This window comes from Ectothiorhodospira marina (assembly GCF_900109495.1).
Lineage (GTDB): Bacteria > Pseudomonadota > Gammaproteobacteria > Ectothiorhodospirales > Ectothiorhodospiraceae > Ectothiorhodospira > Ectothiorhodospira marina.
Genome location: NZ_FOAA01000020.1, coordinates 1 through 56420, shown reverse-complemented (window position 1 = coordinate 56420; position 56420 = coordinate 1). Strand labels below are relative to the sequence as shown.

At 61.9% G+C, this 56420-nt stretch carries 55 protein-coding genes and 1 pseudogene (1 of these 56 running past the window's edge); 33 read left to right on the top strand and 23 right to left on the bottom strand.

Annotated elements, in window-relative coordinates; genetic code table 11:
- The 3 genes from fliD to BMY52_RS13895 all read left to right on the top strand — a co-directional run.
- Positions 1-1234: the 3' portion of a flagellar filament capping protein FliD gene (fliD, locus tag BMY52_RS13905; RefSeq protein ID WP_090255430.1), read on the top strand. 188 nt of this gene lie to the left of the window's left edge; the window shows 1234 of its 1422 coding nt (coding positions 189-1422); its start codon lies off the left edge, out of view; the stop codon is at positions 1232-1234.
- Between the two features lie 99 nt (positions 1235-1333).
- Positions 1334-1783, top strand: a complete 450-nt coding sequence (fliS, locus tag BMY52_RS13900) for a flagellar export chaperone FliS (RefSeq protein WP_090255427.1) — start codon at positions 1334-1336, stop codon at positions 1781-1783.
- A gap of 178 nt (positions 1784-1961) precedes the next feature.
- A complete protein-coding gene (locus tag BMY52_RS13895; protein ID WP_143050494.1) occupies positions 1962-2306 on the top strand; it encodes a flagellar protein FliT in 345 nt (114 codons plus the stop codon).
- Positions 2307-2382: 76 nt separating this feature from the next.
- Here the strand turns inward: BMY52_RS13895 and BMY52_RS13890 are convergent, their stop codons facing one another.
- Both BMY52_RS13890 and BMY52_RS13885 read right to left on the bottom strand, forming a co-directional pair.
- Complete coding sequence (locus tag BMY52_RS13890; RefSeq protein WP_090255423.1) at positions 2383-2865, bottom strand: ribonuclease HepT family protein; 483 nt, start codon at positions 2863-2865, stop codon at positions 2383-2385.
- A 2-nt stretch (positions 2866-2867) separates the two neighbouring features.
- Positions 2868-3167, bottom strand: a complete 300-nt coding sequence (locus tag BMY52_RS13885) for a nucleotidyltransferase domain-containing protein (RefSeq protein WP_090255421.1) — start codon at positions 3165-3167, stop codon at positions 2868-2870.
- 94 nt (positions 3168-3261) lie between these two features.
- Between BMY52_RS13885 and BMY52_RS13880 the strand changes: the two genes are divergently transcribed.
- Together BMY52_RS13880 and BMY52_RS13875 are read left to right on the top strand one after the other, a co-directional pair.
- A complete protein-coding gene (locus tag BMY52_RS13880; RefSeq protein WP_090255418.1) occupies positions 3262-3603 on the top strand; it encodes a type II toxin-antitoxin system RelE/ParE family toxin in 342 nt (113 codons plus the stop codon).
- Positions 3604-3615: 12 nt separating this feature from the next.
- Positions 3616-3918, top strand: coding sequence for a helix-turn-helix domain-containing protein (locus BMY52_RS13875; RefSeq protein WP_090255416.1), 303 nt, complete (start codon positions 3616-3618; stop codon positions 3916-3918).
- Positions 3919-3952: 34 nt separating this feature from the next.
- Here BMY52_RS13875 and BMY52_RS13870 read toward each other — a convergent pair whose 3' ends face one another.
- The 6 genes from BMY52_RS13870 to BMY52_RS13840 form a co-directional block, all read right to left on the bottom strand.
- Positions 3953-5422: an NAD(P)H-binding protein gene (locus BMY52_RS13870; protein ID WP_090255414.1), complete on the bottom strand. Its 1470-nt coding sequence runs from the start codon at positions 5420-5422 to the stop codon at positions 3953-3955.
- 20 nt (positions 5423-5442) lie between these two features.
- Entirely contained in the window at positions 5443-5730 is a 288-nt protein-coding gene (locus BMY52_RS13865) for a helix-turn-helix domain-containing protein (protein WP_090255412.1), read from the bottom strand.
- The gene (locus BMY52_RS13860; RefSeq protein ID WP_090255410.1) at positions 5717-6049 is read right to left on the bottom strand and encodes a type II toxin-antitoxin system RelE/ParE family toxin; all 333 of its coding nucleotides are present in this window, start codon (positions 6047-6049) and stop codon (positions 5717-5719) included. The genes BMY52_RS13865 and BMY52_RS13860 overlap by 14 nt, the downstream gene beginning before the upstream one ends.
- 290 nt (positions 6050-6339) lie before the next feature.
- Entirely contained in the window at positions 6340-7068 is a 729-nt protein-coding gene (locus BMY52_RS13850; RefSeq protein ID WP_090255408.1) for a sulfite exporter TauE/SafE family protein, read from the bottom strand.
- Between the two features lie 558 nt (positions 7069-7626).
- Positions 7627-8031, bottom strand: a complete 405-nt coding sequence (locus BMY52_RS13845; RefSeq protein ID WP_090255406.1) for a HEPN domain-containing protein — start codon at positions 8029-8031, stop codon at positions 7627-7629.
- Positions 8028-8423: a nucleotidyltransferase domain-containing protein gene (locus BMY52_RS13840; RefSeq protein ID WP_342707713.1), complete on the bottom strand. Its 396-nt coding sequence runs from the start codon at positions 8421-8423 to the stop codon at positions 8028-8030. Before BMY52_RS13840 ends, BMY52_RS13845 begins: the two co-directional genes overlap by 4 nt.
- Before the next feature lie 543 nt (positions 8424-8966).
- Here BMY52_RS13840 and dusA point away from each other — a divergent pair.
- Positions 8967-9974, top strand: a complete 1008-nt coding sequence (gene dusA / locus BMY52_RS13835) for a tRNA dihydrouridine(20/20a) synthase DusA (RefSeq protein WP_090255402.1) — start codon at positions 8967-8969, stop codon at positions 9972-9974.
- Between the two features lie 597 nt (positions 9975-10571).
- On the opposite strand, the gene purB is transcribed toward dusA, so the two are convergent.
- On the bottom strand, positions 10572-11939 hold the full coding sequence (gene purB / locus BMY52_RS13830; RefSeq protein ID WP_090255401.1) for an adenylosuccinate lyase: 1368 nt from the start codon (positions 11937-11939) through the stop codon (positions 10572-10574).
- Between the two features lie 82 nt (positions 11940-12021).
- On the opposite strand from purB, the gene BMY52_RS13825 reads away from it, so the two are divergent.
- Positions 12022-13392, top strand: coding sequence for a class II fumarate hydratase (locus BMY52_RS13825; protein WP_090255399.1), 1371 nt, complete (start codon positions 12022-12024; stop codon positions 13390-13392).
- Between the two features lie 287 nt (positions 13393-13679).
- Here the strand turns inward: BMY52_RS13825 and BMY52_RS13820 are convergent, their stop codons facing one another.
- From BMY52_RS13820 to acnA, 4 genes are all read right to left on the bottom strand, one after another.
- A complete protein-coding gene (locus BMY52_RS13820; RefSeq protein ID WP_090255397.1) occupies positions 13680-15689 on the bottom strand; it encodes a putative bifunctional diguanylate cyclase/phosphodiesterase in 2010 nt (669 codons plus the stop codon).
- Between the two features lie 20 nt (positions 15690-15709).
- Entirely contained in the window at positions 15710-16558 is an 849-nt protein-coding gene (locus BMY52_RS13815) for an HDOD domain-containing protein (protein ID WP_090255393.1), read from the bottom strand.
- Positions 16555-16932, bottom strand: coding sequence for a hypothetical protein (locus tag BMY52_RS13810; RefSeq protein ID WP_090255391.1), 378 nt, complete (start codon positions 16930-16932; stop codon positions 16555-16557). Before BMY52_RS13810 ends, BMY52_RS13815 begins: the two co-directional genes overlap by 4 nt.
- A gap of 159 nt (positions 16933-17091) precedes the next feature.
- Positions 17092-19833: an aconitate hydratase AcnA gene (gene acnA, locus BMY52_RS13805; protein ID WP_090255389.1), complete on the bottom strand. Its 2742-nt coding sequence runs from the start codon at positions 19831-19833 to the stop codon at positions 17092-17094.
- A gap of 177 nt (positions 19834-20010) precedes the next feature.
- Here acnA and acnB point away from each other — a divergent pair, with 177 nt between their 5' ends.
- Complete coding sequence (gene acnB / locus BMY52_RS13800) at positions 20011-22590, top strand: bifunctional aconitate hydratase 2/2-methylisocitrate dehydratase (RefSeq protein ID WP_090255387.1); 2580 nt, start codon at positions 20011-20013, stop codon at positions 22588-22590.
- Positions 22591-22861: 271 nt separating this feature from the next.
- Here the strand turns inward: acnB and hflD are convergent, their stop codons facing one another.
- The 3 genes from hflD to BMY52_RS13785 all read right to left on the bottom strand — a co-directional run bounded on the left by hflD (position 22862) and on the right by BMY52_RS13785 (position 25403).
- Positions 22862-23491 (bottom strand): high frequency lysogenization protein HflD, encoded by a 630-nt coding sequence (gene hflD, locus BMY52_RS13795; protein WP_090255385.1) that lies wholly within the window; start codon positions 23489-23491, stop codon positions 22862-22864.
- Between the two features lie 335 nt (positions 23492-23826).
- Entirely contained in the window at positions 23827-24942 is a 1116-nt protein-coding gene (gene mnmA, locus BMY52_RS13790; protein ID WP_090255383.1) for a tRNA 2-thiouridine(34) synthase MnmA, read from the bottom strand.
- Positions 24943-24959: 17 nt separating this feature from the next.
- Positions 24960-25403 (bottom strand): NUDIX hydrolase, encoded by a 444-nt coding sequence (locus BMY52_RS13785; RefSeq protein ID WP_090255381.1) that lies wholly within the window; start codon positions 25401-25403, stop codon positions 24960-24962.
- Positions 25404-25774: 371 nt separating this feature from the next.
- Here BMY52_RS13785 and icd point away from each other — a divergent pair, with 371 nt between their 5' ends.
- The 3 genes from icd to clpA are packed head-to-tail and all read left to right on the top strand — an operon-like array spanning position 25775 to position 29676.
- Positions 25775-27031 carry an NADP-dependent isocitrate dehydrogenase gene (icd, locus tag BMY52_RS13780; protein ID WP_090255380.1) on the top strand — a complete coding sequence of 419 codons (1257 nt, stop codon included), beginning with the start codon at positions 25775-25777 and terminating at the stop codon, positions 27029-27031.
- Positions 27032-27078: 47 nt separating this feature from the next.
- Positions 27079-27399, top strand: coding sequence for an ATP-dependent Clp protease adapter ClpS (gene clpS / locus BMY52_RS13775; protein WP_090255378.1), 321 nt, complete (start codon positions 27079-27081; stop codon positions 27397-27399).
- A 12-nt stretch (positions 27400-27411) separates the two neighbouring features.
- Positions 27412-29676 carry an ATP-dependent Clp protease ATP-binding subunit ClpA gene (gene clpA / locus BMY52_RS13770; protein ID WP_090255376.1) on the top strand — a complete coding sequence of 755 codons (2265 nt, stop codon included), beginning with the start codon at positions 27412-27414 and terminating at the stop codon, positions 29674-29676.
- Between the two features lie 176 nt (positions 29677-29852).
- Here the strand turns inward: clpA and infA are convergent, their stop codons facing one another.
- Positions 29853-30071, bottom strand: coding sequence for a translation initiation factor IF-1 (infA, locus tag BMY52_RS13765; protein ID WP_090255374.1), 219 nt, complete (start codon positions 30069-30071; stop codon positions 29853-29855).
- Positions 30072-30238: 167 nt separating this feature from the next.
- Here infA and fabD point away from each other — a divergent pair, with 167 nt between their 5' ends.
- The 10 genes from fabD (at position 30239) to BMY52_RS13715 (ending at position 38544) form a co-directional block, all read left to right on the top strand.
- Complete coding sequence (fabD, locus tag BMY52_RS13760) at positions 30239-31174, top strand: ACP S-malonyltransferase (protein WP_090255372.1); 936 nt, start codon at positions 30239-30241, stop codon at positions 31172-31174.
- A 41-nt stretch (positions 31175-31215) separates the two neighbouring features.
- Positions 31216-31959 carry a 3-oxoacyl-ACP reductase FabG gene (gene fabG, locus BMY52_RS13755; protein WP_090255370.1) on the top strand — a complete coding sequence of 248 codons (744 nt, stop codon included), beginning with the start codon at positions 31216-31218 and terminating at the stop codon, positions 31957-31959.
- A gap of 206 nt (positions 31960-32165) precedes the next feature.
- Positions 32166-32408, top strand: coding sequence for an acyl carrier protein (gene acpP / locus BMY52_RS13750; RefSeq protein ID WP_025281709.1), 243 nt, complete (start codon positions 32166-32168; stop codon positions 32406-32408).
- A gap of 137 nt (positions 32409-32545) precedes the next feature.
- Complete coding sequence (gene fabF / locus BMY52_RS13745) at positions 32546-33784, top strand: beta-ketoacyl-ACP synthase II (protein ID WP_090255368.1); 1239 nt, start codon at positions 32546-32548, stop codon at positions 33782-33784.
- Positions 33785-33819: 35 nt separating this feature from the next.
- Entirely contained in the window at positions 33820-34614 is a 795-nt protein-coding gene (gene pabC, locus BMY52_RS13740) for an aminodeoxychorismate lyase (RefSeq protein ID WP_090255366.1), read from the top strand.
- 21 nt (positions 34615-34635) lie between these two features.
- The gene (gene mltG, locus BMY52_RS13735) at positions 34636-35643 is read left to right on the top strand and encodes an endolytic transglycosylase MltG (RefSeq protein WP_090255364.1); all 1008 of its coding nucleotides are present in this window, start codon (positions 34636-34638) and stop codon (positions 35641-35643) included.
- A gap of 19 nt (positions 35644-35662) precedes the next feature.
- Complete coding sequence (gene tmk / locus BMY52_RS13730; RefSeq protein WP_245740897.1) at positions 35663-36346, top strand: dTMP kinase; 684 nt, start codon at positions 35663-35665, stop codon at positions 36344-36346.
- The gene (gene holB, locus BMY52_RS13725) at positions 36343-37329 is read left to right on the top strand and encodes a DNA polymerase III subunit delta' (protein WP_090255362.1); all 987 of its coding nucleotides are present in this window, start codon (positions 36343-36345) and stop codon (positions 37327-37329) included. The genes tmk and holB overlap by 4 nt, the downstream gene beginning before the upstream one ends.
- Positions 37330-37375: 46 nt before the next feature.
- Complete coding sequence (locus BMY52_RS13720) at positions 37376-37717, top strand: PilZ domain-containing protein (RefSeq protein WP_090255360.1); 342 nt, start codon at positions 37376-37378, stop codon at positions 37715-37717.
- An 11-nt stretch (positions 37718-37728) separates the two neighbouring features.
- Positions 37729-38544: a TatD family hydrolase gene (locus BMY52_RS13715; protein WP_090255359.1), complete on the top strand. Its 816-nt coding sequence runs from the start codon at positions 37729-37731 to the stop codon at positions 38542-38544.
- Between the two features lie 4 nt (positions 38545-38548).
- On the opposite strand, the gene BMY52_RS13710 is transcribed toward BMY52_RS13715, so the two are convergent.
- On the bottom strand, positions 38549-39664 hold the full coding sequence (locus BMY52_RS13710) for an aminotransferase class V-fold PLP-dependent enzyme (protein WP_090255448.1): 1116 nt from the start codon (positions 39662-39664) through the stop codon (positions 38549-38551).
- A gap of 297 nt (positions 39665-39961) precedes the next feature.
- Between BMY52_RS13710 and BMY52_RS13705 the strand changes: the two genes are divergently transcribed.
- Both BMY52_RS13705 and BMY52_RS13700 read left to right on the top strand, forming a co-directional pair.
- Positions 39962-41320, top strand: a complete 1359-nt coding sequence (locus tag BMY52_RS13705; protein WP_090255357.1) for a KamA family radical SAM protein — start codon at positions 39962-39964, stop codon at positions 41318-41320.
- A gap of 97 nt (positions 41321-41417) precedes the next feature.
- Complete coding sequence (locus BMY52_RS13700) at positions 41418-42770, top strand: adenosylmethionine--8-amino-7-oxononanoate transaminase (protein WP_090255355.1); 1353 nt, start codon at positions 41418-41420, stop codon at positions 42768-42770.
- Positions 42771-43309: 539 nt separating this feature from the next.
- Here the strand turns inward: BMY52_RS13700 and BMY52_RS13695 are convergent.
- Positions 43310-44086: an SDR family oxidoreductase gene (locus tag BMY52_RS13695; RefSeq protein WP_090255353.1), complete on the bottom strand. Its 777-nt coding sequence runs from the start codon at positions 44084-44086 to the stop codon at positions 43310-43312.
- A 101-nt stretch (positions 44087-44187) separates the two neighbouring features.
- On the opposite strand from BMY52_RS13695, the gene BMY52_RS13690 reads away from it, so the two are divergent.
- The gene (locus tag BMY52_RS13690; RefSeq protein WP_090255351.1) at positions 44188-46512 is read left to right on the top strand and encodes an NADP-dependent malic enzyme; all 2325 of its coding nucleotides are present in this window, start codon (positions 44188-44190) and stop codon (positions 46510-46512) included.
- 48 nt (positions 46513-46560) lie between these two features.
- Here the strand turns inward: BMY52_RS13690 and BMY52_RS13685 are convergent, their stop codons facing one another.
- Positions 46561-47253 carry a DJ-1/PfpI family protein gene (locus BMY52_RS13685; RefSeq protein ID WP_090255349.1) on the bottom strand — a complete coding sequence of 231 codons (693 nt, stop codon included), beginning with the start codon at positions 47251-47253 and terminating at the stop codon, positions 46561-46563.
- A 295-nt stretch (positions 47254-47548) separates the two neighbouring features.
- Here BMY52_RS13685 and BMY52_RS13680 point away from each other — a divergent pair, with 295 nt between their 5' ends.
- Entirely contained in the window at positions 47549-47935 is a 387-nt protein-coding gene (locus tag BMY52_RS13680; RefSeq protein WP_090255347.1) for a phasin family protein, read from the top strand.
- A gap of 108 nt (positions 47936-48043) precedes the next feature.
- Here the strand turns inward: BMY52_RS13680 and BMY52_RS13675 are convergent, their stop codons facing one another.
- Positions 48044-48529 (bottom strand): hypothetical protein, encoded by a 486-nt coding sequence (locus BMY52_RS13675; protein ID WP_143050492.1) that lies wholly within the window; start codon positions 48527-48529, stop codon positions 48044-48046.
- Positions 48463-48915 carry an NAD(P)H-dependent oxidoreductase gene (locus tag BMY52_RS13670; RefSeq protein WP_090255446.1) on the bottom strand — a complete coding sequence of 151 codons (453 nt, stop codon included), beginning with the start codon at positions 48913-48915 and terminating at the stop codon, positions 48463-48465. Before BMY52_RS13670 ends, BMY52_RS13675 begins: the two co-directional genes overlap by 67 nt.
- A 347-nt stretch (positions 48916-49262) precedes the next feature.
- On the opposite strand from BMY52_RS13670, the gene BMY52_RS13665 reads away from it, so the two are divergent.
- The 7 genes from BMY52_RS13665 to mnhG all read left to right on the top strand — a co-directional run bounded on the left by BMY52_RS13665 (position 49263) and on the right by mnhG (position 55218).
- Positions 49263-51569, top strand: coding sequence for a putative monovalent cation/H+ antiporter subunit A (locus BMY52_RS13665; RefSeq protein WP_090255444.1), 2307 nt, complete (start codon positions 49263-49265; stop codon positions 51567-51569).
- The gene (locus BMY52_RS13660; protein ID WP_090255343.1) at positions 51566-52030 is read left to right on the top strand and encodes a Na+/H+ antiporter subunit B; all 465 of its coding nucleotides are present in this window, start codon (positions 51566-51568) and stop codon (positions 52028-52030) included. The genes BMY52_RS13665 and BMY52_RS13660 overlap by 4 nt, the downstream gene beginning before the upstream one ends.
- Before the next feature lie 150 nt (positions 52031-52180).
- Positions 52181-52528 (top strand): Na+/H+ antiporter subunit C, encoded by a 348-nt coding sequence (locus BMY52_RS13655; RefSeq protein ID WP_090255341.1) that lies wholly within the window; start codon positions 52181-52183, stop codon positions 52526-52528.
- A complete protein-coding gene (locus BMY52_RS13650) occupies positions 52525-54024 on the top strand; it encodes a Na+/H+ antiporter subunit D (protein WP_090255339.1) in 1500 nt (499 codons plus the stop codon). The genes BMY52_RS13655 and BMY52_RS13650 overlap by 4 nt, the downstream gene beginning before the upstream one ends.
- Complete coding sequence (locus BMY52_RS13645) at positions 54021-54497, top strand: Na+/H+ antiporter subunit E (protein WP_090255337.1); 477 nt, start codon at positions 54021-54023, stop codon at positions 54495-54497. The genes BMY52_RS13650 and BMY52_RS13645 overlap by 4 nt, the downstream gene beginning before the upstream one ends.
- A gap of 48 nt (positions 54498-54545) precedes the next feature.
- Positions 54546-54821 carry a cation:proton antiporter gene (locus BMY52_RS13640; protein ID WP_090255335.1) on the top strand — a complete coding sequence of 92 codons (276 nt, stop codon included), beginning with the start codon at positions 54546-54548 and terminating at the stop codon, positions 54819-54821.
- Positions 54811-55218, top strand: a complete 408-nt coding sequence (gene mnhG / locus BMY52_RS13635; RefSeq protein WP_090255333.1) for a monovalent cation/H(+) antiporter subunit G — start codon at positions 54811-54813, stop codon at positions 55216-55218. The genes BMY52_RS13640 and mnhG overlap by 11 nt, the downstream gene beginning before the upstream one ends.
- Before the next feature lie 47 nt (positions 55219-55265).
- Here mnhG and thiD read toward each other — a convergent pair whose 3' ends face one another.
- Complete coding sequence (gene thiD, locus BMY52_RS13630; RefSeq protein WP_090255331.1) at positions 55266-56075, bottom strand: bifunctional hydroxymethylpyrimidine kinase/phosphomethylpyrimidine kinase; 810 nt, start codon at positions 56073-56075, stop codon at positions 55266-55268.
- A gap of 208 nt (positions 56076-56283) precedes the next feature.
- Between thiD and BMY52_RS15770 the strand changes: the two are divergent.
- Positions 56284-56420 (top strand): annotated as a pseudogene (locus BMY52_RS15770) (transposase); the annotation flags it as partial.

Genomic DNA, 56420 nt, shown 5'->3' with positions numbered 1-56420 from the left:
TGGCCTGAACCAAGCCGCCGATTTCCGCCAGGTGGATGCCCAGGTGGGTGATGAGACGTTGCTCTCCGCCAGCGCCAATCGCAATGCGCCGCCGGGCAGCTATGACGTCAACGTGGTCCAACTGGCCCAGTCCCAGCGCATGGCCACCAATGCGGATTTGTTCGGCGAAGGGTTTTCCGCCGGCAGTGATTCGCTGGGGGTCGGCAGCATCACGCTCCGCTTCGGGGCAGGGGATGCCCAGACCAGCGAGACCTTTTCCCTGGAGGAGGGTGCCGACACCCTGCAGGATCTGCGGGCTGCCATCAATGCCCAATCCACCAATGTGCGGGCTACGGTGGTGGACGATGGAGAGGGGCCGCGCTTGGTACTCACCTCCACGCAGCCGGGTGAGCAGAATGCCATCACTGGCATTGATGTGGATATCGACGATGAGAACGCCTTGTTGAATAACCTGCGGACGGACGTTTCTGCCCTAGCGCAGGGTCAGGCAAATGATCAGTTCACCCTATTGCGACAGTCACAGAATGCCAAGCTGGAAGTGGACGGACTGACCATCACCCGCCCCACCAACGACATCAGCGGGGTGATTGATGGGGTTGACCTTACCCTAAGCGGCATTGGCGATACCCGCGTGAATGTTTCCGAAAAAACGGGCATTGCGCGAGAGGCTGTGGATGGGTTTGTTGAGGCCTACAATGCCTTGCGCTCCCAAATGAACGAACTCAATGCATTCGATCCGGAAAGCGGTGAGAGTGGTCTGCTCAATGGCGATGCCACCTTGCGCGGTGTGCAAAGCCGCTTGTCTCAAATGCTGGGTAACACGGTGGAAGGGATGGAAGGTGGCGTGCGCGCCCTGGCAGATATTGGTATTACCACGGACCGGGATGGCACCTTGCAGGTGAACGACTTTCAGCTGGATACAGCCCTCTCCGAGAACCGCGATGCCGTGATTCGATTATTCACTCAGGAGGAGGGTGGCATCGCCAGCCGGATGGATGGCCTGGTGAAGGAATTTACCGATCGCGACAGCATCATTCGCAGCCGTACCGAGACCTTGCAGCAAAGCCTTTCGGGGCTGACGGAGGACCGTGAACGGCTGGATCGGCGCATGGATCGGGTGGAGGCCCGATATGTTTCCCAGTTCTCTGCCATGGACGCCATGGTGGCGCAGATGAACCAGACCAGCGAGTTTTTGGATAATCAGCTGGCGGCATTGAACTCGAATAACAAGTGATGGATCCAAGCGGAATGAGGCAGGATGTCGCACTCAAGTTTTCCCGCTGCTGGTCGATGTAAAGGGTATGGAAAGACACCGTAACCGGGAGCACCGACCATGAGCTTCGCAGCCATGCATAAAGGCATCAACCAGTATCAACAGGTGGGCGCGGCCGGCGCGGCGTTTGCCGACCCTCATCGATTGATCGAGATGCTGCTGGACGGCGGCGTCGATCGCTTGGCCCAAGCCCGTGGTGCCGTGCACCGGGGCGATCGGCAGGCCAAGATCAAACTGATCGGCAAGGCTTTCGACATTATCGGTGGCCTGCGCGGCGGGCTGGACTTGAACAAGGGCGGCGAGGTGGCCGCGAATCTGGATAACCTTTACGATTACATGCAGCGGCGGCTGGTCACGGCCAATGCCCGGGATGATGCCTCGATTATTGATGAGGTTCTGAGCCTGCTCACCGAGATTCGCGAGGCCTGGAAGGCAATCCCGCCGGAGGTGCGCAAGGATCCATCGGCGCATGTGGGGTCGTCTGAGGCGGCTGTTAATGTGGTTGAGTAGGGTTCTCCATTCGGTCTGATGGGTTGAGGGGGCTTCTTTTGCTTGCCCTGCCCGGGTGACTTATTGATTGCTTGGGTGCGTATTTCAGAAGATCGAGTTCCAGAGAGGCTCTTGGATATCAGGCGCCCGGAGTGCATTGGTACTCCGGGCGTTTTTGCGTTTTGGAGGGGAGGGTGTGATGGGTGAGGGTGTGGAGGATGTACTGGCCGCCGCGGCGGAGCTTGAGCGCCTGGCGCGGCAGCGGATCACCTGGGCACGTCAGGGTGAGTGGGATGCCCTGGTGGAGAGCGAGGCCCGGCGGGGTGAGTTGGCCGAGCGTATCCGGGTGGATGTGTTTGCCGATCATGAGGCCCTGGGCCGCTCACTGGCCGAGCGGCTGATACGGATACGGGATCTGGACAAGGCCTTGGTGCCGTTGCTGGAACAGGCCCGGGATGAGCTGGCGGTGGAGTTGCAGAAGGTGCAGAAGAAGGCGGCGGGGGCGCGGGCTTATGATCGGACGTCGCGGGGGGAGAAGGGGTAGGGGGTCATTTTGGCATGGGCGGCCCTCACCCCCGGCCCCTCTCCCGCAGGCGGGAGAGGGGAGTGAAATGACGCCTTCACCCCCTCCACCCGCGCGCTTCAAGATCCTTGAGGATGTTGTCGGTCACCTGAACCAGGGTGGGCACGTATTCGTGGCCGCTTTGCAGGGCGTTGGCCAGGATGTTGGGATCGTCGATATATTCGTGGATCATTTGGTTGCGCAGTTTGCGCATGGCCAGCCATTGGTCAGTTGAGGGGACCCATCCCAGGCGCTCGGCCTTGTCCAGGTTATCGATGGCGGCGCCGGTCTTTTCGCCCAGGGCTTCCAGGTGGCGGGGGATCAGTTTGTCGCCCAGAGTGTCTTGCAGACGGCCAAATCGTGCCACGAAGGCATCGGCGCGTTCGGCCAGGTCAATGTCCTGGGCCAGGGATTGGGCACGTGCCTCGGTGAACGGTTGAGCAAACAGGCGTGCATCGGTAAGGGCCAGGTGCCGGGCTTCCTTTTGTGCCAGGTCCGCGAGGAACCGCAGACGCTCGTGAGATGTGGGCGGGTGGGGCATGGTTACAGGAGCACCCCTTCCCGACGCGCCACCTCATGGATGGGCAAGGGGCGCAGGTTGGGAGCGCTCAGGACCACGTCCACCCTGCGGCCCTGCAGGTGGCGACTGATCCTGGCGGAGAGGGTGGCCGAGAGCCGGGCGGGTTGCTCCACCGGTTCATCCAGTTCCACCATGAGGTCCACATCCCCCCCGCGGGCGGTATCGTCCAGGCGAGAACCGAACAGCCGAACCCGTGCGGCCTCGCCGGCTTGATCGGCGACGATGCGGCGGATGGTGGTTTGTTGTTGTGGGGTGAGGCGCATGGGGTGAGTGTACTACGGTCGGCCGAATCCACCTATGCCTTGACAATAGGTTAAAACCGATATAGCTTTTTTCCTATAGTCGGAAGATCACTCCATGTGGCAGATAGAGCAGACCAGGACGTTTGAAGAGTGGTACTTTGCGCTGGACGACGCCGACCGTGAGAACGTGCTGGCAGCACTCTTGATGCTGAGGGAAAGAGGGCCGATGTTGCCGCGCCCCTACGCTGACACGGTTAATGGCTCGCAGTATCGCAACATGAAAGAGCTGAGGATCCAGAGCCAAGGGCGGCCGCTTAGAGCCTTCTTTGCCTTCGATCCTCAGCGGACGGGCATCATCTTGTGTGCCGGAGATAAGACCGGTAACAAGCGTTTCTACGATGATTTGATCCCAGTGGCTGATCGGGAATATGCGGCCCACCTGGAATCATTGAAGTGAGGTGAAAGCTATATGGCCCGCACCCTGGAACAACTGATTGCCAGCGAGAACCCTGATGTTGTCAATCGCGCCAAGGAGAAGGCTGACGCGATGCTGCTGGAACTCCGCTTGTCGGAGGTTCGCCGTCTGGTGGAAATGACTCAGGCGGAAATGGCCGAGGCGCTAGGCGTCAAGCAGCCAACGATTGCGGGCATGGAGAAGAGCGGTCAGGATCTCCGCTTGAGTTCCCTTAAACGCTACGTTGAAGCCATCGGCGGGAAGGTTCGTGTGGATATCCAGCTTCCCGACGGCACTCATCACGGATTCTCCTTGTAATTGTTTTGCTCAAGGGCATGGAGCCATTGGCCTCCTATCTTGCCAATCGGGCCAGATGCCGTTGATAGCGCCGCATCACCAGCAGGTGCCCCACGGCCTGTGTCCATAGGTAGATGTACCAGGGCAGGGCGGGGGCGAAGTCGTGGATGGCGGCTAGGGTGTAGCGGTCGTCCAGCACGGTGTGAAACTCGAATCGTCCCTTGTCTTCAACATTTCTTGCCAGCAGGCCGCCGGTGATGCGGTAGACCTGTCGCCGTGCGTGGCTGGCGGCGGGGTCGTGAGTGAGTTCCAGGATTTTCAGGCGGGGCCAGCGCAGGTGGATGCGGTAGCCGGCATCGGGTTGGGTGGTGCTCGGTTGGTCATTTTGCCGGGTGGGGGCGATGACCTCGGTGACCACCAGGGGCCAACAGCATTGGGTGAGCCAGCGGAAGTAGTTGCCGGCCACCCAGGCGGCATTCTGCCCCGGGGGGAGGATGATGCGCTGGATGGAGCGCACCCGGCTGTCGCGGCGTAGCTGGGCCCGGGTGCGTTTCTGGATGGGCTGGCGGGGGCTGGGTTTGAGGCGTTGCCGGGGGTGGTCCAGGGCCTCGTTGAGGGCCTGTTCGAAGGGGATGGCGCCGGGGTTGATGTGCCGCTGCAGGGGGTTGTCGCGGATGATGGTGTCCCGGGGCAGGCTGTCGATCACCGGGGCGACCAGGTCGGTGGGTGTGCCGGTCACCCAGCGGGCGCCCAGGGCGGCGATGCGGGCGGGCAGCCAGGGCAGGATGATGAAGCGGCGTTTGAGGTTCAGGAGTCGGGCCGTGGTGCGCAGGGCCTCCACGTAGCTGATGTCCTGGGGGCCGCCGATGTCGTGGGGGCCGCTGAATTGTTCCGGCTGCCCCACGGCATGTTGAATGGCGCGGTTCAGGTCCTGCAGTGCAATGGGGCGGGTCACGGAGCGGGCCGAAGGCGGCATGAACAGCACGCCCATGCGCCGCACCAGTTCCACCATGAGTCGGCTGGCCGATCCACCGGGGCCCACCACCAGGCCGGCGCGCAGTACGGTGATGGGCACGCCATGGGCGCCCAGGACCATTTCCACTTCTCGTCGGCTCCACAGCAGGGTGGAGATGCGGAAGCTGTCGGGGATGTAGCCGCCGACGAAGAGAATCTGTTTCACGCCATTGGCGGCGGCGGCGCGGGCGAAGTTGTCGGCCAGGATCAGGTCCATGTCCCGGGGCGCGGCCTGGGTGAGCCGGGAGGAGGGGGCCAGGGAGTGCACCAGGTAGATGGCGTAGTCACACCCTTGCAGTGCTCGGGTGACGTCGTCCTGGGAGAAGAGGTCGCAATGCTGCCACTGGATGCAGGCCTCGGGGTCGGGTGTCTCGGCCCGAGCGGGGGAGCGGGTCAGGGCGGTCACCGGGTATTCCTTCGCCAGTTCCCGGCACAGGGTGGTGCCGATAAAACCGCTGGCACCGGCCACGGTGATGCGGGGGGTGTTGAGGGGGCAGGAGGGGGTTGGCATTTAAACGAACAATTTTGGTTTCAGATCACTTCCAGCTGTAGATGCTTTCCACAGGCCTTCAGGTAGCGCCTCACGGTGCTGATGGACGGGGAATGCTGGCCTGATGCCAATGAGCGCTCCAAGCGAGCAATGGCCGGTGCCTTGGTACCCATGCGGGCAGCAACATCAGCCTGCGTCAGCCCAGCCTCACGGCGAGCCTGTAGCAGCATGTCCAGCAAGGCGAACTCTTCACGGTTGACCCGCTCGTACTCCTCGCGGACCTCGCGGTTTTCCAGCGCTTTTGCCTTTAGTTGCTCATGAGTCAGCATCCTTTACCTCCTTGAGTCGCTTTTCGGCCAGTGTTTTGTGTCTTTCCGGCGTCTTTTGGTCTTTCTTTACGAAGCAGTGAAGTATCACGATCCGCTGACCGATGCGGGTACAGAAGAACACCCGGGCGATACCCTCAGCGCCTTTCAACCGGAGCTCGAACAGCCCCTTGCCGAATGCCTTGGTATGCGGCTCCCCCAGGTTCGGTCCGGCATCAAGCATGCGATCGGTCAGGCTGATGTACCTGGCCAGCAGCGTCGGCGGCAACTCGAGAATCTCTCGCTGGAGATTTTCGTTGTAGTACTCGATAGTATAGGGCATGGGTAAGAATATTAACAAATTCGTTAATGCCGGGGGCACACCTCGGCCATCCGGGCTCGGCAGCGCCACGCAGCAGCCGCCCTGTATGATGGCGCCGAGTCAGGTCGAAACATCGGGTGGTTCAAGCGTGATTACGGACCGTGGGGAACCTACTGTTGAGGTGCGCCGCTACCGATCGGATCAGCGATCACCGTTGGAGAAGTTGAAAGGCAGTGTGGTGGAGTACAGGGCACCCACTGAACCAGTGGCAGAAGATGATGGGGAAGCAGAGTCTTGATCATACTGGATGCTCAATACAGCGCACTTACAATGGCTGCCACCCCCGCCACCGCAGAGAGCCACAGCACCGCTGGTCTGAGCCAGCAGCGGTCCAGGTAGTCCACCAGGTAGCCGGAGATCCAGAACCCCATCACGATGCCCGGAAGCAGGGCCAGGCCCAGCAGCAGTTCTGTGGTGCCGAATCGGTCCAGGAAGGCCAGGGCGGTGAGGGCGACGATGCCCGCGGGCACGAAGATGGCCGACAGGGTGCCTCGCAGTCGGGGACCGGTCACGTTCTGGAAGGCCAGTGCCAGGGGCGGGCCGCCGATGGAGGTGATGGTGGCCATGAAACTGGATAGTCCGGCGGCTCCCAGTAGATGGTGAGGGCGGGGGTCGGGCATGTGGCGGATGAGGCTCAGGCCTACCCCGAGCAGCACCAGGATGCCCAGCAGCATGCCCAAGACCTGTTCGGCCACCACGCCCAGCACCAGGGCGGCCATGGCGGTGCCGGCAAAGCTGCCGGGCAGGGCCCAGGCCACGTCCCGTGGATGAACGGCCCGCCATTCCCGCAGGAGGATCAGGAGCGGCAAGGCCATGCCGACGATGAGCATGGGGGCGGGGATGAGTTGGGGGTGGATGAGGTAGAGTAGCGGCGCGCCCAGCAGCGCCACGCCGTAGCCGATGCCACCTTGTATGATGGCGCCGATGATGAGGACGAGGGTGGCCAGGAGCCATTGGGTGAGGGTGAGGGGGAAGTCCATTCCTCATTGTCCCCTTTTCCAGGCAGCTTGCGTAGGGGCGCTTCGGGAAGCGCCCGGCCGGTGCATGGGATACCCTTGCAGCCACCCGATGGGCCGCCTGAGTCCTGTACACCGCGCGGGCCGTTCGCGAACGGCCCCTACGTGTGTATTGGTGAGCTGGGTTGTCTGCCGGCCTTGGATACCGCGCAGGCCGTTCGCAGGCAGTTTGTGTAGGGGCGCTTCGGGAAGCGCCCGGCTGGCGCATTGGATACCCTTGCAGCCATCCGATGGGCCGCCTGATTCCGGTACACCGCGCGGGCCGTTCGCGAACGGCCCCTACGTGTGTATTGGTGAGTTGGGGTTGTCTGCTGGCCTTGGATGATGTGAGTTTGTCTTTAAGAGATCTGTGAATGCCTGATTTTTCAAACTTTACTGCCCAGCACCGCTTCTGCGCCGCGCCGATGATCGAGCGGCGGGGAAGGTGCGGCGTTCTGAGATGCAAGGGCTCCAATCCAGTCCGATGAGATCATCGATTGCACTGAAATTGAAGCGATCGGCCATCCGGTAGGCGGTGGGTCGCTACCCTTCAGTCATGAACACGGACCGCATGGTGGCGACGAAGGTTTCAGCCTGCTCGACCATCTCCTTCGCTTCGCCAGGCTCAATGGAGTCCCCGTTGTAGTCAGCCACCAGTCGGATTTCGTGTGCGCGGTTCAGCTGGCGGCCTATCTCTCTTGATATCGGGCCATTCTTCACCAGAAAGTTACCAAAGGCTCCGATCAGGCCACTATGGCTGCGACCAATATCCGGTGTTACGAGTGCATCCGAAGCCAGCAGGGCGGCACGGGCTGCATCGAACATGGCATAGTAGGCCCGGTTGGCGGAGCCATCGACGTCGCCTAGCTCAAGCAAGACGCGGGCGGATGCGCAAGCAGTGTCAGCTTTAGCCATCAGCGCTTTGGGCGTTAATTGCTGATTGTTCATAGCCGAACCCCCTCCCGATCGATGTTGCGCAGCAAGATGGGGTTCGAGTAGTTTTCTGGATGCTCCCACTCGTCGAGCCAGATCGGCAGTGGCGAGATGAGGATGCCGGTTTCGAGCAGAACATCGAAGGCGATATCAGCCATATCCAGCTTGGTAGGTAGAAAGCGTTGATGCTCGCCGCGTAACAGCACGGCCACGTCTGCGTCACTGTCTGGGCGGTGTGTGCCACGAGCACGGCTGCCATAGACTATGGCTCGCGCTACGTCGTAGCGACTGGAGATCAAGGCGAGGAAGCGGCGGACGGCTTCCTCGGTGCGATGGTCGATGTGATTCATCGGGGAAAAAACAACAGGATGTGTTTTTATCATCGCTTCGGGCCAAGGAGAAAGCAACTTGGCGTCCTCCTCTCGTCAAGACCTACCAGAGAATGCTTCTCAGTTCCTCATTGTCCCCTTTTCCAGGCAGCTTGCGTAGGGGCGCTTCGGGAAGCGCCCGGCCGGTGCATGGGATACCCTTGCAGCCACCCGATGGGCCGCCTGAGTCCTGTACACCGCGCGGGCCGTTCGCGAACGGCCCCTACGTGTGTATTGGTGAGCTGGGTTGCCTGCCGGCCTTGGATACCGCGCAGGCCGTTCGCAGGCAGTTTGCGTAGGGGCGCTTCGGGAAGCGCCCGGCCGGTGCATGGGATGCCCCTGCAGCCACCCGATGGGCCGCTTGAGTCCGGTACACCGCGCGGGCCGTTCGCAGGCAGCTTGCGTAGGGGCGCTTCGGGAAGCGCCCGGCCGGTGCATGGGATACCCTTGCAGCCACCCGATGGGCCGCTTGAGTCCGGTACACCGCGCGGGCCGTTCGCGAACGGCCCCTACGTGTGTATTGGTGAGTTGGGTCGTCTGCCGGCCTTGGATGATGTGAGTTTGTCTTTAAGAGATCTGTGAATGCCTGATTTTTCAAGCTTTACTGCCCAGCACCGCTTCTGCGTGGCGCCGATGATGGAATGGACTGACCGCCATTGCCGGTACTTTCTGCGCCTGCTTAGTCAGCGGGCGTTTCTCTACACCGAGATGGTCACCACGGGCGCGCTGATTCATGGTGATCGGGATCGCTTCCTGGCCTTTGATCCGGCAGAGCATCCCGTGGCGCTGCAACTGGGCGGCTCCGAACCGGAGGACCTGGCCCGGTGTGCCGTCATGGCTCAGGAGGCTGGGTATGATGAGGTGAATCTGAACGTGGGCTGCCCTTCGGATCGGGTGAGTTCCGGGCGGTTTGGGGCGTCTTTGATGAGGGAGCCGGAGCGCGTGGCGGACTGTGTGCGGGCCATGAGCGAGGCGGTGGATATCCCGGTGACGGTGAAGCATCGCATCGGGATCGATGATCTGGATTCTTATGAGTTTCTGGCGGGCTTCGTGGACAAGGTGGCCTCGGCGGGTTGTCAGCTGTTCATCGTGCATGCCCGCAAGGCCTGGCTGCAGGGGCTGAGCCCGAAGCAGAACCGGGAGATCCCGCCCCTGTGCTACGAGCGTGTGCATCAGTTGAAGGCGGATTTTTCCCATCTCTCCATCATCATCAATGGGGGGCTGACCACCCTGGATGCCTGTCAGGCACAGCTGGAACATGTGGATGGGGTGATGCTGGGGCGGGAGGCCTATTACAATCCGGGCATCCTGGCGGGTGTGGATGGGTTGCTTTATGGCGAGCAGGGGCCGGCGCCGACGCCCCATGAGGTGGTGGAGCGCTTTGTGCCTTATGTGGAGGCGCGCCTGGCCGAGGGTGTGCCCCTGCAGGCCATGACGCGGCATATCCTGGGGCTGTTCCCGGGCATGCCGGGGGCGCGGGCCTGGCGGCGGCATATCAGTGAGAATGCCCACCGGGAAGGGGCGGGTGTGGAGGTGATTCTTGAGGCGGTGGGGAAGGTCAGACGTCCTGAGGCCATGAAGCATGGGTAGGGGCCGTTCGCGAACGGCCCGTGCGGGTGTATCCGACTTTCGTGGCCTGTCGGGGGGGGGGTGGCATCTGATGCGCCGGTCGGGCGCTTCTCGAAGCGCCCCTACAGGGCCTCGGTGTTTCTGGGAAGGTAGGACGTCCTGATGCCATGAAGAGTGGGTAGGGGCCGTTCGCGAACGGCCCGCGCGGGTGTATCCGACTTTCGTGGCCTGTCGGGGGGTGGAGTGGCATCTGATGCGCCGGTCGGGCGCTTCTCGAAGCGCCCCTACAGAGCCTCGGTGTTTCTGGGAGGTAGGACGTCCTGAGGCCATGAAGCATGGGTAGGGGCCGTTCGCGAACGGCCCGCGCGGGTGTATCCGAATTTCGTGGCCTGTCGGGGGGTGGAGTGGCATCTGATGCGCCGGCCGGGCGCTTCTCGAAGCGCCCCTACAGAGCCTCGGTGTTTCTGGGAATGGGCGCTTCTCGAAGCGCCCCTACAGAGCCCTCGGTGTTTCTGGGGATGGGCGCTTCTCGAAGCGCCCCTACAGAGCCCTCGGTGTTTCTGGGGATGGGGGCTTCTCGAAGCGTCCCGACGAGCCTCGGGGGTGTGTGGTTGGCCGTTAGATCCGCCGCGCCTGATCCCCTGCATTCCCCGTGTACCGCCCCGGGGTGAGTTCCCTGAGATTGGCCTTGGCTTCTTCGGGAATCTCCAGGCTGTCGATGAACATGCGCAGACTGGGGCCGTCGATGCGCTGGCCGCGGGTGAGTTCCTTGAGCTTTTCGTAGGGTTTTTCGATGCCGTAGCGGCGCATGACCGTCTGGATGGGTTCGGCCAGGACTTCCCAGTTGGCTTCCAGGTCGGCGTCCAGACGGGCGGTGTCGGCTTCCAGTTTGCCGAGGCCCTTGGCCAGGGCCTGGTAGGCGATCACCGACCACGCGAAACCCAGGCCGATGTTGCGCAGCACGGTGGAGTCGGTGAGGTCGCGCTGCCAGCGGGAGATGGGCAGCTTGCCGGCCAGGTGATCCAGCACGGCGTTGGCCAGGCCCAGATTGCCCTCGGCATTCTCGAAGTCGATGGGGTTCACCTTGTGGGGCATGGTGGATGAACCCACCTCGCCGGCCACCACCCGTTGCTTGAAATATCCCAGGGAGATATAGCCCCAGGTGTCCCGAGAGAAGTCGATCAACACCGTGTTGAAACGGGACAGGGCATGGAACATCTCCGCCATGTAGTCGTGAGGTTCGATCTGGATGGTATAGGGGTTCATCTCCAGGCCCAGGTTGTCGATGAAACCGCGGCTCAGGGTCTCCCAGTCCACCTCCGGGTAGGCGCTCAGGTGGGCATTGAAGTTGCCCACGGCGCCGTTCATCTTGCCCTTGAGGACCACATCGGCCACCTGGTTGCGGGCAATCTTGAGGCGGTGCACCACGTTGGCCATTTCCTTGCCCAGGGTGGTGGGGGAGGCGGGTTGGCCATGGGTGCGCGACAGCATGGGCTGATCGGCATGGCGATGGGCCAGATCCTTGATGGACTGGATCACCTCGTCCATCAGCGGCAGCATGGCCTGCCCGCGGGCATGCTTGAGCATCAGGGCATAGGCCAGGTTATTGATGTCCTCGGAGGTGCAGGCGAAGTGGAAGAACTCGCTGATGGCCTCCAGTTCTTTATTGCCCGCGATCTTCTCCTTGAGGAAATACTCCACCGCCTTCACGTCGTGATTGGTGGTGCTCTCGATGTTCTTCACCCGCCGGGCGTCGTCCTCGGAGAAGCCTTCCACGATGCCGTTGAGGATCTGCACCGCATGCTCACTCAGGGCCGGCACTTCGGCGATGCCGGGGTGATCGGCCAGGGCCTTGAGCCACTCCACCTCCACTTGCACTCGGTGGCGGATCAGGCCGAATTCGCTGAAGATGGGGCGCAGCATTTCGGTCTTGTTGCCATAGCGTCCATCCACCGGGGCGATGGCGGTGAGGGTTGAAAGATCCATGGGAGCTTCTCCGGAGGGGCTTGCGAAAAAGGCCGTGGATTATACTACAGGTCAGTTCAATGCAGGTGGCAGGAGCGTGATCATGTCGAAAGACCGGATCGAGCAAGACAGCATGGGTAAGGTGAACGTGCCTATGGATGCCCTCTATGGGGCACAGACCCAACGGGCCGTGGACAACTTTCACATGAGCGGGCGGCCCATGCCCCCCGCCTTTATCCAGGCCCTGGGGCAGGTCAAGGCCGCCTGCGCCCAGGTGAATGCCGAACTGGGACTGCTTCAACCCGGTATGGCCCAGGCCATCATCCAGGCGGCCGAAGAGGTGGCGGAGGGCCTGCACGGGGACCAGTTTCCTGTGGATGTCTTCCAGACCGGCAGTGGCACCAGTACCAATATGAATATCAACGAGGTGATCGCCCACCTGGCCACGCGGCAACTGGGTGAAGCGGTGCATCCCAATGATCATGTAAACCTGGGGCAGAGTTCCAATGATGTGATCCCCACCACGCTGCATGTGGCCGCCCGGGTGGCCCTGGAGCGGGATCTGATCCCGGCCCTGATCGATCTGGCCGATGGGCTGGACCGGCGGGCGGCCGAGTACAAGGATGTGGTCAAGACTGGCCGTACGCACCTGATGGATGCCATGCCGGTGCGCCTGGATCAGGAGATCGGCGGCTGGGTGCAGCAGTTGCGCTATGGGGTGGAGCGCCTGGAGGACGCCGCCGAGCGCCTGGAGGAGCTGGCCATCGGTGGCACGGCGGTGGGCACGGGGGTGAATGCCCATCCGGAATTCGGCGAGCGGGTGGCGACGGCCCTGTCGCGCCGCACTGGCGTGGCCTTCGTGCCCAAGCCGGATCGGTTCGAAGCCCTGGGGGCGCAGGATGCCGCCGTGGAGATGAGCGGCCAGCTCAAGACGGTGGCCGTGAGCCTGATGAAGATCTGCAATGACCTGCGCTGGATGAACTCCGGGCCCTTGTCCGGCCTGGGGGAGATCGCCCTGCCGGCGCTGCAGCCGGGGAGCAGCATCATGCCGGGGAAGGTGAACCCGGTGGCGCCGGAGGCGGTGGCCATGGGGTGTGCGCGGGTCATGGGGAATGATGTCACCATCACCGTGGCTGGGCAGTCCGGAAACTTTCAGCTGAACGTGATGTTACCGGTGATTGCTGATGCGTTGCTTGAGAGTATGCAGTTGCTGGGTGGCGGCGCGCATTTGCTGCTGAAGCGGGTGGTGGAGGGCTTTGTGGTGAATGAGGGGCATCTGGCGCAGGCCCTGTCGCGCAATCCGGTGCTGGTGACGGCGCTGAATCCGTTGATTGGATATGAGAAGGGGGCGGCGATTGCCAAGAAGGCCTATGCGGAGGGTCGTCCGGTGCTGGAGGTGGCGCTGGAGATGACGGATCTGGATGAGGCGGAGTTGAGGAAGTGGCTGGATCCTATTGGAATGACAGGGCAATAGGAGGGTCAAGTTTGTGATGGGTGGGTTGCTGGGGTCGTTCGCGAACGACCCGTACGGGATTCTGGGGGAGTAGGGGGTGTGATGTTGGCGGGGTGCTGTGTGGGGGTCGTTCGCGAACGACCCGTACGGGATTCTGAGGGGGTAGGGGGTGTGATGTTGGCGGGGTGCTTGTGTAGGGGTCGTTCGCGAACGACCCGTACGGGATTCTGGGGGAGTAGGGGGTGTGATGTTGGCTGGGTGCTGTGTAGGGGTCGTTCGCGAACGACCCGTACGGGTGTTGGGGGGGGTCAGGATGAGGCGGACTGTTTTTGTTGGTTCGTCGAACACGAATCCTGAAGATACTCACATAACTCGTCATACGGCAGCGGTCGGCTGAAGTAATAGCCTTGCACCGATTCGCACTCCAGGGCCTTGAGAAATTCCAGCTGATGCCGTGCTTCCACCCCCTCGGCCACCACCTCCAGCCCCAGCCCCTTGGCCATGGCCACGATGGCCGTGACGATGGCGGCGTCGTCACGGTCCTGGGGGATGCCCCGCACGAACGAGCGATCGATCTTCAGGGTGTGGATGGGGAAGTGCTTGAGCTGGTTCAGGGAGGAATAGCCCGTGCCGAAGTCATCCACTGCCAGACGGAACCCCAGGCGGTGCAGTGCCTCGAAGATCTCCACGGCCTTGTCGATGTCCTGCATGATGGTGCTCTCGGTGAGTTCCAGCTCGATCTGTGAGGCCTGGATACCGATTTCCTTGATGATGGCGGCGTACTGGCAGGCCAGATCCGTCTGGCGAAACTGGCGTGGGGAGAGGTTGATGGCCATGCGAGGCACGGGCAGGTCGGCGGCTTCTAGGCGCTTCATGTCCTCGCAGGCCCGGCGTACCACCCACAGGCCCAGTCTTTCGATCAGCCCGGTATCCTCGGCCACGGGGATGAAATGCCCAGGGCTGAGATAGCCCTTCTCCGGGTGTTCCCAGCGTACCAGTGCCTCCAGGCCCTCCACCTTGCCGGTGGCCAGTGAGATCTGCGGCTGATAGTGCAGTTGGAATTCGTCCCGTTCCAGCGCTTTGGAGAGTTCATTTTCCAGCATCAGATGCCGGTAGGTCTGGGCATTGATGTCCTGGGTGTAGAAGTGGTAGTGGTTCCGCCCACGCTGTTTTGCCTCGTACATGGCTGCATCGGCGTTCTTGATGAGGGTGTCCACGTCCCGACCGTCGAAGGGGTGGATGCTGATGCCGGCACTGCAGGTGAGAAACACCGGGTGGCCGTGGACCACGTACTCGCAACTCACGTTATCGATCAGGTGTTGCGCGAAACGGGCCAGCAGGTCCAGGGAATCCACCCGATTGAGGATGATGCCGAATTCGTCTCCACCCAAGCGTGACAGGGTGACATTGCTCTCGTCCAGGTGATGATGGCTGAGTAGATCGGCGTCGGCCAGGAGGGCGCGCAGGTTGTCGGCCAGGGTCTTGATGAGGCGGTCGCCGCAACCATGACCCAGGCTGTCATTCACTCGCTTGAAGTGATCCAGATCCATGAGGATGACGGCCACGTGGCTGCCGTCATCCTCATCATTTGGGTGGCCCTGCTGGATGAGTTGATGCAGGCGGTCGCTGAAGAGGATGCGGTTGGGCAAGCCAGTGAGGGCGTCGTGGCTGTACTGGTGGGCCAGTTCCAGGGATTGACGCTCGCTGATCTTCTTCAGTGTGCGGTGCTGGTGTTCCATCAGGGTGTACAGGGCGGCGCTCTCCAGGGCATAGGCCGCGTTGAAGAGGATGATGGAGAGCACCTTCATGCCGGGATCGCGGGGATGCAGCGGTTGCCCCCGGGTGCGGCCCACGAACATGCCGCGAATGCGGGTGCGGGAGGAAATGACGTGCAGCACCCAGTGGTCGCCACAGGCTGTATCGTCTTCGCCCTGGCCCCCGCCAGGGCAGGGCAGGCAAACCGGGTGGTTCTGGTTGAGTGCCCATGAAAATATGCCTGCCTCGATGAGTCGTTCCACCTCGGCCTCCAGGGCCGGGCCCTCGCACCCCGCCTGGCGGTAACTCAGGTGAAAGCTGGACTCGTCGTCCACGGTGTAGTAACCCGCGTCTTCCAGGGGAAGTATGCGCCCCACGCACTCATGGGTGCTTTCCAGGATGGCCGAGATATCCCGACTTTGACTGTGATCGCCGAAGATGGCGGTCATGGAGGTGAGCACATCCATGGCGTAGTGATGCCACTGGCTGGCTTGCTCCAGGTGTTGGACCCGTTCGCGCAGGTAGTCCATGTCCGGCAATGCGTCGTCTTCATTTCGGGTCATACGCATCCTGTCCCCCCGCCCTAGGCAAGAAAAACTTCGACTGCCTGAGCATAATGCTGCTCAGTATAGGCGCTGACTTGTTCAAGCAGGGTTTCAGACAGGGCGATTCGTGCCCAGGCCTGTTCATCGATGGGTGGCACCATTCGCTCGCCGCTGGAGCCCATGCGCAGGGCATTGGCCATGCTGTCGGCGGCGTGGACCACAGCTGTCTCCACGGGATAGCGTTGTGCCTCATTGGGATCGTGATGGCACCGCACCGGCTCATGCAGGGCCGCCGGTAACTGCCAGCGTTCCAGGAGTTCGCCACCGAGTTGCGCATGGTGGAAACCCAGTTCCCGTTGCTCCTCGCGGAACAGCAGATCCTGGCTGTGCTCGCGGGCCTCAAGGACTCGGGCCATGGCGTCCGGCATGTGCATGTACATGACCAGTCGGCCAATATCGTGAAGCAGACCGGCCACGTAGAACCGCTCCACATTGGCCTCGCGGCGAAAACTGGCCAACGAACGGGCCAGCAGGGCGCAGCCGATGCTGTGCCGCCAGAAGGATTCCAGGTCGATGCCGGTGATGGGCATGCCCTCAAAATGCCGGATCACCGTCGCGGCCAGGGTCAGATCCCGCAGTTGCTGGGTGCCGATGATGCTGATGGCGCGCTGGATGGAATGGATGCCGCCGGGCAGGGCATAGAGGCTGCTGTTGGCGATTCGCAGTACCTTGGCGGCCAGTGCCGTGTCCGACTCGATGACCGAGGCCATGGCTTCGAAGGAACTGTTGGGATCGTTGATGGCGCTCTCAATGCGGTGGTAGACGTCGGATAGCGTCCCCAGATTCGGATCCCGGGCCAGGATGTCGTCCAGGCGCGCGACGGTCATGACTGGGCCTTGAGCTGGATCATTGAGGCCAGGCGCCGCGTGGCCAGGTCGAACAGGGTGTGCATGACCGCCTTTTCGAGATCGCAGTGCCGAAAGGCATTTCGCATCACGGCCTCGGCCTGGTGATAGCTTTGTTCATCGATGGGGGGTGGGGGGGTCGTAGAGGGCAGACAATCGTCCGTCGCGCTTGGGGGGGCGTCTTGCCAGATGGCCACCTGGGTGACGCCCCAGGTCTTGAGCACGCGCAGGTGCTTGTCCTTGAGCGGGATGCCGGCGGAGAGCAGCAGGCGACCACTGCGGTCCCGCACATCTTCCGCCAAGACAGTGCCGGCGTCGGCTTGGTCGGCGGGGATCGTCCTTTTGGTGTCGATCATGCCTGCTCCGCTTGAAATGGGTTGCCAGAGGGCTGCCGGTCAGTTTAGCCGCTTTATGTTTATGGGAATTGTCAAAGTACCGGGACTTGCCATGTGGGGCAAGGGGGGAGGGGACGGGCGGATGCAAGGATCCGCCCGTCATACGCCAAGGGCTAGAGGTCAGGCAGCCGCCAGTTGGCGCAGCACATAATGCAGGATGCCGCCATGGCGGTAGTATTCCCATTCCTTGGGCGTGTCGATGCGCACCCGGGCCTGGAAATGGGTCTCCTGGCCGTCGTCGGTCCTGGCCGTCACGGTGACCTCGCCAGGCTCACCTTCCAGACCGCTGATATCGAAGCACTCCTGTCCGGTCAGTCCCAGGCTCTCGGCGCTATCACCCTCCTTGAACTGCAGGGGCAGCACGCCAAAGCCCACCAGGTTGGAGCGGTGGATGCGCTCAAAGCTCTGGGCGATGACGGCGCGGATGCCCAGCAACCGGGTGCCCTTGGCCGCCCAGTCCCGGGAGGAGCCGGTGCCGTACTCCTTGCCGGCCAGTACCACTAGGGGCACGTCTTCCTGGTGATAGCGCATGGCGGCATCATAGACGCTCATCTCCTCGCCGCTGGGTACGTGGGTGGTCCAGCCACCCTCGGTGCCCGGGGCCATGCGGTTGCGCAGGCGCACGTTGGCAAAGGTGCCGCGCATCATCACCTCATGATTGCCCCGGCGTGATCCATAGGAATTGAATTCCTTGGGCTCGATCCCATGGGACTGCAGGTATTGGCCTGCCGGGCTCTCCGGATGGATGCCGCCCGCCGGGGAGATGTGGTCGGTGGTGATGGAGTCGCCCACCATGACCAGGCAGCGGGCCCCGTTGATGTCTCCAGGGGCCTTGGGCTCCATGGTCATGCCTTCGAAGTACGGCGGGTTCTTCACGTAGGTGGAGTCGGCCCAGTCATAGAGTTCGGATTCGGTGACGCCGATCTTCTGCCAGTTGGCGTCCCCCTGGAAGACGTCGCCGTATTTCTCCTGGAACATGGCCGAGGAGATGCTGGCCTCCATCAGTTCGCTGATCTCCGCCTGGCTGGGCCAGATATCCTTGAGATACACCGGTTGCCCCTTCTTGTCGGTGCCCAGCGGTTCCTTGTAAAGGTCCACGGCCATGGAGCCCGCCAGGGCATAGGCGACCACCAGAGGGGGCGAGGCCAGATAGTTGGTGCGCACATCAGCATGGATGCGGCCCTCGAAATTGCGGTTGCCTGAGAGCACCGACGCCACCATCAGGTCGCCATTCTTGATGGCGTTGCCAATGGGTTCCGGCAGCGGGCCCGCGTTGCCGATGCAGGTGGTGCAGCCAAAGCCCACCACGGAGAAACCCAGGGCCTCCAGGGGTTTGAGCAGGCCGGCCTTTTCCAGGTAGGCAGGCACCACCTGGGAACCGGGGGCCAGGGAGGTTTTTACCCAGGGCTTGGGCATGAGGCCCTTCTCGTGGGCCTTTTTCGCCACCAGGCCAGCGGCCAGCAGCACGGCCGGGTTGGAGGTGTTGGTGCAGGAGGTGATGGCAGCGATCACCACGGCGCCGTGCTTGAGCAGATGTTTCTCACCGCCCATTTCGTATTCCACCGCCCCCTTTTCGTGGGTGTTATCCACCCCCGGGGCGGTGTGGCCGCCTTCGCCCGCGAAACGCTCTTCAGCGTCGCCTTCCGGAGCTGAATGATGTTCCCTGAAAAATTCATCCAGGGTGTCCATGAAATTGTTGCGGGCCTGATCCAGGGGGATGCGGTCCTGGGGTCGCTTGGGGCCGGCCAGGCTGGGGACGATGCTGCCCAGATCCAGTTCCACGATCTCGCTGTAATCCGCCTGGCGGGCACCGGTGTCGCGCCACAGGCCCTGAGCGCGGGCATAGGCCTCCACCAGGGCCACCTGTTCGTCGGTGCGGCCCGAGAGTCGCAGGTAATTCAGGGTTTCCTTGTCCACCGGGAAGATGCCGCAGGTGGCGCCATATTCCGGGGCCATGTTGGCAATGGTGGCGCGGTCAGCCAGGGGCAGGTGGTCCAGGCCATCGCCGAAGAACTCCACGAACTTGCCCACCACGCCCTGCTTGCGCAGGATCTGGGTGACGGTGAGCACCAGGTCGGTGGCCGTGGCCCCTTCCGGGAGCTTGCCGCTGAGCTTGAAGCCCACCACCTGGGGGATGAGCATGGAGATGGGCTGGCCCAGCATGGCCGCCTCGGCCTCGATGCCGCCCACGCCCCAGCCCAGTACGCCCAGGCCGTTGATCATGGTGGTGTGGGAATCGGTGCCTACCAGGGTGTCGGGGTAGGCGTGGTATTCACCGTTGTCCTCGCGCACGAACACGGTCTGGGCCAGGTACTCCAGGTTCACCTGATGCACGATGCCGGTGCCCGGGGGCACGACACGGAAGTTCTTGAAGGCCTTCTGGCCCCAGCGCAGGAACTGGTAGCGCTCCTTGTTGCGGTGGTATTCCAGCTTGATGTTCAGGTCCAGGGAATCGGCCTTGCCGAAGTGGTCCACCATCACCGAGTGGTCGATGACCAGGTCCACCGGGGCCAGGGGGTTGATGCGGTTGGGGTCCTTGCCCAGGGCCTTCATGGCATCGCGCATGGCCGCCAGGTCCACCACGGCGGGCACGCCGGTGAAGTCCTGCAGCACCACCCGGGCGGGAGTGAAGGCAATCTCCTCACTGGGCTCGGCCCTGGCCTCCCAGTTGAGCAGGGCCTTGACCTGGTCCTGGGTGATATTGTTGCCATCCTCGTTGCGCAGCAGGTTTTCCAGCAGCACCTTGAGGGAATAGGGGAGGCGGTCCACGTCGTGGTCTGCCTTCAGCGGCTCCAGGCTGCTGATGTGGTAGGTCTTGTCTTGTACCTGGAGGGTGGTGCGTGTGTTGAATGTGTCGGTCATCGTGCGTCCCTCTTGGTTTGTTTTTGTCGGGGCAAACTGTCGACAATCGTGACCTGCCGCCCCTGCTGGTTTAGAATGCTGCCGCGCAATAAAGATTGTTGTCAAAATAACCTAGTGACACAAAGGGATCATACATCCCTCCCCGCCCTGCGGGGCAGCCTAGCAGAGGGTTCTACTGTGCTCGAAGCCTATCGCCAACACGTTCAGGAACGCGAAGCCCAAGGGGTGCCGCCCAAACCGCTGGATGCCGGGATGACCGCGGATCTGGTGGAACTGCTGAAAAACCCGCCCCAGGGCGAGGAGCCGTTCCTGCTGGACCTGATCACCCATCGCGTGCCGCCGGGTGTGGATGAGGCCGCCTACGTGAAGGCCGGGTTCCTGTCCGCCGTGGCCAAGGGCGAGGCCAGCTCGCCACTGATCGACCGCAAGCATGCCGTGGAACTGCTGGGCACCATGCAGGGCGGCTATAACATCGCGACCCTGGTGGAGCTGCTGGACGACGCCGAACTGGCCGAGGCAGCCGCCGCCGAGCTCAAGCACACCCTGCTGATGTTCGATGCCTTCCATGATGTGGAAGAGCGGGCCAAGTCCGGCAACGCCCACGCCCAGGGCGTGATGCAGTCCTGGGCCGATGCGGAGTGGTTCCTGAACCGTCAGGCCCTGCCGGAAAAGCTCACCGTGACGATCTTCAAGGTGCCCGGCGAGACCAACACCGATGATCTTTCCCCGGCCCCGGATGCCTGGAGCCGCCCGGACATCCCCCTGCATGCCAAGGCCATGTACAAGAACCCGCGCGAGGGTGTGACCGACGCCGAGGCGCAGATCAAGGAGCTCAAGCAGAAGGGTCACCCCGTGGCCATGGTGGGCGACGTGGTGGGTACCGGCTCCTCCCGCAAGTCCGCCACCAACTCGGTGCTGTGGAACATCGGCGAAGACCTGCCCTACGTGCCCAACAAGCGCTTTGGCGGTGTGTGCATGGGCGGCAAGATCGCCCCGATCTTCTTCAACACCATGGAAGATGCCGGCGCCCTGCCCATCGAACTGGACGTGAACGCCCTGGAGATGGGTGATGTGGTGGACATCTACCCCTACGCGGGCAAGGTGTGCCGTCATGGCAGCGACGAGGTGATCACCACCTTTGAACTGCGCACGCCGGTGATGCTGGACGAGGTGCGTGCCGGTGGCCGTATCCCGCTGATCATCGGTCGCGGCCTCACCGATCGGGCCCGCGAGTCCCTGAGTCTGGTACCGTCGGATGTCTTCAAGCGCCCTGAGGTCCCCACCGACAGCGGCAAGGGCTTCACCCTGGCGCAGAAGATGGTGGGCAAGGCCTGTGGCGTGGAGGGCGTGCGCCCCGGCACTTACTGCGAGCCGCGCATGACCACCGTGGGTTCCCAGGACACCACCGGCCCCATGACCCGCGACGAACTCAAGGACCTGGCCTGCCTGGGCTTCCAGGCAGACCTGGTGATGCAGTCGTTCTGCCACACGGCGGCGTATCCCAAGCCGGTGGATGTGCAGACCCATCACACCCTGCCGGACTTCATCATGAACCGTGCCGGCGTGGCCCTGCGCCCCGGGGATGGCATCATCCATTCCTGGCTGAACCGCATGCTGCTGCCCGATACCGTGGGCACCGGTGGCGACTCCCACACCCGTTTCCCCATCGGCATCTCCTTCCCGGCCGGTTCGGGGCTGGTGGCCTTTGCCGCCGCCACGGGCGTGATGCCCCTGGACATGCCCGAGTCGGTCCTGGTGCGCTTCAAGGGTGAGCGCCAGCCGGGCATCACCCTGCGTGACCTGGTGCATGCCATCCCCCACGCGGCCATCCAGCAGGGTCTGCTCACGGTGGAGAAGAAGGGCAAGAAGAACGTCTTCTCCGGTCGGGTGCTGGAGATCGAAGGGCTGGACGACCTCACGGTCGAGCAGGCCTTTGAGCTCTCCGACGCCTCCGCCGAGCGTTCCGCCGGTGGCTGCACCATCAGCCTGTCCGAGGAACGGGTGGCCGAGTACCTGCGCTCCAACGTGACCATGCTGCGCTGGATGGTGGCCAATGGCTATGGTGATCCGCGCACCCTGGAGCGTCGCGCCAAGGCCATGGAAGACTGGCTGGCTGATCCGAAACTGATGCGTGCCGATAAGGATGCCGAATATGCAGCAGTGATCGAGATCGATCTGAACGCGATCAAGGAGCCCATCCTGTGTGCCCCGAACGATCCGGATGACGCCCGTCTGCTGTCCGAAGTGGCCGGTGGGAATATCGATGAGGTGTTCATCGGTTCCTGCATGACCAACATCGGTCACTTCCGTGCCGCCGGCAAGCTGCTGGAGAAGTTCCAGGGTGGTCAGTTGCCCACCCGCCTGTGGCTGTCACCGCCGACGCGGATGGATCAGCGCCAGCTCACCGAAGAGGGGTATTACGGCATCTACGGTCGTTCCGGTGCCCGCATGGAAATGCCGGGTTGCTCCCTGTGCATGGGCAACCAGGCCCGTGTGGCCCCGGGGGCGAAGGTGGTCTCCACCTCCACCCGCAACTTCCCCAACCGCCTGGGGGATGGTGCGGATGTGTTCCTGGCCTCGGCCGAGGTGGCCGCAGTGGCCGCGGTGCTGGGTCGTCTGCCCACGCCCCAGGAGTATCTGGAGTATGTGGCCGACCTGAACACCATGGCGGGCGAGGTCTACCGGTATCTGAACTTTGATCAGTTGCCGGAGTATGAGGAAGCGGCGCGCAAGGTGATTTCCATCGCCGCAGCGTAATCCGGCATCGCCCCTCTCCCCTCAGGGGAGCGGGGGTGCAAACCGTCATAGCCCCTCTCCCCCAAGAGGAGAGGGGGGTGTAAACCGTCATAGCCCCTCTCCCCCTGGGGAGAGGGGTTGGGGTGAGGGGGATGAGCTGGCAATATGCCCGCCGCTCCCCTCATCCCCGGCCCTTCTCCCCCGAGGGGAGAAGGGGGTTTTACTCCACGATCCGATCCAGGATTCACACTTCGGGCTTACCTTCGGATTTACCATTGGGAGAAGGGGAGTTTTACTCCACGATCCGGTCCAGAATCCCCTTGGCCTCGGCCACGATCGCATTTCGGCTGAAGATCAGCCGCCACCGCGATCCCCCCGCCTGTCTCCACAGCACCGCTGCCCGAATCCCCGCCAGCAGCAAGGTGCGAATACGCGCGGCATTGTTGCTGTTGCCCAGATGACTCTGGTCCCCCTGGACGATGATCCGTGGGCCCAGTTCGCTGATGGTGTTCTGGTAGGTCTCGCCCAGTCGCGCCATGATGTTCTCGTGGGTCATCCCAAAGGCTTCGCTCTGGTGACTCGCCGCATCCACTCCATCCCGTAGTGTCTTGATCATTTGGGGGTTCTTCATCAGCTTTCGCTCAAGATGAAGCACACTGATCACGTAGCGGGAGATCTCGGCATCCACCTGGTGGGAAGGCGATTGAATCTGCTCCAGCAGGGTGCGCAGGCCCCGCTCCAGGTGGTCCACACCGCCGTAGACGGATTCGATGGTGTTGGCTTCAAAGGCGAACAGGCTGCCCACCATGGTCTGCAGCTGGTCCAGGTCGCAGCGGCCATGCCAGGCGATGTCCTTGACCATGGCGGCGGATTGAAAGAGGGCCGCCAGGGCCAGGGCGCGATTATGGTGTGAGGATTCCACGGGAATATCTTGTTGCTGGGTGGGTTATGCCAGGAAAGATACCATAAAGCCGGCTTTGCACGTGCCAGCCTGTGTGGGTTACCCGTGCCCTTGTGGGAGCGGCCCTGGCCGCGAATAACAGGAACCACTGATGCATCCGGCCCTCGTCCGGGGTGGGTCCCTGGAGGCGGGTGTTCGCCGCATGGATGCGGCGGTCAAGCCTACAGGGAGGTATTCACGGCGTCCCGCCGCAAGGGACTCACTCCGGATGAGGGCCTGCCCCGAAACCCGAAACCGGCGCCGTAGTTTGGTTCGCCCATTCGCGGCCAGGGCCGCTCCCACAGGGACAGCAGTGCTTATGGCTGTATTGGATGCCGCCGGGCGATGATGCCGCCGCCTAGGCAGTGTTCCCCTGCGTAGAACACCACGGACTGACCCGGCGCCACGGCCCGCTGGGGGGCGTAGAAGCGTACCTGCAGGGCGCCCGGTTCCTCCGGTATCGCTTCCACCAGGCAGTCCTGGTGTGCCTGTCGGTAACGGATCTTGGCCTGGCAGCGCAGGGGCAGGGTAGGGGGGTGGTCGGCCACCCAGTGCAGGTCCACGGCGGTCAGTCCGGTGGACTGCAGGGACGGGTGATCATGGCCCTGGGCGACGATGAGCCGGTTGTGGTCCATGTCCTTGCCTACCACGTACCAGGGCACCTCGGGTGCGCCTTGCACGCCGCCGATGCCCAGGCCCTGGCGCTGGCCCGGGGTGTAGTACATCAGGCCTTGATGCGTCCCCAGCACTTGGTCGTCGGTGCTGACGATCTCGCCGGGCTGGGCGGGCAGGTAGCGCTGCAGGAAATCCCGGAAACGCCGCTCGCCGATGAAACAGATCCCGGTGCTGTCCTTCTTGGCGTGATTGACGAACCCAGCGCGCTCGGCAATCTCCCGTACACGGGGCTTTTCCAGTTCGCCCAGGGGGAAGAGGGTGCGCGAGAGGGCGCGTTGGCCCAGGGTGTAGAGGAAGTAGGACTGATCCTTGTTCGGGTCCTGGCCCTGCAGCAGCTGGTATTGACCGTCGTGACCCTGCCGAACCCTGGCGTAATGGCCGGTGGCGATCAGGTCGGCCCCCTTGTCCAGGGCATAATCCAGGAAGGCCCGGAACTTGATCTCCCGGTTGCAGAGGATGTCCGGGTTGGGGGTGCGTCCGGCGCGGTATTCCTCCAGGAAGTGGGCAAACACACGGTCCCAGTATTCCTTGGCGAAGTTCACCTTGTGCAGGGGGATCTCAAGCTCCTCGCACACGGCCCAGGCGTCTTCCAGGTCCTTGGCAGCTGAGCAGTAGCCGGGTTCGTCGTCGTCCTCCCAGTTCTTCATGAACAGGCCTTCGACGCGGTACCCCTGCTCCATGAGCAGGAGGGCAGACACGGAGGAATCCACACCGCCGGACAGGCCGACGATGACGCGTTTGGGGTGGGTGTGGGGCATGTGCCTCATTCTACCACTCAAACTTCCACCAGTAACTCCAACGGATACCGCCGCCCCGACAGATAATCCTCGATACACCTCAGCACCAGCGGACTGCGCTGACAGGCCGGATTATCGGCCAGCACCCGCGGTTCCAGCCAATGGGTGGCCAGGATGTCCGCATCCAGCGAATGATCAGGCAGGGGCTCGGACACGCTGCCCGTCACGGCCACCCGGATGAAGGTCAGCCCGCTGGCCGGATGCTGCCAGCGATAGACGCCCACCACCGCCTCTGGGGTGAGCCGACGCCCGGTTTCCTCCAACGTCTCACGGATGCAGGCTGCCAGCAGCGATTCCCCTTCCTCCAGATGCCCGGCGGGCTGATTGAAGACGCGGCGGCCATTGTCCTCCTCTTCCACCAGCAGGAAGCGACCCTCCCGTTCGATGACGCTTGCCACGGTAACGCGCGGTGTCCAGACCATGAATGTAAAAACTCCTGAGTTTGTGTGTGGGTTAACGTGAAAGCACCCAGGTTCAGCTACGGAAGCTCCCTTCTCCCCCTCGGGGGAGAAGGGCTGGGGATGAGGGGGGGGCACCGTGATGGTCCTTGCCCCTCACCCCCACCCCTCTCCCCACAGGGGAGAGGGGCTTGGAGTGTATCTTTCGTCATCTGATGTATCCGCACGAGGAACTGCCCGGATGCTCGACACCGGGGCTGCGGTAAGGTTCGCCATTCGCGGCCGAGGGCCGCTCCCACCGGCGAAATCAACCCACCCACCGACGCACCCGGACATCGCGTGTATAATCCCACCAAAATCCTTAACAACAGTCACATTCCACAAAGGGAGCTCCCATGGCTTATCAACATATCAAGATTCCCGAGCATGGCACCAAAATCACGGCTAATGAGGATTGTTCCCTGAATGTGCCCGACAACCCGATCATCCCCTACATCGAGGGTGACGGCATTGGCGTGGATATCTCGCCGGTGATGATGCGGGTGGTGGACGCCGCCGTGGAAAAGGCCTATGACGGCCAGCGCAAGATCGCCTGGATGGAGGTCTTCGCCGGCGAGAAGGCCACCCGGGTCTACGGTGGCGACACCTGGCTGCCCAAGGAGACCATGGAGGCCGTGCGTGACTACGTGGTGTCCATCAAGGGCCCTCTGACCACGCCCGTGGGTGGTGGCATCCGCTCCCTGAACGTGGCTCTGCGTCAGGAACTGGATCTGTACGTCTGTCAGCGCCCCGTGCGCTACTATCCGGGGACGCCCAGCCCGCTGAAGAATCCCGAGCAGACCGATATGGTGATCTTCCGGGAGAACTCCGAGGATATCTACGCCGGCATCGAATGGGCCGCTGGCTCCCCCGAGGCCAAGAAGCTCAGCGACTTCCTGATCAATCAGATGGGCGTGACCAAGATCCGCTTCCCCGAGACCAGCGGTCTGGGCATCAAGCCGATCTCCGAGGAAGGCACCAAACGCCTGGTGCGCAAGGCCATCTGGTACGCCATCGAGAACGACCGCAGCTCGGTAACCCTGGTGCACAAGGGCAATATCATGAAATACACCGAGGGTGCGTTCAAAAACTGGGGTTATGAACTGGCCAAGGAGGAGTTCGGCGCCGAAGAGATTGATGGTGGCCCTTGGTGCCGCTTGAAGAACCCCAACAATGGCCATGAAATCATCGTCAAGGACGTGATTGCTGACAACTTCCTGCAACAGATCCTGCTGCGCCCGGGTGACTACAGCGTGATTGCGACCATGAACCTCAATGGCGACTACATCTCCGATGCCCTGGCGGCTCAGGTGGGCGGCATCGGTATCGCCCCGGGCGCCAATATCTCCGATACCGTGGCCATGTTCGAGGCGACTCACGGCACGGCGCCCAAGTATGCCGGCCTGGATAAGGTGAACCCGGGCTCTCTGGTGCTGTCTGCTGAAATGATGTTGCGCCACTTGCGCTGGTTTGAAGCGGCGGATCGGGTGGTCAAGGGGCTGGGCGGCGCCATCAGCTCCGGTCGCGTCACCTATGATTTTGCCCGCGCCGTTGACGGGGCCACGGAACTGTCCTGCTCCGAGTTCGGTGAAAATATCGTCGAACACATGTGATTCAACAAGAGAAGGGAAACGTTTCGACTGCACATCGATCAAAGGCTATGGGAGAAGAACGCAAATCCGGCGAAGACAGTGGCCTGTTACTGGACGAGGCAAAGCCCCGACTCAAGCAGCCCCCCCAATTCAAGGTGGTGCTGCTGAACGATGACTACACGCCCATGGAGTTCGTGATCGAGGTTCTGGAGGTCTTCTTCGCGATGGATCGCGAGAAGGCCACCCGGGTCATGCTCCATGTGCATACGCGCGGCAAAGGCGTCTGTGGCATCTATACTCGGGATGTAGCTGAAACCAAGGTGGCCCAGGTCAACGACTATTCACGAGAGCATCAGCACCCGTTGCTGTGTGCGATGGAAGAGGCCTAGAGCGGTACGACCATGCTGAATAAAGAACTCGAGTTTTCCCTGAACATGGCCTTCAAGGCCGCACGCGAAAAACGTCACGAGTTCATGACGGTGGAGCATCTGCTGCTCGCCCTCACGGACAACCCCACCGCCGTGAATGTACTGCGAGCGTGCGGGGTCAACGTGGAAGGCCTGCGCAAGCAGCTCGAGGAATTCGTGGATACCAACACACCCAAGTTACCCCTGAAGGACCCGCGGGATACGCAGCCGACGCTGGGTTTCCAGCGGGTGCTGCAACGGGCTGTCTTCCATGTGCAGTCCTCCGGCAAGAAGGAAGTCACCGGTGCCAACGTGCTGGTGGCCATCTTTGGTGAGCAGGAGTCTCACGCCGTCTATCTGCTGGGGCAGCATGACCTGGCGCGGCTGGACGTGGTCAACTACATCTCCCACGGCATTTCCAAGGTGCCGGATGAACAGCCGGAGGAAGATGCCTCCAATTCCACCTCCAGCGAGGGGCAGGATGGCGAGGAAAGCAGCCGCAAGAACCCGCTGGAAAGTTATGCCACCAATCTCAATGAGCAGGCCCGCAAGGGCAAGATCGACCCCTTGATCGGTCGGGCCCATGAGTTGGAGCGCACCGTGCAGATCCTCTGCCGGCGCCGCAAGAACAACCCGCTGTTCGTGGGCGAGGCCGGTGTGGGCAAGACGGCCATTGCCGAGGGGCTGGCCAAGAAGATCATTGATGAGCAGGTGCCTGAGGTGTTGCGCGACAGCACCATCTATTCCCTCGATCTGGGAGCGTTGGTGGCGGGCACCAAATACCGGGGCGATTTCGAGAAACGTCTGAAGGGAGTGCTGGGCCAGTTACGGCGCCAGCCCGGCGCAGTGCTGTTCATCGACGAGATCCATACCATTATCGGAGCGGGTTCGGCTTCGGGCGGGGTGATGGATGCCTCCAACCTGATCAAACCCATGCTCGCTTCCGGTGAACTCAAATGCATCGGTTCCACCACCTACCAGGAATACCGCGGCATCTTCGAGAAGGACCGCGCCCTGGCAAGACGTTTTCAGAAGATCGATGTCAACGAGCCCACGGTGGATGAGACCGTCGAAATCCTCAAAGGGCTCAAATCCCGTTTCGAGTCCCATCACGACGTGCGCTATACCAGCAAGGCCCTGCGCGCTGCGGCAGAACTCTCCAGCCGCTACATCACCGATCGCCATCTGCCCGATAAGGCCATCGATGTGATTGATGAGGCCGGAGCAGGTCGGCGGCTGCAGCCGGCCAGTCAGCGCAAGAAGACCATCTCGGTGCAGGATGTGGAGAACATCGTCGCCAAGATTGCCCGCATCCCGCCCAAGAGCGTGTCCGCCTCGGACATGGACACCCTCAAGAATCTGGAGCGTAATCTCAAGATGGTGGTCTTTGGTCAGGATGAGCCCATCGAAAAGCTGGCCGCAGCCATCAAAATGTCCCGTTCCGGGCTGGGCGACACCGACAAGCCCATTGGTTCCTTCCTGTTCGCCGGCCCCACGGGCGTGGGCAAGACCGAGGTCACTCGCCAGCTGGCGCAGATCCTCGGGATCGAACTGGTGCGCTTTGACATGTCCGAGTACATGGAGCGTCACACGGTCTCCCGGCTCATCGGCGCCCCGCCCGGGTATGTGGGTTACGATGAAGGTGGTCTGCTTACCGACGCCATCCTGAAGCAGCCTCACTCAGTGCTGTTGCTGGACGAGGTGGAAAAGGCGCACCCGGATGTGTTCAACCTGCTGTTGCAGGTGATGGACCATGGCACCCTGACGGATACCAACGGGCGTAAGGTGGACTTTCGCAACGTGATTCTGGTGATGACCAGCAACGCCGGGGCCGAGGTGGCCAGCCGTCCATCGGTGGGCTTTACCCAGCAGGACCATTCCAGCGATGCCATGGAAGTGCTCAAGCGCACCTTCAGCCCGGAGTTCCGCAACCGCCTGGATTCCATCATCCAGTTCAAGGCCCTGGATGCGGTGACCATTGCCAACGTGGTGGACAAGTTCCTGATCCAGTTGCAGGCCCAGCTGGACGAGAAGAAGGTGGTTCTGGCGGTGGACGATGAGGCCCGCGCCTGGCTGGCCGAGCACGGCTACGATCCGAAGATGGGGGCTCGCCCCATGGCCCGCGTGATCCAGGATCAGATCAAGAAGCCGCTGGCGGAAGAAGTGCTGTTTGGTCGCCTGGTGGGCGGCGGCGAGGTGCATGTGGGCGTCAAGGACGGCAGTCTGTCCCTGGACTTTGCCGAAGAGCCAGTGCACTGAGCGGCCCCGGCCGGCCCTCACCCCCGGCCCCTCTCCCGCCAGCGGGAGAGGGGAGAACCTTCTCCCTGTAGGGCTTTAGCCCTTCTCCTTCAACGGGAGAGGGGAGAACCTTCTCCCTGTGGGGCTTTAGCCCTTCTCCCCCAAGGGGAGAAGGGTTGGGATGAGGGGAGGGAAGATTACTTGTTCCGGTAAACGATCCGGCCCTTGCTCAGATCGTAGGGGGTCATCTGCACGGTGACCCGGTCGCCCCGGAGGATACGGATGTAGTGCTTGCGCATGCGCCCCGAGATGTGGGCGGTGACCACGTGTCCGTTATCCAGCTCAACACGAAACATGGTGTTGGGCAGGTTGTCCAGCACCGTACCATCCAGCTCGATATGATCTTCTTTAGACATATGCCCGTACAGGGTTTGGCGATCCAGGGGGCTAATTATCAACACTGTGCGCCATAACACAAGAGCTATCTGCCCCTTGTGATGCGGTTTGTCAGTAGCATTGCCCCCACCCCCCCGGTTTGCCTACACTAGGCGGCTTTACCATGACCCTCGCAAGGACTTGTCTCATGAGAATCGCCTGTGTCTTTCCGGGCCAGGGCTCCCAGTCCCTGGGCATGCTCGGCGCCCTGGCGCAAGCCCATCCACAAGTGCGTGATACCTTCCAGGAGGCCTCCGACGTGTTGGGGCTGGATCTGTGGGCCCTGACCCAGGAAGGCCCTGAGGGAGATCTGAACCGCACCGAAAACACTCAGCCGGCGATGCTGGCGGCCGGTGTGGCCGCCTGGCGGGTCTGGAACGCCGAAGGCGGTCCGGAGCCACAGATCATGGCTGGCCACAGCCTGGGGGAGTACACGGCACTGGTCTGTGCCGATGCCCTGGACTTCGATGCCGCCGTGCGCCTGGTGGCCGAGCGGGGTCGATTGATGCAAGGGGCCGTGGCCGAGGGTGAGGGGGCCATGGCCGCCGTACTGGGTCTCAGTGATGAGCAGGTGCAGGCTGTCTGCCTGGAGGCCTCCGTCGAGGGCGTGGTGGAAGCCGTGAATTTCAATGCGCCAGGGCAGGTGGTGATTGCCGGGCAGACGGTCGCTGTGGAGCGCGCCACGGCACTGGCCAAGGAGGCCGGCGCCAAACGGGCCGTCCAGTTGCCAGTGAGCGTACCCTCCCATTGCCAACTGATGAAATCGGCCGCCCTGCAGATGCATGTGCGCCTGGAGTCTGTTCGCGTGGGCATTCCCCGCATTCCCGTGATCCATAATGTGGATGTGGATTGTCACGACGGTGCCGAGGTGATTCGCGGCGCCCTGGCGGCGCAGATTCACCGCCCGGTCCGCTGGGTGGAGACGATTCAGCGCATGACCGGGGATGGCATCACGCATGTGGTGGAACTGGGCCCGGGCAAGGTGCTCACGGGCTTGAACAAGCGCATCGACAAATCTTTGAAACTGGCCTGTGTGCAGGACCCTGAATCCCTGACTCAGGCCCTGGAGATGTGCCGGTCCTGACAGGACGGCGGCCCATTGCAGACTGCAGACGAGGAGTATGCATGACTCTTGAAGGTGAAGTGGCCCTGGTGACGGGCGCCAGTCGTGGTATTGGCAAGGCCATTGCCTTGACCCTGGCCAATCAGGGCGCGACCGTGGTAGGTACTGCCACCAGTGAAAAAGGTGCCGAAGGCATTACCGCTTATCTGACCGAGGCCGGTGCCAAGGGGCGGGGAATGGTCCTGGATGTGACCCGTCCGGAGGACGTGGATGGCCTGATCAAGCAGGTAACGGGTGAATTCGGTGCCGTGACCGTACTCGTGAACAATGCCGGCATCACCCGGGACAACCTGCTGATGCGGATGAAGGATGAGGAATGGGATGACATCATCCAGACCAACCTGACCGCTGTCTACCGAGTGAGCAAGGCGGTGTTGCGCGGCATGATGAAGGCGCGCAAGGGGCGTATCATCAATGTGGGGTCCGTGGTGGGCTCTTCCGGTAACGCGGGGCAAACCAACTACGCCGCTGCCAAGGCGGGCCTGCTGGGCTTCACGAAGTCCCTGGCGCGGGAGGTCGGCGCTCGGGGCGTGACCGTGAATACGGTGGCACCGGGCTTTATCGACACGGACATGACGCGGGGGCTGCCAGAAGAGCAGAAATCTGCCCTGTTGGGCCAGATCCCGCTGGGTCGGCTGGGTGACCCGGCCGAGGTGGCGGGAGTGGTCGCATTTCTGGCCTCGCCCACTGCCGCCTACGTGACAGGGGAGACCCTGCACGTGAATGGCGGCATGTTTATGGGCTGATCCACGGCTCAGGTCATGATCAGGGCGATGTTTTCGCTTGATTTTTTATCACACCCAGTAGAGTTTACAGCCCAGTGGACGCGGTCCATACTTCCGGGGGTGCGCTGCACCCCTTGGCGAACACGCACAGTGGATCGACCGAAGGGATTTCAATACAATAGCGGCCCAGCTTCGGCTGCTTTTCAAATCAAGGGGATAGGTTAACCATGAGCAATATCGAAGAACGCGTCAAGAAAATCGTCGTTGAGCAACTCGGCGTTAAAGAAGAAGACGTCACCAACAGTGCCTCTTTCGTGGACGATCTCGGCGCGGATTCATTGGACACCGTTGAACTGGTGATGGCACTGGAAGAGGAATTCGAAACCGAAATTCCTGACGAGCAGGCCGAGAAGATCACCACCGTTCAGCAGGCCATTGACTACATCAACGAGCACCTGCCGAACGCCTGATCGGGGATTGCCAACACCCGTGTTCAACGCCCGTGGCCGCGACCAGTCCCCTGATCGCGGCCACGAGTGCTCAAACCGCTGGTTGTACAGAGTTGAACTTCAAGATTTCACGCCCGGCGTGAAAAAGGGGCAGTAGATTGTCTAAACGGCGCGTAGTCATTACCGGTCTTGGCATCGTCTCGCCGGTCGGATCCACCCTCAATACCGCATGGGACAACATCACCGCGGGTCGTAGTGGCATCTCTCCCATTGACGTCTTTGACGCATCTGGCATGCCCGTGCGCATCTCGGGGGCCGTCAGGGATTTCAACGCTGACGATTACATCTCACCCAAGGAACAGCGGAAGATGGACACCTTTGTCCATTACGGCATGGCCGCCGGGATCCAGGCCATCCGTGACGCCGGGGTGGAAGTGACCGAGGACAACGCCGAGCGTATCGGTGTGGCCATCGGCTCGGGTATTGGTGGTCTGCCCTATATCGAGAAGAGCTACGGAGCCTTTCTCAAGGGCGGTGCCCGCAAGATCTCACCATTCTTCGTGCCCAGCGCCATCATCAACATGGTCGCGGGCAACCTCTCCATCATGTTCGGCCTCAAGGGACCGAACATCTCCATCGTTTCTGCCTGTGCCACCGGTACACACAATATCGGTGATGCGGCGCGCATGATCAAATACGGCGAAGTGGACATGATGGTCGCGGGTGGCGCCGAAATGGCCACCACGCCGCTGGGTATCGGTGGTTTTGCCGCGGCCCGGGCCCTGTCCACGCGCAATGATGACCCCACCCGCGCCAGCCGCCCCTGGGACAAGGACCGTGACGGTTTCGTATTGGGCGACGGCGCCGGTGTGGTGGTGCTGGAGGATTACGAGCATGCCAAGGCCCGAGGCGCCCGTATCTACTGCGAGCTGTCCGGTTTCGGCTGGAACTCCGACGCCTTCCACATGACCATGCCCTCCGAGGGTGGCGAGGGGGCCGCTGCCTGTATGCTGCAGGCCCTGAAGGATGCCGGCATCAATCCCGATGAGGTGGATTATGTGAACGCCCATGGCACGTCCACTCCGGCCGGTGACAAGGCTGAGACCATGGCGCTCAAGCGCGCCCTGGGTGACCATGCGTACAAGACTGCGGTGAGTTCCACCAAGTCCATGACCGGTCACCTGCTGGGCGCCGCCGGGGGCATTGAGGCCGTATTCTCGGCGCTGGCCCTGCATCATGGCGTGTTGCCGCCTACCATCAACCTGGATAACCCGGATCCCGAGTGCGATCTGGATTACGTGCCCAATACGGCGCGTGAAACCCAGGCGCGGGTGGCCGTTTCCAATTCCTTTGGTTTTGGTGGCACCAACGGCAGCCTGGTATTCACGAAGCTCTAAAGGGCTGTCAAATGGCAGGGCAGGGGGGGTGCCCGGTGATACTCGTCAACGGACAACCCTCGCAGTCCTTGCCGGTGGCGGACCGGGGGCTTCAATACGGCGATGGCCTGTTCGAGACCCTGCGGGTAGAGGCGGGCGAACCCCTTCACTGGTCACGACATTTGTCCCGTTTGCAAACGGGATGCGAGCGATTGGGGATTCCGCCGCCCGATGCGGCTGTCCTGCACCATGAGGCCCTCACTGTGCTTCAAGGGCAACCCCGCGGGGTTCTCAAGATCATGGTGACCCGGGGCAGTGGTCCCCGGGGCTATCGACCGCCGGCTGCACCCGCGCCGACCCGTATCCTTGCCTGGAATGCGCCTGCCGCCGCCCCGTCCCTCACGGTGTCCGAAGGAGTGGATGTGCGCTTGTGCCGGATGCGACTCTCCCGCAACCCGGCGCTGGCCGGCATCAAGCACCTGAATCGGCTGGAACAGGTGATGGCCCGGTCCGAATGGTCCGATGCTTTTCAGGAAGGTCTCATGCTGGACACCTCGGGACAGGTCGTGGAAGGCACCATGAGCAATCTCTTTCTGGTGCGGGATGATGCCCTCGTGACTCCTGATCTGTCACACTGCGGCGTGGCCGGCATCACGCGGGCGCGCGTGATGGAGAGGGCTCGGGCGTGGGGGGTGTCCTGCCAGGAGGATTCGGTCCGCGTGGAAGATCTGTGGCGGGCCGATGGCCTGTTCCTGACCAATACGCTCATCGGCCTGTGGCCCGTACGCTCCCTGGAAGGACATCCTGTGTCGGTGCCGCCACTCGTTGCCCGCCTGCAACAGGCCCTTTGACACCATTGAGACAGGCTGCCCATGCGAATCCTGATACTGCTGTTGTTGACGGTCCTGGCCGGGGCCGGAGCCTTGGCCTGGGACTATCAACGGTTTCTGGACACCCCGGCAAACCTGGCTGAAAAAGAGGTATTCGTCGTGCCCTCGGGGGCCTCGCTCCGACGAGTGGGGCAGAACCTGGCAGCGGCCGGCATCATTGAAAATGCCCACTATTGGGAACTGCATGGGCGCATGGAGGGCAAGGCCCAGGACCTGCGTGCTGGTGAATATTTGCTCACCCCGGATATGACGCCACCGGCGCTGTTGGCCCTGTTCATCCAGGGGCGCACCCTGCAGTACAGCCTGACCATTCCCGAGGGCTGGAACTTCCGTCAGATGATGCAAGCCGTCGCTGATCACGCGCACATCGAGAACACTCTGAATCCTGAAGATCATGAGGCCGTCATGGAGCGCCTGGGCAAGCCGGGCGCTCATCCTGAGGGCTGGTTCTTCCCGGATACCTATCTCTTTCCTCGTGGCACCACGGATCTGGATTTTCTGCGTCGTGCCCACGAGCGCATGGAACATGCGCTGAATGTCGCCTGGGAGGGCAGGCAGGAGGATCTGCCGCTGGAAACGCCGTATGAGGCCCTGATCCTGGCCTCCATTGTGGAGAAGGAGACCGGGCAGGCCGGGGAGCGCTCCAGGGTGGCGGCCGTCTTCGTGGAGCGCTTGCGTCGTGGGATGCGGTTGCAGACCGATCCCACGGTGATCTATGGCATTGAACAGTTTGATGGCCGCATCCGGCGCCGCGATCTGCGCCTGGATACCCCCTACAACACCTATACTCGGGATGGCCTGCCACCCACCCCCATCGCCCTGCCAGGGGCCGCTGCGCTGGAAGCCGTGGCTCATCCGGCGGAGTCCAAGGCCTTGTTCTTCGTGTCCCGGGGGGACGGCACCCATCATTTCTCGGAGACTTATCGAGAACATCGCCAGGCCGTGATCAAATACCAGCTGGATGGCGATGCCAGTCGGTATGGCCGCTGATTCAGCAGGATTCATTGCATTGACCACCCAGTTTGATGATTCGACGCAAGCCGTGCCCGCGCGCGGAAAATTCATTTGCCTGGAAGGGATCGAGGGCGTGGGCAAGTCCACCCAGGTGCAGGCACTGGCAGACCACCTGACCCAGCACGGGATCCCCGTGATGGCCACCCGCGAGCCCGGCGGGACGGAGATCAGCGAGGCAGTACGGGGATTGCTGTTGTCGCAGGATTACCCGCCCATGCATGAGGATACGGAGCTGTTGCTGGTGTTTGCTGCCCGGGCCGAGCACTTGCGGAAGCGCATCCTGCCTGCGCTTGAGACGGGCACTTGGGTGATCAGCGACCGCTTTACCGATGCCACCTATGCCTACCAGGGCGGGGGACGACGTATTGAAGTACAGCGTATTGCGGCGCTGGAGAGCTGGGTGCAGGGCGACTTCCGTCCGGACCTGACCTTGCTGCTGGATGCGGCAGTGGCCACCGGGCTGGCCCGGGCGGCCAAACGGGGGCAGGGGGACCGCTTTGAGCAGGAGACCCTGGCATTCTTCGAGCGGGTCCGTGGTATCTATCACGCGCGGGTGCGGATGCAGCCCGAGCGTTACGCCGTCATCGATGCCGAGCAGCCCCTGGAGCAGGTACGTGCCGATCTGATTGCCCGGGTGGACGCCCTGTTGGATGCCGGGTGGAACCGGGGGGGCGCATGACCGGGGCACCGTATCCCTGGCTGGCACCGGCCTGGCGGGCGCTCAGGGAGCAGGTCGAGGCCGGGCGCCTGGCCCATGGCCTGTTGTTCACGGGCCCTCAGGGCGTGGGTAAGCTGGAGATGGCCCGTCGCCTGGCTCAGGGGCTGTTGTGTACCACCCCGGATTCCGCGGGCGCCCCCTGTGGGCAATGCCATGGTTGTCACATGGTACGCGCCGCCTCTCATCCGGATCTCACCGAGTTGACCATCCCCGAGGGCAAGACCCAGATCCTGGTGGATCAGATTCGTGGCCTGGCCGGCTTCATGGGTCTGAGCCGCAGTCATGGGCGTTACCGGTTGGCCATCATTCATCCGGCCGATGCCATGAATGAAGCCTCGGCCAACAGTCTGCTCAAGACCCTGGAGGAGCCGCCGGGGGAGGGCATCCTGATGCTTGTCACGGCCCATCCGGCGCGCCTACCCGCCACCATTCTCAGTCGTTGCCAGCAGATCAAATTGCCCATGCCGGATGTTGCCCAGGCCCGGGAATGGCTCGCCGGATCCGTGCCTGAGGCATCGGTGGATACATTGTTGGCCCTGGGACAGGGCTCGCCCCTGCGGGCCCGAAGCCTGGCTGAGGGGGGGGCCGTCGAAGAATGGCAGGCACAGCGACGCGCCCTTCTGGATCTGCTGGCGGGCAGGCTGGCACTGGGGAGTCTGGTGGATCGACTCAAGGACGTGTCCATCAGCGAATGGGTGACCCGGCAGCAGATCCTGATCAGTGATGTGATCCGCTGGCACATGACGGGTGAGGCGGGCGCGCAAACCTCGGGCATTGCCCCCCGTGAGGATTTGCAGGCCCTGGCAAAGGCGTTAGACTTGCAGGCATCGTTCCAGCTTCAGCAGCAGCTGTTGATCTGGCGCCAGGGGCTGGACTCCAACGTGAACACGGTGATGTTCCTGGAGGACATGCTGATCACCTGGCGGGATCTGGCCCGCTCCTGAACCCTCACGCATTGCCTGCCAGCCAGGCCTGACCGGGGAGACCGTCGTGGCACCAGGGCAAGGTATCCTCTCGTTGTCCATCAAGGACAAGAACTCGTTGTACTCCGCTTATATGCCGTTCGTGAAGAATGGCGGCCTGTTCATCCCCACGCAAAAGCCCTACAAGCTGGGAGATGAGGTCTTCATGCTGCTCACCCTGATGGAGGAGCGTGAACGTCTGCCGGTGGCGGGCCGGATCATCTGGATCACGCCGCCGCGTGCCCAGGGCAACCGAACTCCCGGCATTGGCGTGCAGTTCAACGAACAGGACAACGGCGCCACCCGCAACAAGATCGAGGGTCTGCTGGGGGGCACCCTGCAGGCCGATCGTCCCACCCACACCATGTAGGATGCTGCACTTTGCTGATCGACTCCCATTGTCACCTGGACCGCATTGACCTCAAGCCCTTTGACGGCGACAGGGACCGCATGATGCAAGCGGCTGCCGAGGCAGGCGTGGATCACATGCTGTGCGTGTGCATCGATATGGACAATTATGCCCAGGTGAAGGAACTGGCCGCCCGTTATGAGCAGGTATCCTGCTCGGTGGGGGTGCATCCCAGTGCCCGGGAGGGGCATGAACCCAGCGAGGAGGAGTTGGTGACCATGGCTCATGACCCGGGTGTGGTGGCCATCGGCGAGACGGGGCTGGATTATCACTATAATGAAGGGGATCTGGAGTGGCAGCGGGAGCGTTTCCGTCGCCACATACGTGCTGCCCGGGTCGCCGGCAAGCCGGTGATCATCCATACCCGGGACGCACGTCGGGACACCCTGGACATCCTGCAAGCGGAGGGCGTCCAGGACGCGGGCGGCGTGCTGCACTGCTTCACTGAGGACTGGGGCATGGCCCGCGCTGGTCTGGATCTGGGCCTGTATGTGTCGTTTTCCGGCATCGTCACCTTTCGCAATGCCCAGTCCCTGCGCGATGTGGCCCGCCAGGTTCCCGATGATCGCTTGCTGGTGGAGACGGATGCGCCCTATCTGGCACCGGTCCCCTACCGGGGCAAGACCAATCACCCGGCCTGGGTGCGTCATGTGGCTGAGTGTGTGGCGGAGGTGCGGGGCGTCACCCTGGAGCGCGTGGCGGAACAGACCACAGCCAACTACCGGCGCCTGTTCGGCGAGCCGGAACATGGCGCCCCCCGGTCGCTGTCTGGCGCCGGTGGAGCCTGAGGGCTCAGATCCCGGTTGCGTGCTCCACGGCCCGCTCCAGGTCGCCGGTGCGGGTATGGAAATGCGGGGAGAACCGGATCCCGCCACCACGCAGTGCGCACAGGACACCTTCTTCCATCAGTTTCTGGTAGGTCTTCTGGGTATCCATGCCTTGGCGTCCGAAGGTGACAATGCCCGCCCGACGATCTGCCTGCACTGGTGAATACACGTCAAACTTGCTGGCTCGTAGCAGGTCGATGAGGTATTCCACGTTGCGTGACAGGGCATCGGCCACAAACTCCATACCCGTTTCCTCGAACAGTGACAGGCTGGCCTCCAGGGCATGGATGCCCAGCATGTTGGGGCTGCCGCATTCAAAACGCCGGGCGGAGCGGGCCGGCTCCCAGTCCAGGCGATCAAAATTGCCCATGTCTTCCACCATGTGCCAGCCGAACTGTTGTAGCGTGAGTTGATCCCGCAGGCGTTCGGCGCAATAGAACACGGCGATGCCTTCGGGCCCCAGGAGCCATTTATGGGCATCGGCGGCCAGAAAATCGGCCTGGCAGGCCTGTACATCCAGGGGCAGGGCGCCCAGCTGCTGGATGGCATCCACGCAGAACAGTACGCCCCGGTTGCGGCAGGCGCCGCCCAAACGGTTCAGGTCCATGCGCAGGCCGCTGGCATATTGCACGGCGCTCACGCTGAGCAGGCGCGTACGCCGGTCCATGGCACCCAGCAAGGCTGCCTCCGGGTCGGATACCCTTGACAGGTCCACCAGCCGGGTTTTCACCCCGAGTCGCTCCAGTGACTGCCAGACGATGCGGTTGGAGGGGAATTCCTGCAGCGGGCAGACCACGTTCTCCCCGGCTTGCCAGGGCAGGCCATGGGCCACCACGGACAGGGCCTCGGAGGTGTTCTTGAGCAGGCCGATGTCGTCCACGGACGGGGCATGGATCAGTCGCTGCAGCCGCTCCCGCAGGCGTTTTTCCACCTTGAGCCACTGCAGGTAATGGCGTGAACCCTGCTGCGTGTTCTCCACGGCAAAACTGGCCACGGCACGCTGGGTTCGCACAGGCCATGGGCCCACAGCGGCATGGTTCAGGTGCAGGATGTCGTTGGCCAGAGGGAATTCCGGGTGCATGTTCATCCTTATGACGAGGTAGGGGTTGCCAGGCTGTCGATCAGGCCCCGCAGGCTTTTCAGGTTGCCTTGAAGGGCGGTGATGGAACTGGAACTCTTTTGGGGTGGTTTGCGTTTTTGGATGAGTGTTTGTTATATTCGAAAAGCTTTGCCCCCTTAGAATTTTGCCATCTAGGCCGCCTTCATGCGCGGCCTCCTCGGAGAGCAGGGCTGGCACGCCTGCGGCGCCCGTTCTTCGTCACGCTGGATCCAAGATTCCCTTTTGCATCTTGATCTGATCACAGAATCGGAGGCGTCTATGAATTCTGTCCTCAACTTTTATCGACACGAAGAATTGCGGGAGATCGAAGCCCGAGCCTTCAAAGTCTTCACCGACCGTAATCTTGACCAGATTCCGGCCCTGGATCGTCTGTCCGACGAGTGCCGCTTCGAGATGAAAGTGGTGGCCAGTGTTCTGCCGTTTCGTGTCAATGAGTACATCATAGAGGAATTGATCGACTGGGATCAGGTCCCCAATGACCCGATCTACCAATTGACCTTCCCGCAGCGCGATATGCTGGAGCCTGAAGCCTTTGATCGCATGGCCGAGCTGCATCGTCGCGGCGCTGATCGCACCGAGATCGTGGCCTTGGCACGCCAGCTGCGCGATGAATTGAACCCGCATCCGGCGGGGCAGATGGAGATGAACCGCCCGGAACTGGACGGGGAACCGCTGCAGGGCCTGCAGCATAAGTACCGCGAGACGGTGCTGTTCTTCCCCAGCCAGGGGCAGACCTGCCATGCCTACTGCACCTTCTGCTTCCGCTGGGCACAGTTCGTGGGTGACAAGAGTCTGCGCATTGCCTCCAATCAGGCCAGCGACATGCTGGGATATCTGCGTGTCAACCCCGAGGTGAGCGATATCCTGATCACCGGTGGCGACCCGATGGTGATGAAGACCAAGCATCTGGCCCAGTATCTGGAACCGTTGATGGGGCCCGAGTTTGAGCATGTGCAGACTGTGCGCATTGGCACCAAGGCGCTGACTTTCTGGCCCCATCGCTTTGTGAGCGACGCCGATGCCGACGACCTGGTCATGTTGCTGGAACGCCTGGTAAAGGCGGGCAAGCATGTCGCCATCATGGCGCATTACAATCATTGGCGGGAAATGGAAACCCCCATGGCGCGCGAGGCCATCCGTCGTCTGCGTGCCACCGGCGCCGAAATCCGCAGCCAGGGGCCGCTGCTGGCGCATATCAATGACGACCCGGCTGTATGGGCGCGCATGTGGGAGAACCAGGTGCGCCTGGGCATCATTCCGTATTACATGTTTGCCGAGCGGGATACCGGAGCGCGTCGCTATTTCGAGGTGCCGTTGGCCCGTGCCTGGGAGATCTACCGGGATGCCATGAAGCAGGTGTCCGGCCTGGGTCGAACGGCCCGCGGACCTTCCATGAGTGCCGGCCCCGGTAAGGTGGAAATCCAGGGTGTGACCGAGATTCACGGCGAGAAGGTGTTCGTGCTGCGCTTCATCCAGGGCCGTAATCCGGAGTGGGTACAGCGCCCGTTCTTTGCCCGCTATGATGAAGAGGCCACCTGGCTGAATCATCTCAAGCCGGCCTTCGGCGAGGAGAAATTCTTCTTCGAAGATGAGTACGAGGCCATGCAGGCCGGGTAGGCCTGATGAGGACCGTCAGCTTTCCCGGACAGGAGCAGGTAAGGGCAGGGCCGCGAGCAATCGCGGCCCTTTCTGGTTTTGGCACCATGGTGAAATGATGAACAACGAAACCATCAAGCAACGCGATCTGGCAGTGGTCTGGCATCCGTGCACGCAGATGAAGGATCACGAGCATCTCCCGTTGACCCCCATTCGGCGTGGGGAGGGGGTCTGGCTGGAGGATTTTGACGGGAATCGTTACATCGATGCCGTCAGTTCCTGGTGGGTGAACCTGTTTGGCCACGCCAATCCAGTGATCAACCAGGCCATCCGGGACCAGCTGGATCAACTGGAGCATGTGATCCTGGCTGGTTTCAGTCATGAGCCGGTGGTGAAGCTCTCCGAGCGCCTGGTGGAGATCACGCCCCCGGGCCTGAGTCGCTGTTTTTATGCCGACAGCGGTTCGGCTGCGGTGGAGGTGGCCCTGAAGATGAGCTTTCATTACTGGCTCAACACAGGGCAGGGGGGCAAGACGCGATTCATCTGCCTGACCAACAGTTACCATGGTGAGACCCTGGGGGCCCTGGCGGTCGGCGATGTGCCGCTTTACAAGGCCACCTATGGTCCGTTGCTCATGGAACCCATCCCGGTGGCGGCGCCGGACTGCTATGAGCGGGAACCGGGTGAGACCTGCGAGCAGGTGGCCGAGCGTCGCTTTCAGGCCATGGAGGAGACCCTGGCGCGCCATGCCCATGAGACCTGTGCCGTGATCATCGAGCCGTTGGTGCAGTGTGCCGGCCATATGCGCATGTACCATCCCCGTTATCTGGAGCTGTTGCGTGAGGCCTGTGATCGGCATGGGGTGCATCTGATCGCCGATGAGATCGCCGTGGGTTTCGGGCGCACGGGGACGATGTTCGCCTGCGAGCAGGCGGACATCACGCCGGATTTCATGTGTTTGTCCAAGGGGCTGACCGGGGGCTATCTGCCGCTTTCGGTGGTGTTGACCAACGATACGGTGTACCAGGCCTTTTACGATGACTACACCAAGTTGAACGCTTTTTTGCATTCCCATTCCTACACGGCTAACCCGCTGGCTTGTACGGCGGCACTGGCGACGCTGGATCTGTTCGAGCGTGAGGATGTGCTGGGGAATAACCGGCGCCTGGCGCAGGTGATCCGGGAGTCTCTGGCGCCGCTGGCGGATCATCCCCATGTGGCGGATGTGCGTCAGCACGGCATGATCGCTGCCGTTGAGATGGTCAAGGACAAGACCACCCGGGAGCCGTATCCCTGGCAGGAGCGTCGCGGGCTGATTGCCTATCAGCATGCCCTGAAGCGTGGTGCCTTGCTGCGACCTTTGGGGAACGTGGCCTACATGATGCCGCCTTATGTGATCACGGAGGAGCAGATCCGGTTTCTGGCTGAGGTGATGGCTGAGGGAATTGATCTGGCGACCGCTGCTGGTTGAGTGATTTTTGCCTGGGTGCCTGGGTGGCCTCTGTGGGTGGCTTCGTTTTGGTTCGGGGTGGAGGTCAGTCTCCGGGGGTGGATTCCTGTAAGCGGGCTTCAGCCGCAGGAAGCGGCTGCAGAGCCTACATGGACGTATTCACGGCGTCCCGCTGTAAGGAATCCACCCCCGGAGACTGACCGGACACTGTGGGGGCGCTGTTTGCAGGATGCCTGGTGTGGGGGTCTGTGGGAGCGGGCCTGCCCGCGAATGGGTGGGCACCTTGGTCTGCCTTTGTGCCCGCCGTCTTTCGCGGCCGAGGGCCGCTCCCACAGGAGTTCTTCAGGATCTTGTCAGGTCGGACAGGACAGTGCCGCTTCGGAATATCTTGGTTCGCATAATGTATATTATGTTAAATAATGCCGTTGGCGGGCAATGCCCTGTGGGACTGCCTGTCCCCCGGCCAAGGGAAAATCTCAGCCCTTCACCAAAAGGCCCCTCTTACAGGCAGAAGCCGCGATATCAGCAAGTGCTGGGGGCGGTGTCCCTCATCAAACCCGCTATACCTGCCGCGTATCCTTCCAAAGCCGGGTCTGGGATTCGTTTTCGATATCCCATTCCTCTTGGGAGAATTGTTTGTCTCCCGTTTCCAGCAGGATCCAGCTCATGAAGTCGGCCACCCGCTCCGGTGGCTGGAGCTGACCTTCGGCCTTCAGGCGTCGGAACCGTTCCACACCCGGGAAACGTTGCGCGTCGGTCTCGCGGATCTGTGTCTGCATGGGGGTATCCACGACGCCCGGGCGAACGCTGCCCACGTGGATGCCCTGACTGACCCACTCCTCACGCAGGCATTGATACAGCATGTAGAGGGCCGCTTTTGAAACGCAGTAACCGCCCCAACCAGGCAGACTGCGGTGGGCGGCACCCGACGAGACCTGCAGGATTCGCCCATTCTTGGACAGGTATTGCAGCAGCGCTTGGGTGAGAAATAGCGGGCCTTCCACATTCACTGCCTGCTGGTAACGCCAATCGTCCAGGCTGACCTCATTCAAGGGGCCCACGGGATCCAGTACGGCGGCGTTATGAACCACCGCGTGAATGGTGCCTTGCGCGGCGGCTGCCAGGGCAACTGCGTCACGACCCGCCGGTGTGGCGACATCGGCCACGACCACTTCGATGGCCTCCGGTGCCTTGGCACGCGTTTCTTCCAGGGCCTCTGCCCGACGACCCACGGCGATCACTCGCCCCCCGCGACTCACCAGATCCCAGGTCAGGGCTCTGCCCATCCCGCTGCCCGCTCCGGTGATGACCGTCCAACCCTTTTTTCGTCCTGGCATGGCTGCCCCCTGTCGCAACTTGGATGCGGGAATGTCTGTAAATGCCCATAATACACTCCCCATTGATCCACGATCCAAGCCCCCGGAGACCAAAGGGAACCATGGATAAGACCTCGCTCGACCAGGCTGCACTCGATTACCACATCTACCCTACCCCCGGAAAGATCTCCGTGGTGCCCACCAAGGGGCTGACCAACCAACGGGATCTGGCCCTGGCCTACTCCCCCGGTGTGGCAGCGGCTTCCCGGGCCATTGCCGCTGATCCCAGCGAGGCCGGCAGACTGACCGCTCGGGCGAACCTGGTGGGCGTGGTCACCAATGGCACCGCAGTACTGGGTCTGGGGGCTGTGGGGCCCTTGGCTGCCAAGCCGGTCATGGAAGGCAAGGCGGTACTTTTCAAGAAATTTGCCAATATCGACGTGTTCGATATCGAGTTGAATGAGAACAACCCGGACAAGCTGGTGGACATCATTGCGGCCATGGAGCCCACCTTTGGGGGAATCAATCTGGAAGACATCAAGGCGCCGGAGTGTTTTTATATCGAAAGCCGTCTACGCGAGCGCATGAATATTCCGGTCTTCCACGACGATCAGCATGGCACCGCTATTGTTGTGGCAGCAGCGGTGATCAATGCCATGCAACTCTCGGGCAAGGATTTGAGCAACGTTAAACTGGTGACGTCCGGCGCCGGTGCCGCCGCCCTCGCCTGCCTGGATCTACTGGTCACCCTGGGGTTGCCTCTGAGCAACATCTGGGTCACTGACATTCATGGTGTGCTCTACAAGGGCCGCCCTGAAGAGATGGATACCATCAAGCAGCGTTATGCCCAGGCCACTGATGCCCGCGGCCTGGGTGAGGTGATGGAGGGTGCCGATATCTTTCTGGGGCTCTCCGCCGGAGGCGTCCTCAAAAAGGACATGGTGGCGCGGATGGCGCCCAACCCATTGATCATGGCCCTGGCCAACCCGGATCCCGAAATTCTTCCCGAGGAGGTTCTGGAGGTGCGCCAGGATGCCATGATGGCCACGGGCCGTTCTGATTATCCCAACCAGGTAAACAATGTCCTGTGTTTCCCCTTCATCTTCCGGGGGGCTCTGGATGTGGGGGCCCGCACCATCACGGATGAGATGAAGGTGGCGGCGGTCAAGGCCCTGGCGGAACTGGCTCGCGCCGAACCTTCCGAGGTGGTGGCCAAGGCTTACGGGGATGAAGGCCTGCGCTTCGGGCCCTCTTATCTGATCCCCAAACCCTTTGATCCCCGACTGATCGTCAAGATCGCCCCCATGGTGGCCAAAGCGGCCATGGATTCGGGGGTGGCCACGGCCCCCATCGAGGAGTTGTGGACCTATCGGGATCACCTGAATAATTTTGTTTATCAGTCCGGTTTTGTCATGAAGCCGGTGTTTGCAGCCGCCAAGGCCGCGCCGCGCCGGGTGATCTACCCGGAGGGCGAGGACGAGCGGGTGCTGCGGGCTGTGCAGACAGTGCTCGAGGAAGGACTGGCGCTGCCGGTGGTCATCGGTCGTCCCGAGGTGATTCAATCACGCATCGAGCGGATTGGCCTGCATTTGACGCCCGGGAAGGATTTCGAACTGATCAACCCCGATTCCGATCCCCGCTTCCGGGACTTCTGGTCGGATTATCACGGCATCATGGGGCGCCGTGGCGTGACACCCGATGTGGCCAAGCACCGCATCCGCAGCAACAACACCCTGATCGGCAGCATGCTGGTGCGCCACGGCGCGGCGGATGCCATGATCTGTGGTCTGGTGGGTCAGCATGCCTATCATCTCAAGCATGTCAGCGATGTCATTGGTCTGGCCCCGGAGGTGCGAAACTTCGCCACCATGAACCTGCTGATGCTGCCTCGTCGCACCCTGTTCATCTGTGATACCTATGTCAACGAGAATCCGGATGCCCAGACCCTGGCAGAGATTACCCTGATGGCTGCCGAAGAGGTGCGCAATTTCGGCCTGACCCCCAAGGTGGCTCTGGTTTCTCATTCCAATTTTGGCAGCGTGGAATCGGAAACCGCTCGCAAGATGAGCCGGGCCCGGGACATCCTGGAGCGCATGGACCCAAACCTGGAGGTGGACGGCGAGATGCATGCCGATGCTGCCCTCAAGGAGGAAATCCGCAGTCGCCTGTTCCAGCATTGTCGCCTCAAGGGCGAGGCCAACCTGCTGGTGATGCCCAATATGGATGCTGCCAACATTGCCTTCAATCTGCTCAAGGCCTCCAGTGGCGAGGGCGTCAGTGTGGGCCCGATCTTGCTCGGGGCTGCCCGTCCGGTGCATATCCTCACCGAAACGGCCTCGGTGCGCCGGCTGGTGAACATGACGGCCCTGGCGGTGGTGGATGCCAATCAGTACGAGAAGCGCGAGGGTGAGCGGCGCTACGACATCTCCCCCCAGAGACCAAGTTAGGATCACCGGGAGCCGAGGGCATTCGGAGGTGGTGCGTGCTTCAAAACCCTACGAGGGGACGTCCTGGGTCTGCTGCGACCGTTCAGCGGCATCCTTGATGTCCTGCACCATCCTGCGTCGACTGTTTTCCGGGAAAGGATATTCCATGTAACGGGCAGCGGCGCGGGCCACCTCCTGGCCGTGGAAACGTAGCACCAGTTGCAGGGCCATATCGATGCCCGCGGAGATGCCCGCCGAGGTGATCACCGAGCCGGCATCCACCACGAATTCATCCTCCACCACCATGACATCCGGGAAATATTCTCGCATCCATTCCAGTGAGCGCCAGTGAGTGGTGGCGCGAAGCCCTTCCAGCAGACCCGCCTGCCCCAGCAGCATGGATCCGGTGCATACGCCGGCCAGCAGGGACAACCCATCGGATTGCTCCCGTAACCACTCCATGAGACGAATGTTGCTGATTTCCCGGCGGGCTCCCCGCCCGCCAGGGACCACCAGGATATTCAGGTCCGGGCAATCGTCGAAATCATGATGGGGAACCACCATCATGCCCCCGGCCGTGGTGATCACCTGCTTGTGCTCCGCGATAAGGCGAATATCGAAGGGTGAGTCGGTTTCGGCCCGCCGGGCCTCGTCCAGGCGCGTGGTGGAGAACACCTCGAAAGGACCCGCAAAGTCCAGAACCTCTACCTGGTCATAGACCAGGATGCCGACAAGTGTGCTGGGTGTGCCTTTGTCGTTCATCAGCAGTTTCCTTGACTCTGCCCGTACCAGGATGGATCGAGGCCCGAGCATGACCGAAAAAATTTCGTTGAATCTACTACATTCAGGCAGGTTTTGGCTTCCATTCGATGCCCTGCCCACTTAATTCTAAGGTAAATCATGGGACTGCGGGTGTTGAGGGGGGCTCGAGTGAAAGCGTCGCCTCTGTTTCCCAGCGACTTGCCTTGTTGCGCTGCACAAAAATATGCGCTATGCTGCAACGCAACAAGGTCAGGAATTCACCTCACCTTAAACAAAGAACGACAGGAGATTTGCCATGTATAACGATATCTTTGTCAGTGCCCAAGAGCAGTTTGACAAGCTGGCGGCTCCGGCACGCAAGTTCAACAACGTCACCCTGGACCATATGGCCAAGTTGGTGGACTACCAGATCAGCATGTTCCGCAGCTATTCCGAAGTCGCCATCGAACAGATGCGCGCCATGCAGACCGTCAGCGACTCACAGAGTCTTCAGGCCTATGTGAACGCCCAGGGCGAAGCCGCCAAGTCTCTGAGCGAGAAGGTCGCCAAGGACACCACCGAGCTGGTTGAACTGCAGCGCGGTTATGCCGAAGAAGTGCAGAAGCTGGGTGAAGAGAGCGTTGCCACGGTCTCCAATCTGGATGTGACCAAGAAGGGCACCGCCAGCCGCAAGAGCGCCTGAGCCTCTGAAGGCTGACTGATCCGACGCCTGCCAGGCGTTGGCAGCAAAAAAAACGCCCCCACTCGGGCTTTCCGGGTGGGGGCTTTTTTTTTGCGTCATGACCGCTGGCTAACGTGCCGGCATCGGACTGCCACTGCTGCGATGCATCTGGAAAAACACGCCTTCCCAGAGAGTGATCAGCGTGTCCTCATCCTTGATGAAAAGAATGCTGCCCCGCTCCAGCGGGTTGTCGTGGCAGGTGATGTCGATGCGGGTGATATTGTCATCCAACAAACCCACCTGACCTGGTTCCATCCCGAAATCTTCCGTAAACCTCTCGACATCAAGTGATTGATGCTCGTAGCCGGGCTTCAGGCACTGCATGTCGTGGAAACGGGCGATGTGACGTGTGTAGACACCGCGGGCACCCAGCATGCGCTCAGCCTCTTCCGGGGACATTTCGGCGGTCTCCGGTGCGGAGAAGTTGTCCACGTCCCATACGCCATGGTGGCGGGTATCCCCATCGTGACGATCACAGGCCCCCAGGATCAGCAGCAGCCCCACCAATCCCAGGGATTTAAAACGTGGAAATAGTTTTTTTTCAGTAACCTGCACGCCCTTTTTTCTCCATTTTGTGAAGCCATTTCTGTCTTGCTGCATCGTTCATCCCCCAGTTCATTGACGGCAACCCCCGGACGGAAAGCCTGCTCAAGAAACCCCTTGAGTAATGCGGGCATGGTACCCATCCAGATCGGATAAATGAACACCAAGTGTTCGGCATTGGCGAGGACTGTCTGGGCCCGGGCAATGTCGTTGGGAACCGGGCTACCATGAAACTCTGCCCGACTGCGCAGCAAGGGGAACTCCAATTGTGCCACGTTGATGACCTCTACCGCATGTTCTGATGCTGCGGCGCCCTGAAGGTAGGCGTCGGCCAGCTGGTGGCAAAAATTCCCGCCCGCCGGGTCCGGATGCCCCTGGATCAACGTGATGTGTTTCACCTGAAGCAAGCCCCTGGTTGTCGTGTTGCTGAAGATTAGCAGACACGAGGTGTTCCACGTGGCACTCTTGCGATGGGCGGGCAATGGCAGCGCTAAGTCGATGAAAAATGGCCCTCAGGAGCGGTATCCTAGCTTTTGGTTGAGCGTTGGCCCCCAAGTCCCTTATCCTCCGTAAATTTGTTCTCAATCAATTTCTGGGTTTACGCCATAAGTTGCTTGTTTTCATGAAGGGATAAGTTTTCTTTTACGACTGACACGTTGATGAGTCGCACCGATGCCAGGGAACATTTGTCCCAGGCCGAGCGTCTCAAGCAACAACTGTCAGGGCGTCTTGGGGGGAAATGGGGGTGCTGCTTGCCGTCCTATCCGGATTCGTGATTGCTGCGGTTGCACCGTGGGTGCATCGAGGGCTGGGTCGCCACGGGGGCTGGGTGTTGGCCGCCTTGCCTGCGGCGTTGTTTATCTACTTCGCCTCTTTTCTCCCCGGCCTGGGAGAGGCCGAAGGCGGACGGTTCATCCTGGAATACGACTGGATTCCCAGTCTTGGCATCCAGCTTTCCTTTCTCGTCGACGGCCTCAGCCTGCTCTTTGCCCTACTGATTTCGGGGATCGGTTTCTTCGTCGTGGCCTACGCCGGGCGTTATCTGGAAGGCCATCGGGACCTGGGGCGCTTTTATGTCCTGATCCTTGCCTTCATGGCCTCCATGCTGGGGCTGGTGCTGTCCAGCAACCTGATCTCCCTGTTCGTGTTCTGGGAGCTCACCAGCATCACGTCCTATCTGCTCATCGGCTACAACCATGAGGACGCCAAGGCGCGCAAGTCGGCCCTGCAGGGTCTGTTCGTCACTGTGGCCGGCGGGCTGGCCCTACTCACCGGCCTGATCATGATGGCCCTGGTGGGGGGCAGCTATGAGCTGCACGAGCTCCTCACCTCCGGTGACATCTTCCGTGAGCACGACTGGTATATGGGCATCCTGCTGTTGGTGCTGCTGGGGTGCTTCACCAAGTCGGCTCAGTATCCCTTCCATTTCTGGCTACCCAATGCCATGGCGGCGCCGACGCCGGTCTCCGCCTACCTGCACTCCGCCACCATGGTCAAGGCCGGGGTGTATCTCATGGCCCGTCTGAACCCGTCCCTGGGCGGTACCGAGGCCTGGATGCTGCTGCTGGGACTGTTTGGAGCCGTCACCATGTTCGTCGGGGTATTCCTGTCGCTACGCTCCACCGGCATCAAGCAGCTCCTGGCCTACTCCACGGTCATGGCCCTGGGTACTCTCACCATGCTCATCGGTGTCGGTAGCGAGACCGCCATGCTGGCGGCGATGGCCTTCCTGCTGGCTCACTCTCTCTACAAGGGGGCGCTGTTCCTGGTGGCGGGCATCCTGGATCATGAGGCGGGCTGCAAAGACATCCTCCAGACCGGGGGGTTGCGCCGGGCGCTGCCGGTGACCACGGCCTTTGCCGGTCTGGCCGCCCTGTCCCTGGCGGGTGTGCTGCCTGCGTTGGGCTTCGTGGCCAAGGAATTGCTGTTCGAAGCGGTGCTGGAGGCACCGGCACTGGCCGGATTGCTCAGTATCCTGGCTGTGGTATCCGCCATGATGGTGGTGGCCGTGGCGGCCATCATCGGCATTCGGCCCTGGTATGGCCCCCGGGCCGATACGCCCAAAAGGCCGGCCCATGAGGCGCCGCCGGCCCTCTTGGCAGGGCCGGTGGTCCTGGCCTCCCTGGGACTCCTGTTCGGGTTGGGTGCCGGGTGGGTGGACCAGGGTCTGATCTCCTGGGCCGCGGCGGCAGTCTATGGCGCGCCGGTATCGCCCTATCTGTCGCTCTGGCACGGCTTCAACCTGCCTCTGCTGCTGAGTGGGGTGAGTCTGGCGCTGGGCCTGCTGCTGTATCTCAACTGGGAACGCTTCCGCCGGTTCACCGGGTTCATGGAGGTGGCCAATCGCTACGGACCGGAGGCTGCTTACGAGAAGTCCATGTCCGGCATGGTGTGGCTATCCGGGTGGCAGACCCGGGTGCTGCAGAACGGGTATCTGCGCTATTACCTGCTCACCATCCTGGTCTCCACCGTGGGCCTGGTCATGGTGACCCTGTTCACCCGTACCGATGTGAACATCGACCTGGATCTATCCGGCATCCTGGTGCACGAGGCCTTCATCGTCGCGGTACTGCTGATGGCGGCTCTGGTGTCGGTGACCACCCGCTCGCGCCTGGGTGCCGTGGCGTCTCTAGGCGCGGTGGGTTTCTGTGTCGCCCTGATCTACGTGCTGTTCAGCGCCGCCGACGTGGGGATTACCCAGGTGCTGGTGGAGACCCTGACCGTCATCATGCTGGTTCTGGTGCTGTTCCGCCTGCCCGGCTTCCTGGGGCTGACGCCAATGGCTTTGCGTATCCGGGATGCCCTCATCGCCCTGGCCGTGGGGACCATGATGGCCGTGCTCAAGCTGGCCGCCAGCACTACTCAATATGCCGACAGCATTTCCGACTATTTCATCCAGGAAAGCCAGCCATCCGGCTATGGTCGCAATATCGTCAACGTCATCCTGGTGGATTTCCGTGCCCTGGATACCCTGGGTGAGATCGTGGTGCTGGCCCTGGCTGCTGTCGGGGTCTACGCCATGATCAAGTTCCGTGCGGAGGACCGGAAATGAACTCACAGTTTGCCCTGCAGTCACTGATCCTGCGCACGGCGGCCCATTTTCTGCTGCCGCTGCTCCTGATCTTCTCCGTGTTTCTGCTCCTGCGCGGCCATAACGAGCCGGGCGGTGGGTTCATTGCCGGCTTGGTGGCGGCCTCCGCCGTGGCCCTGTACATGTTCGCTGTGGATGTCCGCAGTGCTAAGCGGGTATTGCGCTTTGAACCTCGAGATCTGATGGGCTGGGGCCTGCTGGTCGGGGTGATCTCCGGGGTGCCGGCCGTGTTTGTGGGTCAACCCTTCTTTACCTCCCAGTGGCTGGAATTGAAGCTGCCACTGCTAGGGGAGCTCAAGGTAGGCACTCCATTGCTGTTCGATGTCGGGGTGTACCTGGTGGTGATCGGCGCGGTCCTGCTGATCCTGCTGTCTCTGGCTGAAGCCGAGGGGAAGACTGATCACCACCACGGTGGTGGCTGACACTGAATACCCCTTCCAGGGACCTCACGCACTCAAAGCGAATTACATGTTCTTGAAACGTCGTACCCAAAAGACGCGTCCGGAGCCCTTGAGCCCGCGGTCCGCACTCAGGAGTGCGGCTGCGGGTGGGTGCTTCGCGGGAGATCGCCCATGGAAACATTGATGGCATTCACCGTGGGTGGCCTGTTCTCCGCCGCCATCTACATGATGCTGCGCCGCTCCATCGTCAAGCTGGTGATCGGTCTGGTGCTGCTATCCAATGCAGCCAACCTGTTGCTGTTCACCCAGGCTGGCTTGTTGCGCGGCGCCCCTCCTCTGGTGCCCAAAGGGGCCACGCAGCCAACGGGCGTGGTGGCAGACCCTCTGGCCCAGGCCCTGATTCTGACCGCCATCGTGATCGGTTTCGGGGTTCTGGCCTTTGCGGTGGTGCTGATTCACCGTGCCTACGAAGTGGTGAAGGCTGACGATATGGACCAGATGAAGGATACCGACACATGAGGCTAGAGGTGGCACTGCCTGTCATCATTCCCCTGTTCTTCGGCGCCCTGACGCTGACCCTGTGGCGTTGGCGGATGGCGCAGCGGGTGGCTACCGCAACCGGAACCGGACTCATGCTGTTGTCCGCACTGTGGTTACTGGCAGCCACCTGGCAGGATGGCATCCTGGTGATGCATATGGGGGATTGGCAGGCCCCCTTCGGTATCGTGATGGTATCGGATCTGCTCAGCGCCATCATGGTGGTCCTGGCGGGCATCAGTGGCTTTGCCACGGCAGTCTATTCCCTCACCTCCATGAGCAAGCGCCATGAGGCTTTCGGCTACTATCCGCTTCTGCACCTGCTGCTGGCGGGAGTGAACGGGGCCTTCCTCACCGGCGACATCTTCAACCTCTACGTGTGGTTCGAGGTGATGCTGGTGGCCTCCTTCGCCCTGCTGATCCTCGGAGGGGAACGGGCGCAGATGGAAGGCGCCATCAAGTACGTGACTTTGAACCTGGTCTCCTCCGCCATGCTCCTGTCCGCCATCGGTCTGCTCTATGGCCTGACCGGCACCCTGAACATGGCGGATATCGCTGAAAAACTCACTTACGCGGAAGATCCAGGCATCATTACCGTCATTGCCATGCTGTTCCTGGTGTCCTTCGGCATCAAGGCGGGGGCCTTTCCCTTCTTCTTCTGGCTGCCGGCCTCGTATCATACCCCGCAGGTGGCCGTCTCGGCCCTGTTTGCAGCCCTGCTGACCAAGGTGGGGGTCTATGCCCTGTTTCGGGTGTTCACCCTTATTTTCACTCAAGATGTGGCCTACACCCATGGCATCCTGCTGTGGGTGGCCGGTGCGACCATGCTCACCGGGGTGCTGGGGGCAGCGGCCCAGTACGAATTTCGGCGCATCCTGTCGTTCCACATCATCAGCCAGATCGGTTACATGATCATGGGGCTGGCGTTATTCACCCCCCTGGCCCTTGTTGGCGGGGTCTTCTACATCATGCATCACATCATCGTGAAGGCAAATCTCTTCCTGGTCAGTGGTCTGGTGTATCGACTCAAGGGCACCTACGAGCTCAAGGAACTGGGCGGCATGTACCGCTCCCATCCCATGCTGGCCCTCCTGTTCCTGGTGCCAGCGCTCTCACTGGCCGGGATGCCGCCCTTGTCGGGCTTCTTTGCCAAGTTCATCCTCATCCGTGCTGGCGTGGAAGCCGAGGCCTGGTGGATCGTGGGCGTGGCTCTGGTAGTGGGTTTGCTGACCCTGTACTCCATGATGAAGATCTGGGCCGAGGTGTTCTGGAAGGCCCAGCCGGAGGAGCATGCCAATCGCTCGGCCCATGGCAGTGCGGGTTCTGGCGTGCTCTATCTGACCATCGGCGGGATGGCGGCACTGACGGTGTTCATCGGTCTGGGGGCGGAGCCCATCTACCGGATGGCGGATGCAGCAGCCCACCAACTGCTGAATCCAAGTCTGTACATTGATGCAGTCCTGGGGGAACGGCAATGATCGGTCCGCTGGCCTCGAACATTCTGTTGGCCCTGGTCTGGATGGGGCTGACCGGCAGCTTCACGGGCACCAACCTGTTCATTGGTCTGGTGCTGGGTTATCTGATTCTGGGCTCAGCCCTGCGGGATCAGCCCGGTTTTGCCACCTATGCCAGCAAGATTCCCAAGGCAATTCGTTTCATCGGTTTTTTCATCAAGGAACTGATCCGCTCCAATCTCAAGGTGGCTTATGACGTGCTCACGCCGACGTATTACATGAAGCCGGGTGTGATCGCATTTCCGCTGGAGGCAAGGACGGATGGGGAAATCACCGTGGTCGCCAATCTGATTTCCCTGACCCCGGGCACCCTGAGCCTGGATGTATCCAGTGACCGTAAAGTGCTGTATATCCATGTGATGTATCTGGAGGACGAAGAATCGGTCATTGAGAGTATTCGCTACATGGAATATCGAGCCCTGGAGGTGCTGCGATGAGCTGCCCAGGGCCTGGCAAGCATTCAAGTATCCGCAGTGAGGACCATCATGCTGGAGTTCTCCATTTTTATTGCCTATACGGTGCTGGGAGTTTCCCTGGTACTGATCTTCTTTCGCCTGGTGCTGGGTCCCAGTCTGCCGGACCGGGTGGTGGCCCTGGAGATGCTGGCCACCCTGACAGTAGGCTTTATTGCGGTCTACACCCTGTCCAGCGGGGTCACAGCCTTCCTGGATGTGGCCATGGTGTTGGCCCTGACGGCGTTTCTGGCTGCCGTGGGGTTTGCCCGTCTGATTGCCAAGGGGGGTAGCCAGGATGGTGACTGAACTGCTCATGGAGATCCTGATCAGCTTCTTCCTGCTGGCTGGAGTCGGTTTCATTTTCGTGGCGGCGCTGGGATTGCTGCGCATGCCGGATCTGCCCATCCGACTGCATGCCACCACCAAGGCCGGCGCCCTGGGCGGTGGACTTTTAATGATCGCCGTGGGGCTGGAATCCTTCGGTGATGTGGCGGTGGCGGCCAAGGCGGCGGCCATCATCGTGTTTCTGGTGCTCACCGGCCCGGTGGCGGCCCATCTGATCGGGCGTGCCGGTTATTTTGTTGGTGTTCCCATGTGGTCAGGTACCATCAAGGATGAGCTCAAGGGACGGTACGACCACAAGACCCACACCCTGATGTCTCCACCGGGACTGAGCAGAACCCGGGATGAGCAAAGCGATTGAATCCTTTTCTGCCCCGGCAGTATTTAACGTAGGGGGCCTTGCTCGGACTACGGGCATTTCACATTAAAGCCATGATTCACTGGTCCGGCCCCCTCCCCCAGTCGCCGGGCCGAGCGCAGGGCCTCGAACAGGTACTTCCGCGCCTGCACCACGGCCTCGCGGACCGTGAGTTCGTGGGCCAGGCCAGCGGCCACGGCACTGGCCAGGGTGCAGCCCGTGCCATTGTTGCACCGGGTGTCCAGGCGGATGCTCGTGAAGACCTCCACACCATCGGCCGAGGCCAGGCAATCGCTGATCATCTCACCCTGCTGGTGTCCACCCTTGAGCAGTACATGCTCAGGCCCCAGTGCCCGCAATGCCATGGCCGCTTCCCGCATGGCCTCCAGTCCGCGAATCGGTTGCCCCAGTAACACCTCTGCCTCGGGCAGATTGGGGGTGAGGATCTTCGCCCGGGGCAGCAGCACGGATCGCAGATGGCTGACGGCATCATCACTGATCAACTGATCACCGCTCTTGGCTACCATGACCGGGTCCACGACCATATCCAGGCCTGGAGCCCGGGCCTTCAGCTCGGCCACTACGGCATCAATGACTGCCCGGTCCTGCAGCATTCCGGTCTTGACGCAGTCCGCGCCGATGTCCTCAAGCACCACTCGCATCTGCTCACGGACAAAGTCGACAGGAACGGGATGCACGCCCTGCACCCCCAGGGTGTTCTGGGCTGTCAAGGCGGTGATTGCGGTGCTGGCATGTCCGCCCAGCGCCATGATGGTCTTGAGGTCCGCCTGAATACCCGCCCCGCCCCCCGAGTCAGAGCCAGCCACAACCAGTACCCGTGCGTTGCCAAAACGATCCAAAGCGGTGCTCCTCAATGATCCCTGGGCTCGGAATGGGATCCAAACCGCGAATGGTGACCCCTACGATGACCCTGCCGAGGCCGACAGTATAGATTGTACCTGAGCGTTCTGGGAGGCAGCTTACATCTCCATCCTGATATTGATGTTTACACCTTAGGACACCCATTTTGTTATTGACTCAAGTGCACCGCCCCACTAAGATCGTTCCATGACCCAACCCCGCGCCTCCCAGATCTGCCTTGATGACACACCCTGGTATCACGTGGTGTCCCGCTGCGTGCGGCGGGCGTTCCTTTGTGGCCAGGATTCAGTCACCGGCAACGACTATGAGCATCGGCGCGGCTG

Bases quoted from the DNA above. Each gene is read 5' to 3' on its own strand.
- BMY52_RS13825 (WP_090255399.1), top strand. From the start codon at position 12,022: ATGTCGAAAGACCGGATCGAGCAAGACAGCATGGGTAAGGTGAACGTG.
- icd (WP_090255380.1), top strand. From the start codon at position 25,775: ATGGCTTATCAACATATCAAGATTCCCGAGCATGGCACCAAAATCACG.
- BMY52_RS13695 (WP_090255353.1), bottom strand. From the start codon at position 44,086: ATGCCAGGACGAAAAAAGGGTTGGACGGTCATCACCGGAGCGGGCAGC.
- fabD (WP_090255372.1), top strand. From the start codon at position 30,239: ATGAGAATCGCCTGTGTCTTTCCGGGCCAGGGCTCCCAGTCCCTGGGC.
- BMY52_RS13880 (WP_090255418.1), top strand. From the start codon at position 3,262: ATGTGGCAGATAGAGCAGACCAGGACGTTTGAAGAGTGGTACTTTGCG.
- BMY52_RS13650 (WP_090255339.1), top strand. From the start codon at position 52,525: ATGAGGCTAGAGGTGGCACTGCCTGTCATCATTCCCCTGTTCTTCGGC.
- BMY52_RS13685 (WP_090255349.1), bottom strand. From the start codon at position 47,253: ATGAACGACAAAGGCACACCCAGCACACTTGTCGGCATCCTGGTCTAT.
- BMY52_RS13885 (WP_090255421.1), bottom strand. From the start codon at position 3,167: ATGCGCCTCACCCCACAACAACAAACCACCATCCGCCGCATCGTCGCC.
- acnA (WP_090255389.1), bottom strand. From the start codon at position 19,833: ATGACCGACACATTCAACACACGCACCACCCTCCAGGTACAAGACAAG.
- BMY52_RS13655 (WP_090255341.1), top strand. From the start codon at position 52,181: ATGGAAACATTGATGGCATTCACCGTGGGTGGCCTGTTCTCCGCCGCC.
- BMY52_RS13700 (WP_090255355.1), top strand. From the start codon at position 41,418: ATGAACAACGAAACCATCAAGCAACGCGATCTGGCAGTGGTCTGGCAT.
- BMY52_RS13890 (WP_090255423.1), bottom strand. From the start codon at position 2,865: ATGCCCCACCCGCCCACATCTCACGAGCGTCTGCGGTTCCTCGCGGAC.
- dusA (WP_090255402.1), top strand. From the start codon at position 8,967: ATGCCTGATTTTTCAAGCTTTACTGCCCAGCACCGCTTCTGCGTGGCG.
- acpP (WP_025281709.1), top strand. From the start codon at position 32,166: ATGAGCAATATCGAAGAACGCGTCAAGAAAATCGTCGTTGAGCAACTC.
- BMY52_RS13660 (WP_090255343.1), top strand. From the start codon at position 51,566: ATGAACTCACAGTTTGCCCTGCAGTCACTGATCCTGCGCACGGCGGCC.
- BMY52_RS13860 (WP_090255410.1), bottom strand. From the start codon at position 6,049: ATGCCCTATACTATCGAGTACTACAACGAAAATCTCCAGCGAGAGATT.
- mltG (WP_090255364.1), top strand. From the start codon at position 34,636: ATGCGAATCCTGATACTGCTGTTGTTGACGGTCCTGGCCGGGGCCGGA.
- BMY52_RS13820 (WP_090255397.1), bottom strand. From the start codon at position 15,689: ATGACCCGAAATGAAGACGACGCATTGCCGGACATGGACTACCTGCGC.
- fabG (WP_090255370.1), top strand. From the start codon at position 31,216: ATGACTCTTGAAGGTGAAGTGGCCCTGGTGACGGGCGCCAGTCGTGGT.
- BMY52_RS13850 (WP_090255408.1), bottom strand. From the start codon at position 7,068: ATGGACTTCCCCCTCACCCTCACCCAATGGCTCCTGGCCACCCTCGTC.
- mnhG (WP_090255333.1), top strand. From the start codon at position 54,811: ATGGTGACTGAACTGCTCATGGAGATCCTGATCAGCTTCTTCCTGCTG.
- BMY52_RS13785 (WP_090255381.1), bottom strand. From the start codon at position 25,403: ATGGTCTGGACACCGCGCGTTACCGTGGCAAGCGTCATCGAACGGGAG.
- clpA (WP_090255376.1), top strand. From the start codon at position 27,412: ATGCTGAATAAAGAACTCGAGTTTTCCCTGAACATGGCCTTCAAGGCC.
- BMY52_RS13845 (WP_090255406.1), bottom strand. From the start codon at position 8,031: ATGAACAATCAGCAATTAACGCCCAAAGCGCTGATGGCTAAAGCTGAC.
- BMY52_RS13815 (WP_090255393.1), bottom strand. From the start codon at position 16,558: ATGACCGTCGCGCGCCTGGACGACATCCTGGCCCGGGATCCGAATCTG.
- infA (WP_090255374.1), bottom strand. From the start codon at position 30,071: ATGTCTAAAGAAGATCATATCGAGCTGGATGGTACGGTGCTGGACAAC.
- BMY52_RS13895 (WP_143050494.1), top strand. From the start codon at position 1,962: ATGGGTGAGGGTGTGGAGGATGTACTGGCCGCCGCGGCGGAGCTTGAG.
- BMY52_RS13640 (WP_090255335.1), top strand. From the start codon at position 54,546: ATGCTGGAGTTCTCCATTTTTATTGCCTATACGGTGCTGGGAGTTTCC.
- BMY52_RS13680 (WP_090255347.1), top strand. From the start codon at position 47,549: ATGTATAACGATATCTTTGTCAGTGCCCAAGAGCAGTTTGACAAGCTG.
- holB (WP_090255362.1), top strand. From the start codon at position 36,343: ATGACCGGGGCACCGTATCCCTGGCTGGCACCGGCCTGGCGGGCGCTC.
- mnmA (WP_090255383.1), bottom strand. From the start codon at position 24,942: ATGCCCCACACCCACCCCAAACGCGTCATCGTCGGCCTGTCCGGCGGT.
- fliS (WP_090255427.1), top strand. From the start codon at position 1,334: ATGAGCTTCGCAGCCATGCATAAAGGCATCAACCAGTATCAACAGGTG.
- purB (WP_090255401.1), bottom strand. From the start codon at position 11,939: ATGGATCTTTCAACCCTCACCGCCATCGCCCCGGTGGATGGACGCTAT.
- BMY52_RS13705 (WP_090255357.1), top strand. From the start codon at position 39,962: ATGAATTCTGTCCTCAACTTTTATCGACACGAAGAATTGCGGGAGATC.
- BMY52_RS13690 (WP_090255351.1), top strand. From the start codon at position 44,188: ATGGATAAGACCTCGCTCGACCAGGCTGCACTCGATTACCACATCTAC.
- BMY52_RS13810 (WP_090255391.1), bottom strand. From the start codon at position 16,932: ATGATCGACACCAAAAGGACGATCCCCGCCGACCAAGCCGACGCCGGC.
- BMY52_RS13870 (WP_090255414.1), bottom strand. From the start codon at position 5,422: ATGCCAACCCCCTCCTGCCCCCTCAACACCCCCCGCATCACCGTGGCC.
- BMY52_RS13875 (WP_090255416.1), top strand. From the start codon at position 3,616: ATGGCCCGCACCCTGGAACAACTGATTGCCAGCGAGAACCCTGATGTT.
- BMY52_RS13645 (WP_090255337.1), top strand. From the start codon at position 54,021: ATGATCGGTCCGCTGGCCTCGAACATTCTGTTGGCCCTGGTCTGGATG.
- clpS (WP_090255378.1), top strand. From the start codon at position 27,079: ATGGGAGAAGAACGCAAATCCGGCGAAGACAGTGGCCTGTTACTGGAC.
- BMY52_RS13865 (WP_090255412.1), bottom strand. From the start codon at position 5,730: ATGCTGACTCATGAGCAACTAAAGGCAAAAGCGCTGGAAAACCGCGAG.
- BMY52_RS13710 (WP_090255448.1), bottom strand. From the start codon at position 39,664: ATGCACCCGGAATTCCCTCTGGCCAACGACATCCTGCACCTGAACCAT.